This is a genomic window from Comamonas sp. SY3 (assembly GCF_041730275.1).
GTDB classification, from domain to species: domain Bacteria; phylum Pseudomonadota; class Gammaproteobacteria; order Burkholderiales; family Burkholderiaceae_C; genus Comamonas; species Comamonas sediminis.
This window is the reverse complement of the sequence record NZ_JBGTYN010000026.1, coordinates 1-56106: the sequence shown is the minus strand read 5'-3', so window position 1 is coordinate 56106 and position 56106 is coordinate 1. Positions and strand designations below refer to the sequence as shown.

Here is a 56106-nt window from a genome sequence, read left to right as displayed (position 1 = left end):
TGCAGTTTGAGGCAATAAATTTCTTGAAATAGCTCTTTTCATCTAGGGTTTACCCGAGAATTGGGCCTAAAACGCGGCCGCCAGCGCTGCGCTGCCCTACGGGCCAGCGCACGCACCCCTACACTGGCGAGCACCACAAGAGCCTGCCATGCCCCACGCCCCCCTGCCCCATCACAACGCCGGCACCGATGCCACCACCGATGTGCTGGCCACCAAATTGCGCCTGCTGCGGCGCAACGCCGATCTGACCTTGCAGCAGCTGAGCCAGCGCTGCGGCATCTCGGCCTCGGCGCTGTCCAAGATCGAGCACGGCCAGCTCTCCCCCACCTATGAAAAGATTGCGGCGCTCGCGCGCGGGCTGGATGTCGATGTGGGCGAGCTGTTCAGCCCGCTGCAACAAACGGGCCTGCGCGCCCGGCGCAGCGTCACCCGCAGCGGCGCAGGCCTGGTGCATGCCACGCCGCAGTACGTCTACGAGCTGCTGCACGCCGACCTGGCCGACAAGCGCTTTATTCCGTTGCTGACCACGATCAAGGCCCATGAGCGCAGCGCCTTTCCCCAGTTGCTGAGCCACGATGGCGAAGAGATGCTCTACGTGATGCGCGGCACGGTGGTCGTGCATACCGACAGCTATGCGCCGCTGGAGCTGGCCGCTGGTGACTCCTGCTATTTCGACAGCGTCATGGGCCATGCCTGCATCTCGGGCGGCGATGAGGATGCGCAGGTGCTGTGGATCTGCTCGCACACCACGATCAAGCCTTGAGCCCGCTGCCCAGCGACCGGCAGCAGACATGAAAAAAGCGCCTGGGTGGCCCAAGGCGCTTTTGCGGATTTGGGTGCGGTCTGGATCAGACCGCCGCTTCGTCCAGATCACCGGTACGGATACGGATCACACGCTCGATCTCGGTGACGAAAATCTTGCCGTCACCGATCTTGCCGGTACGGGCCGCATTGACGATCGCGTCCACACAGCGGTCCACGTCCTCGTCCTTCACGGCGACTTCGATCTTCACCTTGGGCAAAAAGTCCACGACATATTCCGCACCACGGTACAGCTCGGTGTGGCCCTTCTGGCGGCCAAAGCCCTTGACTTCGCTGACCGTCAGACCGGTCACGCCCACATCCGCCAGAGCTTCACGCACCTCGTCCATCTTGAAAGGTTTGATAACGGCGGTAATCATTTTCATAAGGCTCTCCTGGGATGGGCATATACACGCTGCGCTGGCAACGCGCGCAGCAACTGGGGCTATTGTGCGTCAAGATTCCGCCGCCGGCACCTCCAGGGCCAAATCTCCGGCAGCGGTCGCATGGCGCGCTGGCTATGCCCCGTCCAGGCGCAGATCCAGCCGGGCAGCCAGCGCCTGGCTCTGGGCATTGAGGCCCGTCACCTGCACCACGCTGCCATGCTTGCGCAGCCGCGCGCATACCTTGCCGAGCGCCTGCACTGCGGTGATGTCCCAGAGATGCGCCTGGGCCATGTCGATGCGCACCGGCCGGGCCTCGATCTCGCGCACATCAAAGGCATCGACGAGCAGATCGGCCGATGCAAAGAACACCTGGCCGCGCACGGCATAGACCAGTTCGGCCTCGCCGCTGCGCTGCACCTGCAGCAGCCCGGACACCTTGAACATGAAGAACACCCCGCTGAGCAGCACGCCCACGGCCACACCGGCAGCCAGGTTGTGGGTGGCGATGGTGACCACCACGGTGGCCAGCATGACGAGGCTCGACAGCTTGGGATGCCTCAGCAGCGCGCGGGCCGATCCCCAGTCCAGGGTCGAGGCTGACACCATGACCATGACCGCGACCAGCGCCACCACCGGCACCTGCGCCACCCAGGGCTTGAGCAGCACCATCAAACCCAGAAGAAAGGCACCGGCAAACAACGTGGACAGCCGGCCACGCCCGCCATAGCGCACATTGCTCACGCTCTGGCCGATCATGCCGCAGCCGGCAATGCCGCCAAAGCAGCTGGCCGCCACGTTGGCCAGGCCCAGCCCGCTGCATTCGCGGTTCTTGGCGCTGGGCGTGTCGGTCTGCTCATCGACCACGCTGGCGGTCATCAAGGATTCGAGCAGGCCCACCATTGCGATGGCCAGCGCCGGCAGCGCAATCAGCTGCAGGGTCTGCCAGGACAACGGCACATCGGGCAGCGCCCAGCGGGGCAAGGTATCGGGCAAGTGGCCCAGGTCCGCCACGGTCTTGAGCGGCAGGTCCAGCGCATGGGCCACGCCCGTCAGCACCAGGATGCAGATCAGCGGCGACGGGATGGCCGTGCTGATGCGCGGCAGGCCATAGATGACGGCCAGGCCCAGCGCCAGCATGGCCCAGGTGGCGCCATTGGCGCCCACCAGATGCGGCAGCTGGGCCGCAAAAATAAGAATGGCCAGTGCATTGACAAAGCCGGTGCGCACCGAGCCCGAGACAAAGCGCAGCAGCACCCCCAGGCGCAGCCAGCCAAACAGCATCTGCATGGCACCGGCCAACAGGCCGGCGGCAAACAGGTACTGCACGCCATGGGCCTGCACCAGGGGCGCGGCCACCAGGGCCACCGAGCCCGCAGCCGCCGACACCATCGCCGGCCGTCCACCCGCAAAGGCAATCACGATGCTGATGACAAAGGAAGCAAACAGCCCCACCGACGGATCGACACCGGCGACAAAGGAAAAGGCGATGACCTCGGGGATCAGCGCAAACGTGGCGACTGCGCCGGCCATCAGCTCGCGCGGCACACTCGGCGCCCACTGGGCGCGGAAATAATGAAGAAAAGGGGACATGGCAACGCGCGCACCCGGCAGCGCCGGGTACCGCTCCAAAAAAGACGGAGGAAATGCGGCAGCACAGGCAGGCTGCGCAATGCCGCGATCAACGAAAGCGAAGGATGGCGCGCCGCGCTATGGCGGATGGCGCCGCGAAAAGCCCGACTGGCGCGTGGCCGCCAGGCGTGCGATGCGCGCGCGCACAAAGCTCTGAAAGCGCGCAGCCCCCAGCTGCCCCGCAGCAAGCGCAAGGGCTGGGCAGGCACAGCGCATCAAGGGCATGGGCGAGGCGTGGGGCGCAGCCTGGCCGCTCAGCCCCGGAAACCGTTGGTGATGGGGTAGCGCCAGTCGCGGCCAAAACCCCGGGCCGACAGGCGCGGGCCCACGGCGGCCTGGCGGCGCTTGTATTCGTTGATGCGGATCAGGCGCACCACCCGCTCCACATCGGCGCGGGGGTAGCCGGCGGCCACGATGCTGTCGATATCGACATCCTGCTCCATGTAGCGCTCGATGATCGCATCGAGCACCTCATAGGGCGGCAGGCTGTCCTGGTCCTTCTGGTCCGGGCGCAGCTCGGCACTGGGCGGGCGGGTGATGATGCGCTCGGGGATGGGGTTGCGGCCGGTGCCATAGGGGTCATGGGCATTGCGCCAGCGCGCCAGCTCGAACACACGGGTCTTGAGCACATCGCGCAGCACCGCAAAGCCGCCCGCCATGTCGCCGTACAAGGTGCAGTAGCCGGTGGCCATCTCGCTCTTGTTGCCAGTGGTCAGCACGATGGAGCCAAACTTGTTCGACAGCGCCATCAGCAAGGTGCCACGGATGCGGGCCTGCAGGTTTTCCTCGGTCGTGTCTTCGGCACGGCCGGCAAAATCATGTGCCAATGCGGCCTTGAAGGCCTCGAACTGCGGCGCAATCGAGATCTCTTCATAGGCCACCGACAGGCGCTCGGCCATCTCGCGCGCATCGATCCAGCTGATGTCGGCCGTGTACGGCGACGGCATCATCACCGTGCGGACCTTGTCGGCCCCCAGCGCATCGACCGCAATCGCCAGCACCAGCGCCGAATCGATACCGCCGGACAGGCCCAGCACCGCACCGGGGAAGCCGGTCTTGCCCAGGTAGTCGCGCACCGCCACCACCAGTGCTTGCCACAGCTGCTGGTTGGTATCACCGGGCGCAGCCACGGGGCCGGACAGTTGCAGACCGGTGGCCGTGGCCTGCACCTGCGCCGACAGCAGATGTTCGTCAAAACCCGGCGCGCGGGCAGCCACCTGCCCATCGGCATTCAGCGCGAAGGAATGGCCATCGAACACCAGCTCGTCCTGCCCGCCCACCAGGTGGGCATAGACCAGCGGCAAGCCGGTTTCGCGGCAGCGCTCGGCCAGCAAGGCCTCGCGGTGGCCGGGCTTGTCCATCTGGAACGGCGAGGCATTGATGACAGCCAGCAACTGCGCGCCCGCCGCCTTGGCCGCGCGCGCGGGCTGGCTGGCCCAGGCGTCTTCGCAGATCAGCAGGCCAATGCGATGGTCTGCGACCTCGAAGACGCAGGTCTGCGAGCCTTCGACAAAGTAGCGCGTCTCGTCAAATTCCCGGTAGTTGGGCAGCAGCTGCTTGCGGTAGCTGGCGACCACCTGGCCGGCACGCACCACGCTGGCGGCGTTGTAGCAGCGGCCGTGGGCCGCATGCTGCGCTGCCTGCGGGTGGCCCAGCACCACCGTCAGATCCGGCCATTGCGTGCTGGCCTGCACCACCTGGGACACCGCCGCATCGCAGGCCGCCAGGAACGAGGGGCGCTGGAACAGGTCTTCGGCGGCATAGCCGCAAATGCCCAGCTCGGGCGTCAGCAACAGCTGCACCCCCTGGGCGGCAGCCTGGGCCGCTGCATCAATGATCTTGCGGGCATTGCCCGGCATATCACCCACAACAAAGTTCAGCTGGGCGCTTGCGATGGAAAAATGGGACATGGATGACTCGATGGCAAGGGGGCAGCGCACCAGAGCCACAATGAGAGTGGGCAAGGCCCGCGCCTGGTGCAGCCAAAGAGTCTAGCCTACAAACCACAAGGCCTGCGCAGCGGCGCGCAAAACCCGCCAATCCGGCACCGCTGTCCCGGAGTTTGCGGGCAGAATCAGGCTTTTGCACCACTACCTGCAGCGTCCCATGAACTTTGGCAGCGACAACCAAGCCGGCGTCTCCCCCCGCATCCTGCACACCCTGGTCGAGGCCGCCAGCGGCATCCAGTCCGCCTACGGCAACGACGAGTGGAGCCAGCGCGCCGAGCACATGCTGGGCGAGGCCTTTGGCACCCCGGTGAAAGTGTTCTTCGTCACCACCGGCACAGCGGCCAACTGCCTGGCGCTGTCCACCATTGCCCAGCCCTGGAACGCCGTGGTCTGCCACCACATGGCCCACATCGCGGTCGACGAGAACAGCGCCCCCGCCCTGTTCACCGGCGGCGCCAGCCTGCTGCCGATGGCCACGGACAACGGCAAGATCAGCGCCGAAGACCTGGCCGCCTTTGTGGCGCGCACCCCCCATGACGCCCCCCATAACATGGTGATCAGCGCGCTGAGCATCTCCCAGGTGACCGAGAACGGCCTCGTCTACCAGCCGCAGGAGATTGCCGCGCTGGCCACCCAGGCGCATGCCCTTGGCCTGCGCGTGCACATGGATGGCGCGCGCTTGGCCAATGCCGTCGCTGCGCTCCAGTGCCACCCCGGCGATATCACCTGGCGCGCCGGAGTCGATGTGCTGAGCCTGGGTGCCTCCAAGAACGGCGCGCTGATGGCCGAGGCGGTCGTGTTCTTCGACCAGGCGCTGGCCCAGAACTTCTCGCTGCGCATCAAGCGCAGTGGCCAGCTGGTCTCCAAGAGCCGCACCATCGGCGCGCAGTTCTGCGCCTGGCTGGAAGGCGGCCACTGGCTGGAGCTGGCCCGCCACGCCAATGCGATGGCGTCCAAGCTGTCTGCCGCGCTGGCCGCCACGCCCGGCGTGCGCCTGAGCTGGCCCACCCAGGCCAACGAAGTGTTTGTGCTGATGCCCATCGCGCTGTATGAACAGCTGCGCGCCCAGGGCGTGCGCTGCACCGACTGGTACGCCAGCAGCGTGCCGGCAGGTACCCAGCTGCAGGCGGGTGAGGTGGTGGTGCGCTTTGTCAGCTCCTGGTCCAGCACCGACGAGGAGATCGCCGCGCTGATGGACCTGGTGCACAGCCACCAGCGCCAAGCCGCATAACCTGCGCTGTGCAGTGGCGCGGCAGGCGGACCACAATCGGGCCATGACCTCGCTGCCCGCTGACCCCACGCCCGCACCCCGCCCCAGCCTGGAGCTGCGCATTCTGCCCAGCATGGCGGAGTTTGATGCCTCCGCCTGGGATGGGCTGCTGGCCATGCAGCAGCGCCCTACTCCCTTCATGCGCCACGCCTATCTGCAGGCGCTGGAGGTCAGCGGCAGCGCTACTGCAGAGAGTGGCTGGCAGCCTTGCCACCTGAGCCTGTGGCAGGGCGGCGCGCTGGTGGGCGCCTGCCCGATGTACCTCAAAAGCCATTCCTACGGCGAGTATGTGTTTGACTTCGCCTGGGCGCGGGCCTATGCCGAACATGGCCTGGACTACTTTCCCAAGGCGGTCATCGCGGTGCCCTTCACACCTGTGCCCGGCAGCCGCCTGCTGGTGGCCGATGACAGCTTGCGCGCCCCGCTGCTGCATGCCGCCACCCAGTTTTGCGGGGACCAGGAGATCTCGTCGCTGCACCTGCTGTTTGGCGCTGCGCCCGATCTGCAGGCGGCGCAAGACATTGCGCTGATGCAGCGCGAGAACGTGCAGTTCCACTGGCACAACCGCGATGTCCTGGCCGGCGATGCCCGGCCCTACGCCGACTTCGATGATTTTCTGGCCGGGCTGCAGCAGGACAAGCGCAAGAAGATTCGCCAGGAGCGGCGCAAGGTGCAGGCGGCCGGCGTGACGTTTCGCCATGCCTGCGGCACGCAGATCCGCGAAGCGGATTGGGACTTCTTCTACCAGTGCTATGAGCGCACCTATCTGGAGCATGGCAACGCGCCCTACCTGACCCCGGCTTTTTTTGCCGCAATGCGCACACAGATGCCCGAGAACTGGCTGCTCTTCATCGCCGAGCGCGAGGGCCGCCCCATCGCTGCCAGCCTGATCGCCATCGACGCGCCAGGCACGGGGCCGCGCCACGCCTATGGGCGCTACTGGGGAGCCATCGAGCGGGTGGACTGCCTGCACTTTGAAGCCTGCTACTACCAGCCGATTGAATGGTGCATACGCCAGGGCCTGCAATGCTTTGAAGGCGGCGCGCAAGGCGAGCACAAGATGGCCCGTGCGCTGATGCCGGTACGCACCCCCAGCGCCCACTGGCTGGCCCATGCCGGTTTTGCCCAGGCGGTCGAGCGCTACCTGGCGCGCGAATCACAGGGCATGGCGGAATACCAGCGCGCGCTGCAGGACCACAGCCCGCTCAAGCATCCGCAATAAGGCCGGCCCCGGCGCCATTGGACCCTGCCCAAGTTGTAATTAATTTTGTCGCCCGTCAGCTGTGCGTTGCGGTTGTCGGCGATACCGCACAGCAAGCACAAGGCTGCACTGACAAGGCCTGGCACAGCGGCTGCGCACAATGGCTACACCTCAACCAAGCAAGGAGTGACACCATGAACAAGGACCAAGTCGTAGGCAAGATCAAGGACCTCGCAGGCGAAGCACAAGCGGGTGTCGGCAAGGCCATCAACAGCCCCAGCCAGATTGCCAAGGGCAAGGCACTGGAAGCAGAAGGCGAAATCCAGAAGAAAGCCGGTGATGTGAAGGAGACCTTGAAGGATGCCGCGGACGCGGCCAAGAAGCGCCTCTGAGCCTCATCGCGCATCGGGGTGTAACAACGGCCTTGATGAACGTCACTAACTCATACAAATTACCGACATCGGGGCGTCCAAATTAAGGCAATATAAGCCTATTGATTCAACCGAACCCCTCCTTGGCCAGCATTCATTGCTGGCATTTTTTTTGCCTGCAGCACAAGTGCAGGCAGCGCCAACAGCGCCCGCGCCTGCCCCTGAGGCATGCCGGGCATCAACGCTAAAAAAGGGGGTCTGGCAGCGAGGAATCAGGCCGAATGCGCCTGCACCGGCGCCAGGGCCGCCAGCGCGCCCAGCAAGGCCCAGCCCAGTGGCCATTCGCCATGGCCGGACTCCACATTGATATGGCCGGCCGAGGGCACGCGGACAAAGGTACTGCCCCAGCTTTTGGCATAGGCGCTGGCCATGCGGATCGGGCAATAAGGGTCGTTGCTGCTGGCAGCCACAATGCTGGCGAAGGGCAGCGGGTTGGCCGGCACGGGTGTGAAGTCCTCAAACAGCGCACGGCGCTCCGGATCGGCCGGCGCCACAAACAAGGCGCCGGCAATGCTCCCTGCCGCCTTGCTGCGCAGTTGCTCGACCGCATGCACGCTGGCAATACAGCCGAGCGAATGGGCCACCAGGATGACCGGGTGCGGCGCGGCCGCAATGGCCTCCTCCACACTGGCAACCCAGGGGCTGCGATGGGGTTGCAGCCAGTCCTCCTGCTCCACCCGGACGGCGCCCGCAATGCGCGCGGCCCATAGGCTTTGCCAGTGGCCCGGGCCGGAGTTGCGCCAACCCGGCACGATCACAACCGAGACGGGAGCCCCCGTCTCTGCTTCGCCGCGCCAGCCTGGCTGCACAAGGTGCTGGCCATTGAGGTGGGCGGCCGCAATGGCCGCATGGCGGGGCGGGGTGGAGGGGTTGAGCGTGACAAGACAGGCACCAGACATGGATGCATTGTCAAAGCAGCACCTTAGATCAACAACGACTATTTTTGAGTATTGTTATTTCAAAAAATCATATCCAACCCGCCTCCGCCGGAAGGCCATGGACCGACCCCAGCGCAGCAGACGTATTGCAGCCGTCGTCGAACGGGTTCAGCCCACGGCAGCACGTGCTGAACCCGCGCCCTCAGGTGCCATCGACCTGGCCGATGCGCTGCAGTGGCAGGTTCTCGCCCATGAAGTCCAGAAACGCGCGCTGCGCAGGCGCCATATTGCGGCGCGAGACGAAGGCCGCATGCAGAATGCCTTCGGGGATGCTCCAGCCCGCGAGCAATTCGACCAGGTCGCCATTGGCCACCTCATCGCGCACCATCGCTGCGGGCATCCAGCAGGCGCCGATGCCGTCGAGCACCGCATACTTCAAGGTCACCAGGTCATCGGCCACATAGCGCGCCTGGTGGTGAATGGTCACATGCTCGCCTTCGGGGCCCACCAACTGCAAGGTGCTGTTGCCATCGGCACTGGTCAGCGACATGGTCGGGATCTTGCTGCCCAGGTCCTGCGGGGTTTGCGGCACACCGTGCACGGCCAGCAGCTCGGGGCTGGCCACCAGGCGCTGGCGCGTCATGCCCAGGCGCTTGACCACCAGGCTGCCACTGTCGTTGAGGTTGGCGCGCACCCGCAGCGCGACATCGATGCCCTCCTCGATCAGGTTGATGGTGCGGTTGGTCACCAGCATCTCGATGCGCACCTTGGCATAGGTGCGCAAAAACGCCGGCAGCAGTTTGCCCACCGCGCCCTGGGCCAGGGTCACCGGGCAGGACACCCGCACCGTGCCCGAGGGCTCGCGCTGGGTCTGTTCCATCTCGGCCTGGGCATTCTGCGCCGCCTCCCGGGCGGTCTGGGCATGGCGCAAAAAGGTCTCTCCCGCATCGGTCAAGGACAGCCGGCGCGTCGTGCGCTGCAGCAGCCGCACACCCAGCTGTGCCTCCAGATCGGCAATGCGGCGCGACAGCCGCGACTTGGGCACGCCCAGCGCGCGGCCTGCCGCAGCAAAGCCGCCGCGCTCGACCACTTCGGCAAAGTAGTACATGTCGTTGAGGTCGTATTTCATCGTGAGAGGCAGCGTGAGCGCGGTCTGCGCAGGCGGATAGACGGCAAAAAAGTTCGCCCATCATAGTTCTAAAAATAGAACAATCCAACCCACTTCCGCCCCTTAATCCGGCCCGCGCAGAGTGACAGAATTCGTCCACTGGCAAAAATGCTGCGAGCGCAGCAAAAGCCATGACCTGCTTGAAGGACCGACCATGAAACTGCTGCATATCGATTCGTCCATCCTGGGCGCCAACTCCGTCTCCCGCCAGCTGAGCGCCGAAGCCGTCAAGGCCTGGGTGGCCGTGCATCCCAACACCCAGGTTCAATACCTGGACCTGGCCGTCAACACACCACCCCATCTGAGCGCCGATGCGCTGGGCTTTCGCACCGGCCAGGAGGCCAAGACCGAAGCAGAGCGTGCGCAAAATGCCATCTCCGAAACCCTGGTGAGCCAGTTGCTCGAAGCGGATGTGCTGGTCATTGGCACGCCTTTCTACAACTTCAGCATCCCCACCCAGCTGCGCAGCTGGATCGACCGTGTGCTGCAAGGCGGCCGCACCTTCCGCTACACCGCCAACGGCCCTGAAGGCCTGGCCGGCGGCAAGAAGGTGATCGTGGTCGAATCGCGCGGCGGCATCTACTCCACCAGCGAAGGCGGCCGCGCGATGGAGCACCAGGAAAGCTACCTGCAAACCATCTTCGGCTTCATCGGCATCACCGATGTGCATTTCGCCCGCGCCGAAGGCCTGGCCATGGGCCCTGAAGCCCGCGCCGCTGCCATCAGCAAGGCCCAGGCAGAGATTGCCCAGGCCGTGGCCACGCCGCTGCAGCAGACCGTAGCGGCCTGAGTGCCTGGCGCTTGAACAGCCGGAGGCTGGGCGCCCAGCGCGCCCGTTCTCCGACTGGGGCCCGGCACCTGCCACCCAGTGTCACGGGCCCAGGGATCCTTTGCAGAACCCTCGCCAAGCGGGATGGACGCGGATCGCCGAGACCGCGCTTAGACCACAGCAGAGCGTTTTGCAGAGGGATCCCTATTGCCGATCTGAAGAAGCCTTCCGATCGGCTTTTTTTGCGCCTGCATGACAAGCTAGGCCGCTGAATCAGCCTATTGATGCGGTGACAGAAAAATTGTCAACCCGTGGTTACAATCGGCCGCCTCTGCTGCGCTAAAACTGCCTTTTCATGAGCCAACTCGGTATCGTCCTACACGTGTGCGGGCTGTGGATTCTCTCCAGCCTCGATGCCAGCGGCAAGCTGCTGGTCGTCGCGGGCGTGCCGGTGCTGATGGTGGCCTGGTTCCGCTATGTCGGCCATGTGGTGCTGATGGGTGTGCTGGTGCTGCCCAGGCGCGGCATGGGGCTGTTCCGCACCCAGTCGCTCTCGCGCCAGATCCAGCGCTCGGTGCTGATGATTGCCACCACCTTGCTGTTTTTCCATGTGCTGGGCATGGTGCCGCTGGCCGAGGGCACGGCGATGAATTTCATGGCGCCGCTGTTGGTGATGGCCTTGGCACCCTGGCTGCTGGGCGAGCGCCCTGGCTGGCACCGCTGGGCGGGCGTGGTGCTGGGCTTTGTCGGCATGCTGGTGGTCATCCGCCCGGGCGGGCAGTTGTCCACCGAGGGCGCGATCTGGGGTGTGGTGACGGCCAGCACCTTTGCGCTGTTCCAGATCAGCACACGCCGCGTCGCTGCGGACGACCCGCTGACCAGCAATCTCTACGGCGGGCTGTTTGGCGCGTTGGTGCTCAGTGCCTTGCTGCCCTTTTTCTGGCAGCAGCTGGATCTGACGGTCTGGCAATGGCTGCTGCTGGCCTCCACCGGGCTGTCCGGCTTCGTCGGCCACTGGTTGCAGATCACTGCATACAGCAAGACCAGCGCCACCTTGCTGGCACCGTTCAACTACCTGCAGATCGTCTCTGCCACCACGTTGGGCTGGTTGATTTTTGGCCAGTTGCCCGACGCGGCAACCGCTGCCGGCATGGCATTGATCTGCTGCGCGGGCCTGGGCGTGGTGCTGGTCGAAGTCTGGCAACAGCGCTTGCGCAAGCGCCTCTCTGCCTGAGCACACAAGAGGGAAAGCGCTGAAGCGCCGCCCAATACCCCAGCGTTTAAGACCAGCTTCACCATTGAAGAAGTACCCCTTCGCCAATCGCGCACACCGGGGAAACCCAAATATCAAATTGATAGCTATATACGCAAACCCAATGGACGGATAAGGCCCATTCGTTGCAGACGCACAGGTTGCAAAACCGGTCAACTTGGATTGCCGTGCCGCTGAGAGGCCGGGGTGACAATTAACAATTTGGCGGCGATGCTATACATTCGGTGATGACCGTCGCACAAGCGACAAAATTCATAATTCCAGTCACCGAGACGACATGCCATGGACGACCCCATCCTGACCCCCGAAGAGCGCGAAGCCATCAACACAGGGCGCTGGTTCAGCACCCTCTCGCCGACTTTGCGCCACGACATTCTGCGCTGCGCTTATGTCAAGCGCTTCAAGGACGGCGGATTGATTTTCTCGCGCGGCGATGAGCCCGAAGAGTGGGTCTCCGTAGCCCGGGGCTCGGCCCGTGTCAGCTCGGCGTCGCTCACCGGCAAACAGATCACGTTGACCTATGTTGAGCCAGGCACCTGGTTTGGCGACGTAGGCCTGTTCGATGACGACAGCCGCACCCATGACGTCTACGCCCATGGCGAGACCACGCTGGTCTGCGTCAGCAAGGCAGATTTTCAACGCATCCTGCAGACCCATGTGGAGTTCTACCAGGCGCTGGCGCGCATGCATGCGCGCCGCATCCGCAGCCTCTACGGCATGGTGGAAGACCTCAACACGCTGCCGCTGCGCGCACGCCTGGCCAAGCAGCTGCTGCACCTCTCGCGCAGCTATGGCGTGCCCGGCAAGGAAAGCAGCGAAACCCGCATCGGCCTGCAACTGGCCCAGGAAGAGCTGGCCCAGCTGCTGGGCGCCTCGCGCCAGCGGGTGAACCAGGAGCTCAAGTCGATGGAACGCGAGTCTTCGATCCGCATCGAGCCCTCGGGCCTGACGGTGCGTGACAGCAATGCGCTGCGCCGCATTGCGGCGTCGGAATAAGTTCGCGCCAGCTACTCGGCACCCCGGCCCACCCGCTGCGCATTGCGGTGGGCCCGTGCCGAACGGCGTGTCTAGAAGACGCCGTAGCGGTAGGCCACATACAAAGCGGCCAGCACACCGACAACGGCCAGAATGCGCATGATGCGTCCCATCGCTCGCTCTCCCCTGTTTGGATTGCTAAAAGGGCTCAGCCCCGGCCCAGCGCCATCGCGACACCCCGGTTGGCCAGCGCATCGGCCCGCTCATTGCCCGGGTCACCCGCGTGGCCCTTGACCCAGTGCCAGGTGATGCGGTGCTCGCCGCCATGCACCAACGCATCGAGGCGCTGCCAGAGATCCACATTCTTGACGGGCTCCTTGCTGGCAGTGCGCCAACCCTTGGCCTTCCAGCCGGTGATCCATTCGGTGATGCCCTTGCGGACATATTGGCTGTCCAGGTACAGCTGCACGTCGCAGGGGCGCTTCAAGGCTTCGAGCGCCTGGATCACCGCCATCAGCTCCATGCGGTTGTTGGTGGTGCCCAATTCACCCCCGAACAGCTCCTTCTGCGCTGTGCCAGCGCTCAGCAAAGCGCCCCAGCCGCCTGGGCCAGGGTTGCCCTTGCAGGCACCGTCCGTATAAATCACCACTTGGTTCACACCCACTCCTTGGCACACAGCCACGATTACAGGGGGCCACTATAAGCGCATTTGCAACCCCTCTGCAGCCTGTTTGCAGGGCTGGGGCAGCCCCCCGTTCAAACCGTGGGCGTACCCGCCGGGGGGTTGTGCGCGGACGCTGCATCGCCGCTGCGATGGGTTTCCGTGAGCCCTTCGCGCACGGCCACCGCTGGCCGGGCTGCCGGGCTGGGGACCGCAGGCTTCCAGGGCACTGGCAGCTTGCGCACACCCGCGACTTTTTTGACCGCTTCGACAAAATACACGCCGCCGAGTATCGGCCAAGCCGTTGGCCCCAGACGGTCCATCCATTCCCAACGCGCCAGCCAGGCATCGCTGCGCATCGCCGGCCGGAAACAGCCAAAGCTGGCGCTTTGCAGCTCCAGATCCAACAGCTTGAGCCAGTCACGCAAGCGGCCATAACCGATCAGGTTGTGGTCATCGGGCATCGGCGGCAGCTTCTGCAAACCGGGAATGCGGCGGCTCCAGGTGTGCATGCCCCAGAGACTGGCCGGGTTGATGCCGCTGATCAGCACGCGGCCCTCGGGCACCATCACACGGGCCACCTCGCGCAACACCGCATGCGGGTCGGCACTGAGCTCGAGCGTATGGGGCAGCAGCACCAGGTCCAAGGTATCGGCGCCAAACGGCAGCGCATGGGCGTCACACAGCAACCCGGCCGTCACGGCCTCAGCGGGCGTTGCAGGCAGGCCCACATCACTTTGTAAAGGCGGCGCAAAGCGCTTTACATCTGCCAGCCTGCTCTGCTGCCACTGCGCCATCTGTTCGTTCGACTCCAGCGCGAGCCAGCGGTGGGGCGTGCGATTGTTGCGCAGCCCCTGCAGCGGGAAAAGTCCCATCTGCAGGCTATGGAAGCCAAAAATATCGGCCACCGCATCGTCGTAACATGTTTGCTCCCAGGACAGCATGTAGCTGCCCAGCGGCGTCTGCCACCAATTTTGCGTGCCTATAATTTGGTCATTCATGCATCTGTTACCTCTGCCCGCTTTCAACGACAACTACATCTGGCTGCTGCACAACGGACAGCACGCGCTGGTCGTCGACCCAGGCCAGGCTGCGCCCGCGCTTGCGGCGCTGCGCCGCCTTGATCTGCAGCTGCAAGCCATTGTAGTGACCCACCACCACGGCGACCACACCGGCGGCGTGGCCGAGCTGCGCGAGGCCACCGGCGCCCGGGTCTACGGCCCCGCCACCGAGGACATCCCCCAGCCCTGCGAGCCCCTGCGGGGCGGCGATGGGCTGGCGCTGCTGGGCCTGCAGTGGCAGGTGATCGATGTGCCCGGCCATACCGCCGGGCATATTGCCTATTACTGCGCCGATGTGGCAGGACAACCGGTGCTGTTCTGTGGCGATACCTTGTTCTCAGGCGGCTGCGGCCGCCTTTTTGAAGGCACGCCTGCGCAGATGCATGCCTCGCTGTCGGCACTGGCTGCGCTGCCCGCCGATACGCAGGTCTGCGCTGCCCATGAGTACACACTCTCCAACCTGCGCTTTGCGCAGGCGGTTGAGCCCGACAACCAGGACGTCGCCCGCTATCTGGCGCACTGCGAGCAGTTGCGTGAACGCGGCGAGCCGACCCTGCCGGCGCAGCTTGGCAACGAGCTGCGCATCAACCCATTCCTGCGCAGCAGCCTGGCCCCTGTGGCCCGCGCTGCCCAGCAGTTCGATCCCTCCACCCCTAGCAGCGACCCGGTCGCCGTTTTTGCCGCGCTGCGTCGCTGGAAGAACCAATTTTGATGAAGCATCTGTACCTGTGGAGCCTGAGCGCCCTACTCGCCCTGACCGGCTGCGCCACCACCGAGACCGGCGGCCCGAATACCCCGGCAGCAGGTGACACCCCGAAGACCAGTTCGGCGCCGCACACCCCCAGCTACCCCAGCGGCCCCCTCAGCCCCATCAGTGCGGCCAACCTCCAAGGCAATGGCGCCGTCACCAGCCTGGCGGTGCCGGAAGATCTCTGGGATCGCATCCGGCGCGGCTTTGCGATGCCCGATCTGGAAAACGACCTGGTCAGCAACCAGGAGCAGTGGTACGCCAGCCGCCCCGATTACATCCAGCGCATGACCGCGCGCTCGTCCAAGTACATGTTCCACATCGTCGAGGAACTGGAACGCCGGGGCATGCCGACCGAGCTGGCACTGCTGCCCTACATCGAGAGTGCCTACAACCCGCAGGCAGTCTCCAGTGCCAAGGCGGCCGGCATGTGGCAGTTCATGCCCGCCACCGGCACCTATTTCGATCTGAAGCAGAACATGTTCCGCGACGACCGGCGCGATGTGCTGGCCTCGACCCGCGCAGCGCTGGACTACCTGCAAAAGCTCTACAACATGTTTGGCGACTGGCACCTGGCACTGGCAGCCTACAACTGGGGGGAAGGCAGCGTGGGCCGCGCGCTAGCGCGCAACCAGAAGCAAGGTCTGGGGGGCACCTACACCGACCTGAGCATGCCCGACGAGACACGCAACTACGTCCCCAAGCTGCAGGCGGTCAAGAACATCATCGCTCATCCCGAGCGCTTCCAGGCTGAGTTGCCGCTGATCGAGAACCACCCCTACTTCCAGGCCGTGACCCTGGACCGCGACATCGACACCGCCCAGGTGGCCGAGATGGCCGGCGTCACGATGGATGAGCTCAAGTCGCTCAACCCCTCGTTCAACCGCCCCGTGATCTTCAAGGCCGGCACACCGCAGGTGCTGCTGCCCTGGGACAATGCGAATGTCTTCCGCCGCAACCTGCAGGCCCATGAAAAAGGCCAGTACGCGAGCTGGACCGTCTGGACCGTGCCCAGCACGATGACGGTGGCCACTGCCGCCGGCATGGTCGGCATGAGCGAGAACGACCTGCGCGCGGTCAACAACATTCCGCCACGCATGATGGTCAAGGGCGGCTCGGCGCTGATGGTGCCGCGCTCGGCCGCGGTCAAGCAGGATGTCTCCAGCCACCTCGCCGACAACGCCCACATCGCGCTGACCCCGGAAGTCGTCACCCGCCGCACGACCGTCAAGGCGCGCAAGGGCGATACCGTCGCCCGCGTGGCCCAGCGCTACCGGGTCACCGCCGCACAGGTCGCCGATTGGAATGATGTCGGCGTCAAGAGCGCCTTCAAGGTGGGCCACCAGGTCGTGCTGTACATGCCCGTGCGCGTAGGTGCTGCACCGGCAGCACGCGGCGGCCAGGCTGCGCGCGGCAGCCGCAGCAGCACGGCCAAACGGCCGGCGGTGCGCCAGACAGCGACCCAGAAGGCCCCCTCCAAGCGCAGCACCAGCACCACGAAGAAAAAGCGCTGAGCAAGCCCCTAAAACCCCACCACAAGACGCTCCCTGGAGCGTCTTTTTTTATGCGCACAGACTCTGCGGACAAAGGCCTGGCACTATGCTGGGCGCAACACCGAGGAGACCGCATGCGCGAAGGATTGGAAAAACTGCTGGCCAAGGGACAGGACAGCGCTGTTCTGCGCTTTGGCCTGGGCCAGGCCTGCTTGAAGGAAGAGGACTATGCGGCCGCAGCGCTGCACCTGGCGCAGGCCGTCAAGCAGAATCCGCAGTACTCCGCCGCCTGGAAGCTGCTGGGCAAGGCCCAGCTGGAGTCGGGTGCAGCGGATGCCATTGCGCAAGCCCAGGCCAGCTGGCAGCAAGGCCTGCAGGTGGCAGAGCAGCACGGGGACACGCAGACGGTCAAGGAGATCACGGTGTTCCTCAAACGCCTGCACAAAGCCGCTGGCGGAGCTGCTTGAGCGGCGCTGATCGCCGATAAAAAACGGCAAGGCCTGGAAGGCGCTCGCCGTTTCTGGATGGCAGCTGGCCAGCAACTGCCAGCTGCCGATGATCAGTTGTCCAGCTTGGGGTCCAGCGCATCGCGCAGGCCATCGCCCAGCAGGTTGAAGGCCAGCACCGTCACAAAGATCGCCAGGCTCGGGAACAGGGCCACATGCGGGGCATTGAGCATATCGCTGCGCGCCTCGTTCAGCATGGCGCCCCACTCCGGCGTCGGCGGCTGCGCGCCCATGCCCAGAAAGGACAGGCTGGCAGCGGTGATGATCGAGGTGCCGATACGCATCGTCAGGTAGACCACCACCGACGACACGGTGCCCGGCAGCAGGTGGCGCAGCATGATGACCCGGTCGGGCGCGCCAATGGAGCGCACCGCCTCGATGTAGGTCTGCTGCTTGAGCGCCAGTACATTGCCGCGCACCAGGCGGGCAAAGGCCGGCACGCTGAACACGGCCACCGCCATGATTACATTGATCATGCCGTTGCCCAGAATGGCGACGATGCCGATGGCCAGCAAGATGCCGGGGAAGGCAAACAGCACATCGGACATGCGCATCACGCAGCGGTCCCACCAGCCCTCGTAGTAGCCGGCCAGCAGGCCCAGGATGGCGCCGATCACCGCGCCGATGGCCACCGACACAAAGCCGGCCGCCAGCGAGATGCGCGCACCCACGAGGATGCGGCTGAAGATGTCACGGCCCAGCGAATCGACGCCAAACCAGTGCTTGGCGGTGGGGGGCGAGTTCAGCGCGTCGTAGTCAAAAAAGTTCTCGGCATCATAGGGCACGATCCAGGGTGCCAGGATGGCCACCAGCACCAGTGCGATGATGAAGACGCCAGCGAACAAGGCCAGCTTCTGGCGCTTGAACTTGCGCCAGAACTCGGCCATCGGCGTGCGCATGCGCGTCGACGCGGCCAGGTTGGCAGGCAGGGACGGCGCGGCAACGCTGGTGGCAGGTACGGTGGTGGCCGCCGCCACGGCGCGGTCGGCAGATTCAGGAGCGTTCGGAGTATTCATGGCCAAAGCACCTGCTTAGCGGTAACGGATGGTGGGATTGATCCAGGCATAGAGCAGATCGACCACCAGATTGATCAGGATGAATTCCAGCGAGAACAGCAGCACGAGGGCCTGGATGATCGGGTAGTCGCGCATCTCGACCGCATCGACCAGCAAGCGGCCCATGCCCGGCCAGTTGAATACCACCTCGACAACGATGGAGCCGCCCAGCAAGAAGCCGAACTGCAGGCCCATCATCGTCACCACCGGAATCATCGCATTGCGCAGGCCATGCTTGATGACGACCACAGTCTCCTTCAAGCCCTTGGCGCGCGCGGTGCGCACATAGTCCTCTTTGAGGATGTCGATGAAGGAGCTGCGGGTAAAGCGCGCCATCACCGCCGCCACAGCCGCGCCCAGGGTCAGCGACGGCAGCACATAGTGCTTCCAGCTGTCTGCGCCCACGGTGGGCAGCCAGCCGAGCTTGACCGAGAAATACTGCATCAGCAGCATGCCCAGCGCAAACGAAGGGAACGAGATGCCCGACACCGCCAGGGTCATGCCCAGGCGATCGGGCCACTGGTTGCGCCAGACGGCCGAGACAATGCCCAGGAACATGCCCAGCACCACCGACCAGGCCATCGCCACGACGGTGAGCCAGAAGGTCGGGCCAAAGCGCTCGGCAATCTCTTGCGAGACCGGGCGCTTGGTCCGGATGGATTTTCCAAAATCGCCCTGCAACGCATTGCTGAAGAAACGGACGAACTGCTGGTGCAGGGGCAGGTCCAGCCCCAGGTCCTTGCGGACCAGTTCGATCGTCTCCGGGCCGGCTTCGGGGCCAGCCGCCAGGCGCGCGGGGTCACCGGGCAGCATGTGCACGAAACCAAAGACCAGCACCGCCACGATGAGCAGTGTCGGTATCAGCCCGAGCAAGCGTTTGAGCAGGTAGCGATACATGGATTACTTCAGGTCCAGGTCAACAAAGTTGAAGTTGCCGTCAGGAATGACGTAGAAGCCAGACAGGTTCTTGGCACGCACGGACACCAGTTGCTCGGTGTTCAGGAAGATCCAGGGCGCGTCCTTCCAGATCTTTTGCTGTGCATCGGCGTAGATCTTGCCGCGTGCAGCGGTATCCGTGGTCACCAGCGCCTTGGCAATGTCGGCATTGACTTCGGGGTTGTTGTAGTAGGCGGTGTTGAAGCCGCGTGGAGGCGCGCTCTCACCAGCCAGGAGTGGGCGCATCGCCCAGTCGGCTTCGCCGGTGGACGAGGACCAGCCCACGTAGTACATGCGCACGGCGGCCTTGCTCGCGTCCTGCACCGATTCCACTTCCGCCACGCGCTGGCCTGCTTCCAATGCGCGCACGGTCACCTTCACTCCCACCTGGGCCAGTTGCTGTTGGGCAAACTGGATGACCTTCTGGGCCGTGGAGTGGTTGTAGGCCGACCACAAGGTGCTCTCAAAGCCATTGGGGTAACCGGCTTCCTTCAGCAAGGCCTTGGCCTTGGCTGGATCGTAAGGCCAGGGGCCCAGCTTGGTGGCAAATTCCACACCCTTGGGCAACACGCCTTCGGCAGGGATGGCCGAGCCGGCAAATGCCACCTTGGACAGCGCTTCCTTGTTGATCGCGTAGTTCAGCGCCTCACGCACCTTGGGGTTGTCAAACGGCTTTTGCGTCACATTCATCGAGATGTAGCGATGGATGATGGACGGTGCCTTGGTGACTTCCAGGCTCGGCTTTTTCTCGAGGTTGGCCACGGCTTCGGGCGGCACAGGGAAGGCGAAATGCGCTTCGTTGGTCTGCATCATCGACGCACGGGTGTTGTTGTCCACCACGGGGCGCCAGGTGATCGAATCCACCTTGGGCAGGCCCTTTTGCCAGTAACCATCAAACTTGGCGACCTTCATGTAGTCGGAGGGCTTCCACTCCACAAACTTGAAGGGGCCGGTGCCCACGGGGTGCTGCACGATGTCCTTGCCATACTGCTTGAGCGCGGTCGGCGAGATGATCACGCCCGAGGGGTGGGCCAGCGAGTTGACGAAAGGTGCGAACGGCTCCTTCAGCGTGAACTTGGCGGTGAGATCGTCCACCGCTTCAATCTTGGCGATGTTCTTGTACAGGTTGTAGCGCTTGAGCTTGTTGTCCGGGTTGATCACGCGCTCGAAGGTCAGCTTCACTGCTTCTGCATTGAAAGGCGTGCCGTCGTGGAACTTCACGCCACTGCGCAGCTTGAAGGTGTAGACCAGGCCGTCCTTGCTCACATCGAAGCCGGTGGCCAGGATCGGGACCATCTTCATGTCCTTGTCGAAGCCGTACAGGCCTTCGTAGAAGGACTTGGCCACGGCCTGCGACAAGGTGTCGTTGGCATCGTAGGGGTCAGTCGTCGTGAAGGTGGAAGCCACCGCTACCACCACGTCCTTGGCCGCGTGGGCCGAAAACGCAGTACCCGCCAGCAGCATGGCGGCGGCGATCGAAGTCAAACGTCGTTGCATATCAACTCTCCTCTTCAGGTTTTGCATCGGCTGGCCCACCACGGCGGCGACCAGACCCACTACATTCTTGGCATTACGCACCTTGGCACACTGCGCAGACTCACGCCGGCTGCAGATCCTGCACTTCGCCCGCTGGCACCGCAGGCTGGGGCATCTCCTGCGCCACCCAGTGGCCCGGGCCCACCTCGCGCATCGGCAGCACGCGTGGCGGGTCATCCACGCCACGCACGGGGCTGGGGATCTCGGCCACATTCAAGGTGTGCTTGCGGCGCTGCGTCGGGTCGGCAATCGGCACGGCCGCCATCAGGCGCTTGGTATAGGGGTGCTGCGGGTTCTCGAACACCGCGCGGCGCGGGCCGATCTCGACGATCTGGCCCAGGTACATGACGGCCACGCGGTGGCTGACACGCTCCACCACGGCCATGTCATGCGAGATGAACAGAAAGGCAATGCCAAACTCCTGCTGCAGGTCCATCATCAGGTTGATGATCTGTGCGCGGATCGACACATCAAGGGCCGAGACGGCCTCGTCGGCAATCACCACCTTGGGGTTCAGCGCCAGTGCACGGGCAATCGCAATGCGCTGGCGCTGGCCGCCCGAGAACTCATGCGGGTAGCGGTTGGCGGCAGCCGGTGGCAGGCCCACCTTCTCCAGCAGCCACTCCACCTTTTTCTCGGCCTGCTCGCGCGGCAGCAGCTGGTGGATCAGCATGGGCTCCAGAATGCTGTAGCCCACGGTCAGCCGAGGGTCGAGCGAGGCAAACGGGTCCTGGAAAATGAACTGGATATCGCGGCGCAGCGCCTGCAGCTGCGCGCCCTGCAGCTTGGCAATATCGCGCCCGGCCACCTGCACATCGCCGGACTGGAAATCGATCAAACGGGCCAGCGCGCGGCCGGTGGTGGACTTGCCGCAACCGGATTCGCCGACCACCGCCAGGGTCTCGCCCGGCTGCAGGCTCAGGCTCACCTGCTCGACCGCATAGACCTGGCGCTTGACACCGCCAAACAGGCCTTCCTTGATCGGGAAGCGCGTGACCAGCTTGTTGACCTGCAGCACCGGCTCGCCCGCCTGCACGGTCGATGGCTGGGGCGCGGGCGCCTCGGCCTGCGTGCTCTGGCCCAGCAGGCTGAAGCGCTCGGGCAGATCCTTGCCGCGCATGGCGCCCAGCTGCGGCACGGCGGCCAGCAGGTTGCGGGTGTAGGTCTGCTGCGGGTTGGCGAACAGCTGCACACAGTCCTGCTCTTCCACCTTGTCGCCACGGTACATCACCAGCACGCGGTCGGCCACCTCGGCGACCACGCCCATGTCGTGGGTGATGAAGATCACGCCCATCGACATCTCGCGCTGCAGCTCCTGCACCAGCGCCAGAATCTGGGCCTGGATGGTCACATCCAGCGCCGTCGTCGGTTCATCGGCAATCAGCAGCGAGGGCTTGCACGACAGCGCCATCGCAATCATCACGCGCTGGCGCATGCCGCCCGACAGCTGGTGCGGGTGGCGCGTGAGCACATTGCGCGCCTCCGGAATGCGCACCAGCTCCATCATGCGCAGCGCCTCGGCCATGGCGGCGCTGTTGGACTTGCCCTGGTGCAGGCGAATCGATTCGGCAATCTGCTCACCGACGGTGAACACCGGGTTCAGCGAGGTCATCGGCTCCTGGAACACCATCGCCATATCGGCCCCGCGCACCTGGCGCATCTGGGCTGGCGTGGCCTTGGCCAGGTCGATGGTGCCGGCATGGCGGCCGCGCAGCAGCATCGAGCCGCTGTCGATCTGGCCGCCACCGGTTTCCACCAAGCGCATCAGCGCCAGCGATGTGACCGACTTGCCCGAGCCCGACTCGCCCACCACCGCGAGGGTCTGGCCGGCATAGACATCGAGGTTCAGGTTCTTGACCACCTGCACCCGCCCCTGCTCGGTCTTGAAGCTCACGGACAGATCCCGCACCTGCAAAACGGGCGGCGTCAGGTCATCGTGCACGGGAGTAGAACTGGGGTTGGACATAGGTAGAAGGGGCAGTGCGGGACTTCGGAAAGAAGGCACGAGCCGTAATGCAGGACAGGCACCCGGGTTGGGACAAATCCTTGAGAAAAATCCCCGTGATAGCAAGAACACTGGGGCTTACACATTCACCTGGGTGACAGTGCTAGCAATTGTAGAAAGCCGGGGATGGGGTTTGGATGCAAAACCTCCTATGGTTTTCACCTACGCAATATCCGCAGTAGTGCGCACCACCGCATTGCGTGGCTTGCCCGTTGCAGGCAAGCCACTTCACGGGGGCTGCGGTCGGGTATAGCTGCTGCCCCCTGGCTCAGCGATGCGCCATCAGGCCGGCGCCAACGCGTCGTTGGCATAAATGGCCACCAGCGCCTCGCCGTCAATGCCGATCTGCCCCCGGTACATGCCTTCGGAGTTGAAGCACAGCGAGACCTCCCCGTCGGCGCCCACCGCAATCAGGCCGCCATCGCCACCCAGCGGGGGCAGCACGCGGTGGATGACCTCGGCCGTCGCCTCGGCCACCGACTCACCCAGCAGTTCGATGCGCGCTGCCACAGTGTGGGCGGCCGAGCCCCGGATGAAGGCCTCGCCCACGCCCGTGCAGGAGACGGCCACGACGCCATGCTTGGCATAGGTGCCCGCGCCCACCACGGGCGAGTCGCCGACACGGCCGGGCTTCTTGTTGGTCAGGCCGCCGGTCGAGGTGGCAGCAGCCAGCTGGCCCTGCACATCCAGCACCACGGCGCCGACGGTGCCCATCTTCTTGCGCTCGTCCAGCGGCGCTGCCTGGGTCTGGCTTTGGGCGGTGTGATCCAGCGCCACCTGCTCGCGGCCCGATGCCAGCGCCGCCGCCTGCACGGTGCGCAGCTGGGTCAGGCGCTGCTCGGTCGAGAACCAGTCGCGCGCCACCATCTCGCAGCCCTGGGCCTGGGCAAAGCGCTCGGCGGCCTCGCCAATCATGAACACCGGACCGCCCGCCTCCATCAATGCCAAGGCCGCACGCACCGGGTTGCGCACGGTGCTGACACCGGCCAGCGATCCGCAGGCCAGATCGCGCCCGCGCATCACACAGGCATCCATCTCATGCGTGGCATCGGCCGTGAACACGGCGCCGCGCCCGGCGTTGAACAGGGGGCATTCCTCGAGCAGGCGCACGGCCTCCACGGCCACTTCTTCGGCAGGCGCGCCTGCAGCCAGTTTTTGCTGCGCGCCTTGCAGCACATCGCGCAAGGCGTCGCGGTAGGCCTGCTGTTGCGCAGGAGTGATGGAGGCACGGGTGATGGTGCCGGCGCCGCCATGGATGGCGATCACGGGACGGAAGGTGGTGGAGGTCGTCATAGTTTTAGGGCCGGTCGCCTCTTGCGCTGCCAGCCGGTTCCAGGTGAATCAATCAGGAAGAAAGCAGCGGCAGCAGTGCCGCCATGAAAGCCTCGGGCTGCTCGTACTGCACCCAATGGCCGCTGTCCGGCAACCGCACAAAGGCCTGCAGATGGGGGGTGACCGCACGGTATTGGTGCTCCAGCGCGGCCATATAGCTTTTGTACAGGGCGTCATAGGCGCCATAGATCGCAGCGACTGGGCAGGCGATCTGCGGCAGCGACTGCGCCAGGATATCGGTGTTGGCCAGGCGCCGGCGCGGCAGGCGATCGCGCAGCACATTGTGCTGGTGCAAGGCCAGCGCCTGCTCGTCGATCTTCGCAGCATCCCAGAGCATCAGCGCGCCCAGGTTGTAGCGGTGCATCTCCAGCTGCTCGGCCGGGTCGCTCAGATGGCGCCAGCCTTTGAGGCTGAACTGCTTCTCCGGCACGACACCCATCGCCGGGGCACCGACCAGCACCAGGCGCTCGGCCGCCTGCGGGTAGGCGGCGGTCAGCATGGCCGCCGTCATGCCGCCAAACGAGAAACCCATCAACTGGCAAGGCAGCAGATCCAGCTGCGCCATGCCGGCATGCAAAGGCGCCAGCATCGCATCGGCATCGGCGCCCAGCGCTGGCGGGTCGGAATCGCCAAAACCCGGCAGATCGGGCAGCCAGAGCTCGTAGCCCTGGGCAAGCAGCGCATCGATATTGCGGATCCAGTGGGTCCAGCTGCCGCTGCCGCCATGCAGCATCACCAGGGGCAGCCTGCCAGGGCGGCGCTCGCCCCAGGTATGCCAGACCAGGGTCCGGCCTTCAAAAATCGTGGTGTGCCGTGTGGCCTGGGCCAGCAAACGCTGGTACAGCGCCGGCAAGGGCAGCAAGCCCGCCGCGCTGGTGTCTGGAACATCCGACATTGCAACCTTCAGGCCGCAGGCGACAGCAGCACCTGCGCTACCGCATCGATCGCAATGCTGTAGCCCTGCACACCCAGGCCACAGATGACTGCCTTGGCGACGGGGGCAATATAGGAATGGTGGCGGAAGGTCTCGCGGGCATGCACATTGCTGATGTGCAGCTCGATCACCGGCAGCGCCGCCCCCTTGATCGCATCCATCAGGGCCACGCTGGTATGGGTATAGGCGGCGGCATTGAGCACCACGCCGGCCAGTTGGCCCTCGCGCTGCAGCTGGCCCGCCTCGTGCAGCCAGTCGATCAAGGCGCCTTCATGGTTGCTCTGGTGAAAACGCAAGGCCAGCTGGTGGCGTGCGGCCGCCTGGGCGCAGAGCTGCTCGACGTCGGACAAGGTGTGGGCACCATAGATGGCGGGCTCGCGCAGACCCAGCAGGTTCAGGTTCGGGCCGTTCAGTACAAAAACAGTTTTCATCTCAGCTTCCACAACGGACAACAGCTGTGGATTATCCGAGCATTCCAACCGTTGCTGCATCAGCCAAGCGACAGCCGAGCGGCTGGCGCGCTGCCAGGCGCCCATAAAAAAGCCCTGGCGGGCCAGGGCGTGGGCTGCTTGGGCAGGGCTGCTGCCTCAATAGCGGTAGTAATCGCGGTCGTGGCGATGGTGGCGGTAGTAGCGGCCGGGAGGTGGGCCGTAATATACCGGCGCCGGGCGGTAGACCGGTGCGGGGCGGTAGACCACGGCGGGAGGTGGAGGTGCCACATAGACCGGCTGGGGCGCATACACAGGGGGCGGTGCCACATACACCGGCTGCGGTGCATACACCGGCGCAGGAGCGACATACACCGGGGCTGGCACATTGATACCCACCGACCAGGACACCCGGCTGGCATGGGCGCCAGCGCTCATCAGCGCCAAGCCAGTCAGCACAGCGGCAGCGGCCCAGCGAGAGCCTTGTTTCAGCATCGAGTTGCGCATATTGATCTCCTTGCGAGAATCCCTGAAAAATGTCATTGAACTTTCAACGCGGCAAGCAGGCAGAAAGATACCAAACGCTCTGCAAATTATGGTTTCAAGACCAGCTATCCTGTTGCAAAGCGTAAATGACATGCCTGATGCAGGGTCAGAGCCCCATAAACCGCAATCCGTTCCAGCCATCAGGGTACTCCCTTAGAATACACCTCTATGAATGCACCTGCCCCGAGCGCTTCGCACAACGGTAGTGACGAAGTGGTCAAACCCACCAATTTCCTGCGACAAATCATCGAGGCCGACCTCGACAAAGGCAGCTATGCCCAGCGCCACTGGGGTGGCTCGCCTGGCGATGCCCAGCACCACCAGCAAGGCCCCGTCGACCAGGCCAAGATCCGCACCCGCTTCCCGCCCGAGCCCAACGGCTACCTGCATGTGGGCCATGCCAAGGCCATTTGCCTGAACTTTGGTCTCGCGCGCGACTTCGGCGGCGTCTGCCACCTGCGCTTTGACGACACCAATCCGGAAAAGGAAGACCAGGAGTATGTGGACGGCATCATCGATGCCGTGCGCTGGCTGGGCTTTGACTGGAAGGACCCGAGCGGCGAGCAGAATCTGTACTACGCCAGCAACTACTTCGACTTCATGCACCGCTGCGCGGTCTACCTGATCGAGCAGGGGCTGGCCTATGTGGACGAGCAGTCTGCCGAAGAGATGAAGGCCAACCGGGGCGACTTCACGCGCCCGGGCGTCAACAGCCCGTTCCGCGACCGCAGCGTGGCCGAGAACCTGCAGCGCTTTGCCGACATGAAGGAGGGCAAGCTGCCCGATGGCGCTGCCGTGCTGCGCGCCAAGATCGACATGACGGCGCCCAACATCAACCTGCGCGATCCTGCGATCTACCGGGTGCGCCATGCCGAGCACCACAACACCGGCAACCAATGGTGCATCTACCCGATGTACACCTTTGCGCACCCGATCGAGGATGCCTACGAGCACATCACCCACTCGATCTGCACGTTAGAGTTCGAGGACCAGCGCCCCTTCTATGACTGGTTGCTGGACCACCTGCGTGCCGGTGGCCTGATCGATGCGCCCCAGCCGCGCCAGTACGAGTTCTCGCGCCTGAACCTGACCTATGTGATCACCAGCAAGCGCAAGCTCAAGCACCTGGTGGACAACCAACTGGTCAGCGGCTGGGACGACCCACGCATGCCCACCGTCGTCGGCCTGCGCCGCCGTGGCTACACCCCCGCGTCCATCCGCAATTTCTGCGAGCGCATCGGTGTCACCAAGGACTACGCCTGGATCGACTACGCCACGTTGGACGGCTGCCTGCGCGAAGACCTGGAAAACCAGGCCCACCGCGCGATGGTGGTGCTGGACCCGGTCAAGCTGGAGCTGAGCAACTGGGCCGAGGTGTTCGGCAGTGCCGACCACCTGGAAGCCTGCAGCCTGCCCGCCCTGCCCCACCCGGCAGAAGGCCAGGTCGCCCCCGAGCGCCACTTCACGCTGGGCCGCGAGGTCTGGATCGAGCGCGAAGACTTTGCCGAAGTGCCTCCCAAGGGCTACAAGCGCCTGTTCCCTGGTAACAAGGTACGCCTCAAGGGCGGCTATGTGATCGAATGCACGGGCTGCGAGAAGGATGCCGATGGCGTGATCACCAAGGTGCTGGCCACCGTGGTGCCCGACACCAAGAGCGGCACGCCTGGTGCGGACAGCGTCAAGGTCAAGGCCGCCATCACCTGGGTGGGCGTGGCCGATGGCGTGCAAGCCGAAGTGCGGCTCTATGACCGCCTGTTCACCGATCCGCAGCCCGATGCCGGCGGCAAGGACTTCCTGGCCCTGCTCAACCCCGAGAGCCTCAAGGTCGTGACCGCCTATGTCGAGCCATCGCTGAAGACGGCGCAGCCCGATGACAAGTTCCAGTTCGAGCGCTTTGGCTACTTTGTGGCCGACCGCCACGACCACCGCAGCGACAAGCCGGTGTTCAACAAGATCACCGGCCTGAAGGATTCCTGGGGCAAGTAAAGGTCAGCGCCCAGCCAGCCGATCCCAACCCGCCCAGCCTGCTGCGGCGGGTTTTTTCATGCGCATCAACGGTCTATCGCGTCCGCAGACCCCGCCTGCTTGCGCAGCTCGAACTTCTGGATCTTGCCGGTGCTGGTCTTGGGCAGCTCGCCAAACACCACTGCACGCGGAATCTTGAAGCCAGCCAGGTGCTTTTTGCAGTGGGCCACGATGTCCTCCGCGCTTACCTGCGCGCCAGGCTTGAGCTCGACAAAGGCGCAGGGCGTCTCGCCCCAGCGGGCATCGGGCTTGGCCACCACGGCCGCTGCAAGCACGGCGGGGTGGCGGTAGAGCACGTCCTCGACCTCGATCGACGAGATGTTCTCCCCGCCCGAGATGATGATGTCCTTGCTGCGGTCCTTGATCTTGATATAGCCATCCGGGTCCTGCACCGCCAGGTCACCGGTGTGGAACCAGCCACCGCGAAACGCCTCCTGCGTCGCCTCGGGATTTTTCAGGTAGCCCTTCATCGCGATATTGCCCCGCAGCATGATCTCGCCCATGGTCTGGCCGTCCCAGGGCACCGGCGCCAGGGTCTCCGGATCGCGCACCTGCGCATCGCGCTGCAGGTGGTAGCGCACGCCCTGGCGGGCATTGAGGCGGGCACGCTCGCCCACGTCCATGGTCTGCCAGTCGGCCTGCTGCGCGCAGACCATCACCGGGCCATAGACCTCGGTCAGCCCATAGACATGGGTCAGGTCAAAGCCCAGCTGCTCCATGCCCTCGATCATGGCCGCCGGCGGCGCAGCACCGGCCACCATGCATTTGACGCCGGCAGGCACGCCCTCCTTCAATGCCGCAGGCGCGTTGACCAGCAGGCTGTGCACAATTGGCGCGCCGCAGTAGTGGCTGACGCCATGCTGCTTGATCGCCGCAAAAATGGCCTGCGCATCAACCCGGCGCAGGCAGACATTGACGCCGGCGCGCAGCGCCACCGTCCAGGGAAAGCACCAGCCGTTGCAGTGGAACATCGGCAAGGTCCACAGGTACACCGCGAACTTGGGCATGTCCCATTCCAGCACGTTGCTGATGGCATTCACGGCCGCGCCCCTGTGGTGGTAGACAACGCCCTTGGGGTTGCCGGTCGTGCCGCTGGTGTAGTTCAGCGCAATCGCATCCCATTCATCGCCAGGCAGCTGCCAGTCAAAACCGGCATCGCCCTGGGCCAGCAAGGCCTCGTAGCTCAGGCTGCCCAGCCGTTCGCTGGCCTCGCCGTAGAGCGCGTCTTCCACATCCACCAGCAGGATGGGTGTCTGCGATTGGCGCAGCGCCAAGGCCTTGGCCACGACGCTGGCGTATTCCGGGTCCACGATCAGCGCCTTGGCCTCGCCATGGTCCAGCATGAAGGCAATGGTCTGTGGATCGAGCCGGGTGTTGAGCGTATTGAGCACCGCGCCCGCCATCGGCACGCCAAAATGCGCCTCCACCATCGGCGGGGTGTTGGGCAGCATCACCGCCACCGTGTCGTTCTTGCCAATGCCATGCTGCTGCAAGGCGCTGGCCAGTTGCCGGCAGCGCGCATAGGTCTGCGCCCAGGTCTGGCGCAGTTCGCCGTGAATGATGGCCAGCCGCTCCGGGTAGACCTCGGCGGTGCGGGCGATAAAGCCCAGCGGTGTCATCGGCGTATGGTTGGCCCCATTGCGGGCGAGCCCGGTGTCAAAAATGCTGCTCATGGCGGTTGGTCTCCTGGGCAGCACTGTGCCACAAGCTGCTGACGCGAAGATTGCGCGCTGTCACGCTTTCGATAGCCGGCAATGGCCACCGACCACGGGCGGATTGGGGTGGCGGCGCGGCAGCGCAGCCCGGCATGCGCGACAATAGCCGGGTGTCCATTCCCCAGTCATTTATCCAGGAGCTGCTGTCCCGCGTCGACGTGGTCGACGTGGTCGGCCGCTATGTGCAGCTGAAAAAAGGCGGCGCCAACCTCATGGGGCTGTGCCCCTTCCATGGCGAGAAATCGCCCTCCTTCAGCGTCAGCCCCTCCAAGCAGTTCTACCACTGCTTTGGCTGCGGCAAAAACGGCAATGCCATCGGTTTTCTGATGGACCATACCGGCATGGGGTTTCGCGAAGCGGTGACCGACCTGGCACAGAGCGTGGGCCTGCCGGTGCCCGAGGACGATGTATCGCCCCAGCAGCGCGAGCGCGCCGCGCAGGCGCGCGAAAAACAGGCCTCGCTCACCGATCTGCTCGAAAAAGCCGGAGACGCCTACCGCAAGCAGCTGTCGCAATCGCCCAAGGCCATTGCCTACCTCAAGGGCCGGGGCGTCAGCGGCATCACCGCCAAGCGCTTTGGCCTGGGCTATGCGCCCGAGGGCTGGCGCAGCCTGGCCAGCATCTTCCCTGCCTATGACGATGCCAAGCTGGTCGAATGCGGCCTGGTGATCGAATCGGACGACGGCGAGGGCAAACGCTACGACCGCTTTCGGGACCGGGTGATGTTCCCCATCCGCAACGTCAAGGGCGAGTGCATCGGCTTTGGCGGCCGGGTGTTTGGCGATGAAAAGCCCAAGTACCTGAACTCGCCCGAAACCCCGGTCTTTCACAAGGGGCGCGAACTGTATGGGCTGTTCGAGGCCCGCACGGCCATTCGCGAGCATGGCTATGTGCTGGTGACCGAAGGCTACATGGATGTGGTGGCGCTGGCCCAACTGGGCTTTCCGAATGCGGTCGCCACCTTGGGCACTGCCTGCACGCCTGACCATGTGCACAAGCTGTTCCGCTTTACCGATACCGTGGTCTTCAGCTTTGACGGCGATGCCGCCGGCCGCCGCGCCGCGCGCAAGGCACTGGACGGCGCACTGCCCTATGCCAGCGACACGCGCAGCATCAAGTTTCTGTTTCTACCGGCCGAGCACGACCCGGACAGCTTTGTGCGCGAGTACGGCGCGGACGCCTTTGCCCGCCATGTGCATGACGCCACGCCGCTGTCACGCTTCTTGCTCGAAGCGGCCAGCGAAATGTGTGACCTGGGCCAGGCCGAAGGCCGCGCGCGCATGTCCAGCAACGCGCGCCCGCTGTGGAACCTGCTGCCCGATGGCGCGCTCAAGCGCCAATTGCTGGGCGAGATAGCCGACAAGGCCCAGTTGCCCGCTGCCGAGCTGGAAAATCTGTGGCAAAAGACCACCGCACAAGAGCTGGCACGCCAAAGCGGCGGCGGCCATGCGGCCGCCAGCAGCAGCGCGCGGCATGCCCCCGCCTGGGATGCCCCGCAAACGGGTGCCGAAAGCATGCCTGCCTATGGCGATGCGCCCCCCTGGGGCAGCGACACCACGATGGACCGCTACCCCGGCCAGCGCAACGAGCACTACGGAGAGCCACGCAGCCCCCATGGCGGCGGCAACGGCTACATCAAGCGCAGTGGCGAGTGGCGCCCCGGCCAGGGCGGCCGCAAAGGCGGTTGGCAGCCCCGGCCCGAACCACAGCCGCCGATGCCCAGCGTGGCGGTCACCCGCGAGGACCAGGCCGCCCGCCTGCTGCTGTCGCACATGGCGTTTCTGGAGAACTTCTCACCCGAAGACGCCGCTACCTTGGCCCAGCTGCCGAGCCCCCATGGCCCGCTCTTTGCCTGGGTGGAGCAGCAGTTTCTCGCCCATGGCGCCCAATCCTGGGCAGTACTGCGCGAGCATATGCGCGGTCACCCGGTCGAGGCCTTCGCAACCGTGCTGATGCAAGGCCAGCATGCGCAGATTGACGGCCCGCTCGACGAGATCCGCGCCGAGTTGCGCGACTCCCTCAGCCGCATCGTGCTGGACCAGCTCGAAGAGCAAAACCGCCATCTGGTCACCCAGGCTTCCGATCCGCAGGCGCTGCGCCGCTACCAGAGCAACTTCCACCGCATCGGCCTGCTCAAGCGCCAGGTCAACAAGTAAGCCCGGCCCTCCATCGCCGGGAAGGGCCTGCAAAAATATTTAGCCCGATGGCCGTACAGGCCCTTGACATTGGGCAAAAAGGTATAATATTTGACACATCGGCAAGAGCGACAGCAGCACCTCCGGACCGGGCCCGCATGAAGGATCATGCGATTTGCCACCAGCGCAAGTGCCCAAAATACCGCAAGGACTGCATTCCAAATGATCGCCCCCACATCTTGCCTTGAGGCTTAGCGCCTCGTGCAGCCGCGTTGTTCGCCGCACTTGTTGCGATTGACCGCTGCAGTTCCCATGCGCCGGTGATGGCGCTTGCCAGTTTTCTTTGTGTGTTCTCTTTGCTCTGAGGGTGTCCATGCCAGCTACAAAGTCCGCGAAGTCGTCCGTCAAGTCGTCCACCAACACCAGCGCGGCCAAAAGTGCCAAAGCTACAGCAGCCAGCCCTGCCGCCAAACCGGCGGCCAAGCGTGCTACTGCTGCAGCAGGCAAAACCGTAAAAGCCAGTGCTGCGCCCACCCCAGCCAAGGCAGCGACGAAGAAGGTTAGCTCCGTGTCCGAAAAACAACGCCTGTCCCAGGCCGAACTGCTCAAGGCAGCCGATGCCCTGCTCAACGCAGGTGCCCCCAAAAAGCGCGCCGCCAAGAAAAGCGAAGCCGCCGATGAAGAGACCCCGGTGAAGGCCAAGGCCGCCACCAAGACTGCAGCCAAGGCCAAGACGGCCAAGGCCGAAGACGACAAGCCCAAGGCGCCTCGCAAGACGGCTGCCGCCAAGACCAAGGCCAAAGCCAAGGACAAGGGCGATGAAGATATCGACGATACCGACTTCTCGGATATCGAAGAAGACATCGCCGGCGACAGCGAAGAGGTGGTAGAGGCCTCGACCTCCTCCCCTGATGCGCCGACCGAGAAGGTCAAGCCGCTGCGCATGAAGGTCTCCAAGGCCAAGGAACGCGCATTGATGAAGGAGTTCGGCCTCGACGAAGCCGTGCTGACCGAAGAGGAAATGTCCACCCGCCGTCAGCGCCTGAAGGCCCTGATCAAGCTGGGCAAGACCCGCGGCTACCTGACCAATGCCGAAATCTCCGACCACCTGCCCGACAAGCTGGTCGATGCCGAGACGCTGGAAGTGGTGATCTCCATGTTGAACGACATGGGGGTGGCCGTCTACGAGCAGACGCCCGACGCAGAAACCCTGCTGCTGAACAACACCGGCCAGTCCGCGACCACCGAAGAAGAAGCCGAAGAAGAAGCCGAAGCGGCTTTGTCAACGGTGGATTCCGAGTTCGGCCGCACCACCGACCCGGTCCGCATGTACATGCGTGAAATGGGTACTGTCGAGCTGCTGACCCGCGAAGGCGAAATTGAAATCGCCAAGCGCATCGAAGGCGGCCTGCAGGACATGATGCTGGCCATCAGCGCATCGCCCGCGACCATTGCCGAGATTCTGGCGATGGGCGAAGAGATCCGCGAAGGCAAGGTCGTCATCTCCACCGTGGTGGACGGTTTCTCCGACGCCGACGAAAACGACGACTACGTCGCTGAAGAAGACTTCGACGAGTACGACGAGGAAGACGACGACGACGGCAAGGGCGGCTCCAAGGCGCTGACCAAGAAGCTCGAAGAGTTGAAGAACGAGGCGCTGTCGCGCTTTGCCAAGCTGCAGTCGCTGTTCGAGCAATTGCACGCCGCCTATGACAAGAGCGGCTACGGCTCGCCCCAGTACACCAAGGTGCAGGACCAGTTGTCGGCCGAGCTGATGACCATCCGCTTTACCGCCAAGACCATTGAAAAGCTCTGCGACATGCTGCGCGAGCAGGTCGACAGCGTGCGCCAGAAAGAGCGTGCACTGCGCAAGATCATTGTCGAGAAGTGCGGTCTGCCCCAAGAAAAGTTCATCCAGCTGTTCCCGGCCAACCTGCTCAACCTGCAATGGATCGAGAAGGAAGCGCAAGCGGGCAACAGCTGGAGCGCCATCATGGGCCGCAATATCCCGCCGGTGCAGGAGCTGCAGCAGAACCTGATCGACCTGCAGGCCCGCGTCGTCGTGCCGCTCGATGAGCTCAAGCTCATCAACAAGCGCATGAACGATGGTGAGCGCGCCTCGCGCAATGCCAAGAAGGAAATGATCGAGGCCAACTTGCGCCTGGTGATCTCCATTGCCAAGAAGTACACGAACCGTGGTCTGCAGTTCCTCGATCTGATCCAGGAAGGCAACATCGGCCTGATGAAGGCCGTGGACAAGTTCGAATACCGCCGCGGCTACAAGTTCTCGACCTATGCAACCTGGTGGATTCGCCAGGCGATCACGCGCTCCATTGCGGACCAGGCTCGTACCATCCGCATTCCGGTGCACATGATCGAGACCATCAACAAGATGAACCGCATCAGCCGCCAGCACTTGCAGGAGTTCGGCTTCGAGCCGGATGCCTCCATCCTGGCCGAGAAGATGGAGATCCCGGAAGACAAGATCCGCAAGATCATGAAGATCGCCAAAGAGCCGATCTCGATGGAAACGCCGATCGGTGACGATGACGACAGCCACCTGGGTGACTTCATCGAAGACAGCGCCAACACTGCGCCAGTCGATGCCGCGATGCAGGCCGGCCTGCGCGATGTGGTCAAGGACATCCTCGATGGCCTGACCCCCCGCGAGGCCAAGGTGCTGCGCATGCGCTTCGGTATTGAAATGTCCACCGACCACACGTTGGAAGAAGTGGGCAAGCAGTTTGATGTGACGCGCGAGCGCATCCGCCAGATCGAAGCGAAGGCGCTGCGCAAGCTCAAGCACCCCAGCCGCTCGGACAAGCTGCGCAGCTTCATCTGAACGACCTCAAGACCGATCCGGTCTTGTCCGCAAACCCCGCCTCGGCGGGGTTTGCTTTTTTGCACGCCTGCCCACGGCCCGAACGCCGGCATTCGCTTTGCGTCACAATCAGCGCCATGTCTTCCGATCTGCCCCGCGCCGTCCAGCAACTGCCCGCCACCGTGATCACGCCTGAGGCCTCGGTCTCGCGCTTGGATGCGGTTGCGGCCGAAGTGCCGGTGGCGCTGGTGTTCAACGGCATCTCGCATGCGGTGATGATGTGCAGCCCCCAGGACCTGGAGGTGTTTGCACTGGGCTTTGCGCTGTCCGAAGGCATCATCGACCAGGTGGCCGACTGCTATGGCATCGAGGTGCAGCCGCTGGCACCTTGCGGCACGGACCCGGAAGCACCGGGCATCAGCGTGGAGATGCAGATCGCCAGCCGCTGCTTTGTGCGCCTGAAGGAGCGGCGCCGCGCCCTCACCGGCCGCACCGGCTGCGGCATCTGCGGCATTGATTCGATGGACGCGCTGGACCTGGTGCCCGAGCCTCTGCCAGCGCTGGCGGATTGGGCCAGCCAGCTGGACCTGGCTGCGTTGCAGACGGCATTTTCTCAGCTGCCCGGGCTGCAGCTGCTCAACCAGCAGGCCGGCGCCGTTCATGCGGCTGGCTGGGCCACCCCCGATGGCCAATTGCAGGCCGCACTGGAGGATGTGGGCCGCCACAATGCGTTGGACAAGCTGCTGGGCCACATGGCGCAGCAACAGATGCTGGCCCAACCCGGCTTTGTGGTGATGACCAGCCGTGCCAGCTATGAGCTGGTGCGCAAATGCGCCCGCATGGGTCTGCCGGTGTTGGCCACCATCTCCGCCCCCACCAGCCTCGCCATCCAGGTAGCCAACCAGGCCGGCATGCGCCTGTTTGGCCTGTGCCGGGGTCCGCGCATGGTGCGCTACAGCGCCCATTGACCGGCTCGCTCCCCCCTGCAGACCAGGGCACGGGCCCGGGCGTGCGAGAGGGCCACTTCTGCGCTGCAGCGCCTTCTGGGCGGCCTTTGCACACTCAAAAACCGTAGCAATTGAACAACACTTAGGATGCCGCCTAGGCCCATTCGGCAGCTGCGCCTATACACCGCCGATGAAGAGCTATTAAACTTGTAGCAGATGTTGCCGCGACGCCGATCGCACCCTCTCAGTGGATTTGCATGCGAAGGCCTGGACCTCGCTCCTCAACACAGCGCAAGGAGACCCTTACATGAGCGCCAAGGAAAACACCGCCATCAACCAGCTCTTCGAGCGGTTGGAATGCCGCTACGCTTTGCGTGTGCTCTGGGCCTTGCGTGACGGGCATCCCCAGACCTTCCGCTTGCTGCAGGACAGTGTGGGCGGCATTACGCCCAATACGCTCAACACCCGCATCAAGGAGTTGCGCGAGGCCGGTTTCCTCGACCACAACAGCGATGGCTACACCGTCACCCCCTCCGGCCAGGACCTGCTCAAGCGCCTGTCTGATGTGCAGGCCTTCGCGACACGCTGGGTGGCAGCCCAGACCAAGAAGTAAATTCCCGCGCACCGAGGCCATTTTTGTCCTGCAGAGCCCGCCTTGTGCGGGCTCTGCGTTTGTGGGCGGGTATGATCGCAGCTGGTAGCAAAGCACTCACAAAGGAATCACATGACCACCGTCACCACCCCATCCGGCCTGCAGTACGAAGACACGGAAGTTGGCACCGGCGCCGAAGCGGCCAAGGGCAAGCAAGTCACCGTGCACTACACCGGCTGGCTCTACAACAATGGTGAGCAAGGCGCCAAGTTCGACTCCAGCAAGGACCGCAACGACCCCTTCGTGTTCCCGCTGGGCGCCGGCATGGTCATCAAGGGCTGGGACGAAGGCGTGCAAGGCATGAAGGTGGGCGGCAAGCGCACCCTGATCATCCCTGCGGAGCTGGGCTATGGTGCACGCGGCGCAGGCGGCGTGATTCCTCCGAACGCCACCCTCAAGTTCGATGTGGAACTGCTGAAGGTCTAAGACCCACATGCCTGCGGGCCTCTGAACCACCCCCATAAGAACTGCACATGGCGTCCAGCCTGTGCAGTTTTTTTCATGTCCGGGCCAGCCTGGCCTGCGCTATGGGGCGCGGGGCAAGGACTGCCGGGTGCAGCAGCTGACCGCCCAGGTCACGAAGATGCCCAGGGGCACACCAAACACCGCTGCCAATGTGGGCTGAATGCCCCACCACAGATGCGCAGAGGCCTGGGCGCCGGGCACCAGGCTGGTGATCGGCATGTTGACGACCATGTAGTACAGCGTAATTCCCAGCCCGGCCGCCATGCCGCACACGGCCCCGCGCCGCGTGGCACCGCGCCAGTACAGGCCCAGCAGCATGGCCGGCACAAAGGCGGCAGCGGCAATCGAGAATGAAGCGGACACCAGCACCAGAATGCCCGAGCTGCGCACCGACGCCACTGCGGCCGCAGCGAGCGCCACCATCAGCAATGTGAACTTGGACAGAATCACGCGCTGCTGCGGCGTGACCGACTTGCCGCGCTCGACCAGGTAGAGGTCACGCACCAGCGCGTTGCTGATAGTCAGCAGCAGGCCATCGGCGGTGGACAGCGCAGCGGCCAGCCCGCCGGCCGCCACCAGGCCCGAGACCACAAAGGGCAGGCCCCCCAACTCCGGCGTGGCCAGCATGATCAGGTCCGCACCAAGGTGGATTTCGCCCCATTGCACGATGCCATCGCCATTCGCATCCTCGATCGACAGCAAGGCATTGTCCATCCGCGTCCACTGCGCGATCCAGGCCGGCAACGCATCGAAATGGCTACCGACCAGGCTTTGCATCACCTCCAGCTTGACCAGCGCAGCGAGCGCCGGCGCACTGGTGTAGAGCAGCACCACGAAGAACAAGGTCCAGACCACCGAGCTGCGCGCAGCTGCCGGACTGGGCAGGGTGTAGAAGCGGGTGAGCAGATGCGGCAGACCGGCCGTGCCCAGCATCAGGCAGAACATCAGCGCCATGAAGTTACGGCGCGACAGGCTCTCCTGCTCCTGCGCGCTCTGTTCGGTGCCCAGCATCGGCGCATAGGGCAAGGTGTGCTGCGGCATGCCGCCCAGCGGCTGGGCACGGGCATAGTTCTCGCGCATGGCTGCCGTCCACAGCTCACGGGCGCTGGCCACGTCCTGCGGCAAGGCGGCCAGCTCGCGTCCTGCGGCCAGCACCTGGCTCAGGTCCGCATTGCTGATGCGCAACTGCTGCACTTTCTCGTGCAGGCGCGTGCGCTCCGCCTCCAGCGCAGCGGGGATGTTGCGCAGCCGCGATTCATACAGCATGCCCTTTTGCAGATAGACCAGTTCCACATCGCGCTCGGCCGGGTCGCTCAGCAGCTGCTTTTCCAGGTCGGCGATCTTGCCCAGGTCCTGGGTGTAGGCCACGGCGGCGACCGGGTTGCCCAGGCGCTGGTAGGCCAGCCACGACACCGGGATCAGGAAGGCCAGCAGGATCATCACGTACTGCGCGACCTGGGTCCAGGTGATGGCCCGCATGCCGCCCAGAAAGGAGCACACCAGCACACCGCCCAAGCCCAGCATGATGCCGATCTCGAACTGCACGCCGGTGAGCCGCGAGGCGATCAGGCCCACCGCATAGATCTGCGCCACCACATAGGAAAACGAGCACATCACCGCTGCCACCGCAGCAATCACGCGCGGCCAGCGCCCGCCATAGCGCAGTTGAAAGAAATCGGGCAAGGTGTAGAGATTGAGCGCCCGCAGCTGCGGCGCAATCAGCAGCGCCACCAATACAAAGCCGCCACTCCAGCCCAGCAGATAGGCCAGGCCCCCCGCTTGCTGGCTGGTGCCGGCAAAGCCCTGCAGGTACAGCGCGCCCGACAGCGACAAGAAGGAGGCCGCGCTCATCCAGTCGGCCGCCGTGGCCATACCGTTGTAGACCGGCGGTATGCGGCGCCCGGCCACGTAGTACTCCTCCGAATCGGCCGTGCGCCCCCAGACGCCAATGGCCGCATACATCATCACCGGGACAAACAGGAACAGCGGACCAATCCACTGGCGCGACAGACCGGCGCGCTCGGCCCAGGCGACCAGGCCGATGAAGCAGCCCAGGCCCAGCAAATACAGCACAAAGAACTTATGGTTTCGTGCCATGGTCATTGCGGGCAACCTGCACATCCTTCTCCGGGTGGCGGTGCATGTACAAGGCGTAGCCGCCAACCAGCAGCACATACAGCACCGGCAGCACCGATGCGCCGTACAGATAGGCCGTGCCATTGCCCCAGAGGGCATCGATCTCCGGCGCCCAGTACAGGCCGCCAAAAGTGCTGAGCACCAGCACCAGCAAGACCAGCAGCTTCATCGCGTTGAGCGGCATGGTCTCAAAGGGGGCGGGGTGGGTGTGCGAGGGATCCATCGGGGCCTTTCAAGCCGTATGACCGAGACAGCAGCAGGGTGCAGCCAGCATTCTTGCATTTTGTCGCAGATGGGACTGGTTTGCCCAGCGTCCTAGGGGAAGCACCGTAATGGGCTGCCGCAACGCTTTTGATAATTCCTGCGAAGGCCGGTGGCCACGCCTTAGCCAGGCCAGGACCCGCCGGTGACGACAACAACAGACAGGAGACAAGCAATGACCCTTCGCACATCTACCGCTGCTGCCAGCTTGCTGGCATGCGCCACCCTGGCCGTCCAGGCCGCCGGCATCTCCGATGACAAGGTCAAGATCGGTGTGCTCAGCGACATGTCGGGCCAGTACGCAGACTCGGGCGGCAAGGGCTCGGTGGAAGCGGCCAAGATGGCGGTCGAAGACTTTGGCGCCAAGGTGCTGGGCAAGCCGGTGGAAGTGGTGTTTGCCGACCACCAGAACAAGGCCGATATCGGCGGCACCAAGGCGCGCCAGTGGTGGGATGCCGAAGGGGTGGACATGATCGTCGACATCAACAACTCGGCCATTGCCGGTGCGGTGTTCACGATGGCCAAGGAGCGTGGCAAGGTCGCCATCAGCACGGGCGCGCTGTCCACCGGGCTGACCAATGAGTTCTGCGGCCCGACATCGATCCACTACACGGTGGATTCGTACTCGCTGGGCAAGTCTGCGGTACAGAGTATCCTGGCCCAGGGCAAGAAGGACTGGTACATCGTGGCCGTCGATTACGCCTATGGCAAGGTGACGGCCGCCACCGTCACCGACTTCGTCAAGGAAGGCGGCGGCAAGGTGCTGGGCACCGTCTACCACCCCTTCAATGCCAGCGATTTCTCGTCCTTCATGATGCAGGCCCAGGCCAGCAAGGCCCAGGTGATCGCACTGGCCAACGCCACGCAGGACACCGTCAACTCCATCAAGACGGCGCGCGAGTTCGGCATGACCAAGAACCTGACCTTTGTGCCCCAGCTCATCTATATCAACGATGCCCATGCCATGGGGCTGGAGCTGGGCCAGGGCCTGACGTTCGCGACCGCGTTCTATTGGGACCGCAACGATGCCTCGCGCGAGTGGTCCAAAAAATACCAGGCCCGCATGAAGAAAATGCCCTCGATGAACCAGGCCAGCGTCTACTCGGCCGTCACCCAGTATCTCAAGGCCATCGAGGCGGCTGGCACCGATGATGGCCTGGCGGTGACCAAGCAGCTCAAGACCATGAAGATCAACGACATGTTCTCGCAAAACGGCTATGTGCGCGAAGACGGCCGCATGGTGCATGACATGTTCCTGGTGCAGATGAAGACACCCAAGGAATCCAAGGGCCCCTGGGACTACTACAAGATCCTGGACACCATCCCGGGCGAGCAGGCTTTCCAGCCACTGTCCAAGAGCACCTGCTCGCTGGTGACGCAGAAGTAAGCGCGGCTTTCGGGCAGGCCCGCTGCAACGGCCTGCCCGCGAGGCTTACAAATAAATACGATTGGGTGCAGCGCCCTTTAACCCCTTGCGGGCGGATGGCGCGATTCAGGGCAGACCACCACTTCTGCAAAGCCCTGCCATGCACGCCCCCTCTGCCCCTGTTTCTGCGTTCTTCTCCGCTTGCCTACACCAGCGCCTCGGCATCAAAGCCCTGGCGTCACTCGCCCTGCTTGCTGGCAGCCTGGTGGGCGGCCTGCCCGCGCAGGCCAGCCAGCTGGCCGATGTGCAGATCATCGACCGCAGCAGTGGCCAACGCCTGCCTCTGTACTACCACCAGGGCGAGTACTGGGTGGCAGGCCAGCCGGGCAGCAGCTATGCCGTCGATATCAAGAACCGCAGCCGAGGCCGCATCCTCGCGGTGCTCAGCATTGACGGCATCAACGCCATCAGCGGCCAGGCAGCGGCTGCCGTGCCCGACGATGGCTATGTGCTGGGCGGCCGCCAGCAATGGGCCATCTCCGGCTGGCGCAAGAGCGACCAGCAGGTCGCCGCCTTCTACTTCTCGCACAGCGACGATTCTTATGCCGCACGCACCGGCCGGCCCCGCGACATCGGCGTGATCGGGGTCGCGGTGTTCCGCGAGCGCGAACCCCAGCCCCAGCCACCCATCCTGCGCAACCGCGAGGCGCAAAAAAGCTCGGCACCGGCCGCCGAGGCCAGCAGCGCCGACAGCGCAGCGCCAGCGATGCCGCCACCCGCCAGCCCCGCCGCCTCCGCCGCGCCCAGTGCCCCGGTCGCTGCAGAATCCCGCCAGGCCACCGCACCCGCTGCCCCGGCACCGGTGGCGCCGCGCCTGGGCACCGGCCATGGTGCACTGGAGCGCTCTGTGACGCGGACCACCCAGTTCCACAGCGCCAGCAGCAGCCCGGCGCACATCATCCGCATCCGCTATGACAGCCATGCCAACCTGGTGGCCCAGGGCATCATCCGCGCGCCGCAGTCCGCAGCGCAGCCGGCGCCCCGCCCTTTTCCGGCATCGCCGTCGGGCTATGTACCTGATCCGCCTGCCTATTGACGGCCTGCATGCGCGGACAAGGCGGTGCGGGGGCGTGCGATTTTCTCCACAGTCGCCACCCGCAAGCACAGGCTTTTGCATAATCTGCCGCATGCAAGCCGAGATGCCAGACGACCAAGCGCTGATGCTGGCCTACGCCAGCGGTCAGGTGGCGGCGTTCGAGCAGCTCTACCAGCGCCACAGCCAGCGCTTGTGGCGTTATTTTTTCCGCAATACCGGCAATGCCGCGCTGGCCGATGACCTGGCGCAGGAGACCTGGTTTGCCGTGGTCGATGGCGCCGCCCGCTACCAGCCGCAGGCACAGTTCACTACCTGGGCCTTCACCTTGGCCCACCACAAGCTGGTGGACCACTGGCGCCGCCACAAGGCCCACCGCAGCCTGGATGAAGAGGACAGCGAAGGCATGCGCCTGGCCGAGACCTTGTTTGCCAACTCCGGCTTTGACCCCGAGCGCCTGCAGGGCCGCAAGGACCTGGCGCGCGCGCTGCTCGACGCCCTGGCCCAGTTGCCCCCCGAACAGCGCGAGACATTTTTGCTGCAGGCCGAAGCCGATATGTCCTTGGCCGAGATCGCGGCGGCCACACAGGTGACCCAGGAAACGGCCAAAAGCCGCTTGCGCTATGCCCGCGCCAAACTGCGCCAGGCCATCGAGGTGACCGCATGAACGCCCCGCAAGACCCCAAGCGGCCCGATACGCTGGCCGACCTCTACCGTGAGGCCAGCGCGCAGGATGCCGGCCCCAGCGATGCCAGCACCGCGCGCATCCTGGCCCATGCGCGTGCGAAAGCAGCACAGAACCCCGCCGCTGCGCCTGGCGATCTGGACGGCGCCGGCCAACAAGGCCAGTACTTCGGTGGCGAGGCCGCCAACGACCGCCGCTGGTGGCTGCAGGCACTGGGCAGCCTGGCCGCCATTGGCCTGGTCAGCTGGCTGGCGCTGCAGCAGCTGCATGAACCCGGCGCACCGCAGCTGGAAGCCCCGCAGATGGACAGCGCACCCAGCGCAGCATCGGCACCGCCTCCGCCACCTGGCGCGCCCCCGGCACCTGCCGCCGCAGACAGCGCAGCGGCCCCCGGCAGCGCCAAGATGCGCAGCGAAGCCGCACCGATGGGCAAGGCAGCAAGCCCTGCCACCGGCGCGGCGCCCGCGCCTGCGCCCGCCTCTGCCGCTAACGCAGGCGCGGGCAGCGCCAAAACCAGCCCCGCGCCTGCCCGCGCACCCGCGCCGCAGGCAGAGCGCCGCACGCTCCCGGCACCTGCATCCACACCTGCGCCTGTTGCCCCTCCCCTTCCCGCACCTGCCGCAGCCGCTGTGGCACCCGCATACCCTGCGGCCCCACCCGCTGCCAGAAAGCAGGCAGCCGAAGCAAGTCGCGCAGCCGAGCGGCCAGCCCCCACCAATGCAGCGGCAGCGGCAGCCTCAGAAGCCAGCGCCCCACTTGCCGCTGCACCCACCCTGCCTTTATGCGGTCCCGATCTGGATGCCAAGGCGCTGGCCGAACAGCGCCGCCGCATCCAGGTCTATGACCAGGCATTGGCCGCTGGCCTGCCCGTGCCTGTGCCGGCGCCATTGTGCCGCCCAGCGCCCGCCCATGAGGCAGCGCCTGCACAGCCGGTTGACAGCCGCTGAGGCGCCGCCCAACGGCGCGTGTGCATAAAAAAACAGGCCTGCATAGGGCAGGCCTGTTGGCGTTGTACCAGCGAAGAGGCAGCGCAGGGTTGACGCCGCACTACGCCACCAGGTCGTAGAGCCCATAGCCAAAACCGGCAACACCGATGGCCAGCAGCAGGCAGGAGGCCACCAGCAAGATGCGCTTTTCGCGGGCGGGAGAAATCAAGCGGCGTACCAGCAGCGCAATCAGCCCGAGCATGCTGAAATCCAGCACCACCCAGATGACGGTGAGCACCGCCAGGCTGTGGTCAGGCGCAGGCAGCACGCCGATGAACTGGGGCAGAAATGACGCAAAGAAAATGATGTCCTTGGGGTTGGAGACACCGAGGATAAAGCCCTGGCTGAAGCCGCCCTGCTTGCTGCCCGTGGCAGGTTCTGCAGACATGGCAGTGCCAGTTTGGGCATCCATGGCCCAGGCATCGCCGACCATGCCCCACGCGATCCAGACGATGTAGAGGCAGCCCGCCAGGCGCACCAGCTTGAACGCGGATTCATCGATGACCAGCAAGCCCTTGATCAACAGCGCCGACAGGAAAATCAGCACCAGCGAGGCCAGGTTGGTACCGCAAATAGTGGCAAACGCCCGGCGCATGCCACCCACCAGCCCGGCACGGGCCACCAGCAAGGTCACCGGGCCCGGGGTGACCAGCAAGGTAATGACCGACAGCGCGAACAGAAAAACCAGCGATAGATTGAGATCAGACATGGGCTGCGAACTGGGGAGATAGTGCGTGCCTGCGGCGCAGGCCAAAGCGAACGATTGTGCCGCCAAGCCCCGCGTCAATCAATGCACGGCAGCCGTGGTGAACGCTATTGCGACCGCTACGACCGCGCCACCACCGCTGAAGCCCGGCGAAGCGGCACCACGCGCGCACCTGATAACCAGCAGGTGGCCCGAAGCGTTCTGCGGCATGCCATGCGCCTACAGCGCAATGCCCAGGTCGTCCCAATCTGCCAGCTTGCCGCCGGCGGCGCTGAATTTTTGGTAGGCACTTTGGCGCTCGGCATCAATGTCGGTATTGCTTGCGCCGCGCTTCCAGTATCCGGCGATGGACACATCCGCCTTGTCCATGCCGAGCTCGGTTTGAAAATACTTGCGGATAGCGCGCATCTCATCGCGCTCGCCCGCACCCCAGATCAGATACTGCGCAGGGGACTGCAACTGGCGCGCCTGTTGGAGCAACAGGTCGGTGCCATGCGCTGGCAGCCGCTGCAGCTGCAGGCCAGGCACTGTCGGCAATTCCCCAATCCCATGCAGATCATCACTGGCGATCCAGCCTACGCCTTGAACCCCTGCGGGCCAGCGGCGCAGGATCGCGTAGAGCGCAGGCAGTGCCGAGTCATCGCAGAACAGCGCCACCGGGCGTCCTTCGCCCCGGGGCAGCACGATATTGCCACGGGGGCCTGTCAGCCGCACTTGTTGGCCAATGGCCGCCTGTGCGGCCCAGCGCATCATCGGGCTGTCACCTCCATGCATCACCACATCGAACTCCGCGCAGCGCGTATGCGGCGCAAAGCTTCTGACGGTGTAGACACGCGAGATGGCAGGCCATTGCGGATCAGGATAGACCCGGAAGGCGACGTTCACGCCGTCCCACACCGGGTCGTTGCCGACGTCACCCAGATGCATGCCGACCCGCAAGGTATGCGGTGACGGGTGCTTGAGCGAAATGATCGTGGCATCGAGCAGATGCAGTCCGCGTTGGTGCTCGGTGTCACGGCGCACATCGGGGGCCGCTTGGCTGCTAGAGGGCTGGGAAGGGTGGGAAGAATGGGACATCGACATACAGACCGCGCGGGCCATCGATAGCGTGGAAAAGAGCTTGGCTGGCTGGCAGGCCTTAGAGGCCGACCGGTGGCTAGCAAAAACGACCTTGGAGACGCTGAGGTCCCGGGTCGCCCCACGATGAAACAGATGCCGAGAGCAGCGCCGTGGCTGCATCTCTCGATGGGCTGATGATAAACCAGTTGAGAATGAATATCATTTAATACCCATGTAGCGCACGCAGCCTTTGTCCCGCTTTCAAGCCGCCTTGGAGCTTTCCACCATTTCCAGCGCGGCGCCATGCGGCACGCGCACCAGGCGGTTCGCATCGACGCCGTTGCTCACGGCAATCGCTACCAAACGCGTATAGGCGGCGTCATCGATGCTGGGCGTGCGCGAGAGAATCCATGCGTATTTCGCCCCGTCGCCCACCACCACCGCATGGCCTGCATCATGATCGACGTAGACCACATGGTAGCCCGCATAAAAAGGACGAAAGAAAGAAACTTTCAACGAGCCGACTTCCGGCCCTGCCAGCAGCTTGGCGACCGCTGTTGCGGATTTCCACCGCCCGTTCGCCGGATCGAAGCCGCGATTGGTCACCTGCACCGTGCCGTCGCTTTGCAACACATAGTCGGCGGTGCAGGAGGTCAGACCCCTCTCAAACACATAGTCGATTCGGGCCAGCTCATACCAGTGGCCCATGTACTGCTCCGCATCAAAGTCCTGCACGGGGCGCACATTCTGAGGCACCCGTACCCGCTGGCCGGCATACCACAGCGCCGAGACGGCGGCTGTCAACACCATGGCCAGCGGAAATGACGAGGTTTTGGCGGTGGCCGCCGCCCGAGGGGTACTGCGCATTGGGGCTCCTTTGAACAAAACCCTGTTGTACCGCGCATGCCGTGGCAGCGGCGTAGGCCCGGCCAATGCGAGGGTCTAGGTGGATTCTGACAACGCAGCGCCCGCAGCGGGACGCGGCCCGCCCTCACTCGGGCTGGCGCTGCTCCGCTGGGGAGCCATCCTTGCGCGGCACCACATTCTTGGGGAGCACCATCAACACGAACAGCGCAAACAAGGCGCAGAGAATGGCAGCTGCCTCCTCCCCTGCGCCCACAGCCATGCCGATCGCCGCAGTGAACCAGATCCCCGCAGCGGTCGTCAGGCCTTTCACATCCTCGGTGCTCTCCTTGGCCGGCTTCAGAATGGCACCGGCGCCTAGAAAACCGACACCGGCCACCAGCCCCTGGATCACGCGGCTCGAATCCATAGGCGTCATGCCCATCAGCTGCGCCACCGCGAGGAAAGTGGCAGAACCCATCGCCACCAGCATATGGGTGCGTAAACCTGCGGCCTTGCCGCTGGCTTCTCGTTCATAGCCCAGCATGCCGCCCAGCAATGCCGCCAGCAACAACTTAAAAATAATGCGTGTGGCTTGGGCCAGATCCGTGAGGTCGGACAGTTCACCAGCCACGGTATTGACAATGGTCTGGAAAGCAGAGTCAGAAGAATTCATCGCACAAGCCTTGGTGCATAACGCAGCAAAGCGGCCATGCATTCAGGGCCGCTCGCCAACACATTAAAAACCTCCCCGGTGTGAACCGGAGAGGCCGCCTTGATTACCAGCGGTAGTTGTTCTTGGTTTCCCAGTCTTTTACCTGCTGCTCGGCTGCATCCTTGGCAATGCCTTCGCGCTCCTGGATGCGCCCCACCAATTGTTCACGCTGGCCATCGACGACATCCAGATCATCATTGGTCAATTTGCCCCATTGCTCCTGCACCTTGCCTTTGAACTGCTTCCAGTTGCCCTTGATCGTGTCTTCGTTCATCAGTCACTCCTTGATGGTTTGAGGGTTAAAAGATTGGCGTGCAACCAGTGTCACACCATCGCTAGTCCGGTATTGCAGTCGTGCAAGCTGCATGGCCGTAAGGGCTCTCCCACAGCCATCGCTGAACGGACGATTTGTGCCTAAGTCACGTCAGACCAAAGCTTTTTCTATGGGAATTCGATACCCAGTACATGCGCCGCAGCGCATACTGGCGGTGGCGACGAGGAGCGGCCTCGCATAGAACCGGCATTCCAGCGATATTCAAGGAGTTGAAAGCCATGACATATGCATCCAAACCCCTTCCAGCTCAGGCACTGAGCCAGGAAGAGATTCAAGCCCGTTATGAAAGGGACCGAATTTCCTATCCCGATGGTGTTCCCGACTCCCGTATTACCTGGATAGAAAGGCCAGAATACAAAGGCAATGAACTCAGCTACCGCGGCCAGAAGCCCAAGACCATCGTGACCCTGGGCAGTAGCGCGAGCCCCAGCACCCCATCCTGAGTGCCTCCAAGTGTGCAAGCAAGCATGGCCCTCCATGGGTGCTGGCAGATGCTCCATTTCTCTGTCCAACAGCCCTCTGCCGAGGGCTTTTTCATGCGCGCAGGGAGCAGGCGCCGCATCTCGCACTGCGCCCCTGGGTTGTAAGCTTGTATTAGGACTCGGGTGCTAGCATCAAGGCTCGCAACATAACCCTGTCTCTATCTGATGTCTCCGCTGAACGATGCGCCATTTGCGCACGCCACCCCGCTTGCAGGAAAGCTCTCCAACCGCGCATTCAACGCCCTGGCCCGCCACAACATCACGACCGTGGAAGCAGTCATTGCGGCCTACCCCGAGCGGCTGCTCAAACTGGCCGGTTTTGGCCTGCAGTCGCTGCGAGAGGTCGAAGCGGTGTTCTTCCCCGGCCAGTGCTATCTGGCTGACCTCAAAGATGGCCAACGCCCCTCGAAGAAAATGCATATTGCAGCGCCTGCAGGATTAGGACTGGCTTCAACCGCCTGAATACAGGCTCAACCGCCACGCAAGACAAACCGGTACGCGCCGGTCCCCCCGCCCACCTTGGTGCGCTCCCGTACAGCGAGCGCCTCGATGCGAAGACCGTGCAAAACGCGATGATTCCCGTCACCCATCCACACTGTTTGCGGCAGATGAAGGCAGCATGCTTTTGGGCTCTATAAGATACTGCGAAGAGCATGCATGAATGGAGCTACAGATGGCAGTAACGCAGTGGTTGAAACGCGCACCGGGCCTGGGCGCAGCATCGCTTTTGCTGGTCTGCCATATGGCTGCAGCGCAAGCGGTGCCCGCATCTGCATACCCCGATGCCGCAGACAGCGATCCCGTCAAACTGGGCTGGATGGTCGGATCGCCGCCGCCTGCGAACCGCATTCTGCGGTTTGAAGACGGCTCCTATTTCCAATTTCCCGCGATGCGCTGGAGTGTGGCGCACTTTCGCGAGCTGATGCCGACCGTGAATGTTTCACGCGGCCTGCGGCCTGCCGCCCCATTGCCGAGGGCTTTGCGTGACGATATCGACGGCTTGGAATTCAAGCGCCTGGATACCGGAGAAACCATGCGTTGGCGTGACGCGCTGGCCGCCAACTACACCGACGGCATTGTCGTGCTGCACCAAGGCCGCATCGTTTACGAACGCTATGCCGGCGCACTCCAGCCCGATGGCCAGCATGCAGCGATGTCGGTCACCAAGTCCTTTATCGGCACCTTGGCAGCGATGCTGGTCGCGGAAGGAAAGCTCGACCCTGAACGCAAGGTGGCGGACTATGTGCCGGAACTCTCCAAATCAGCCTTTGGCAGCGCCACCGTGCGCCAGGTGATGGACATGACCACCGGCGTCCGGTTCAGCGAAGACTATGCCGATCCCAACGCGGAGGTCTGGGCCCATGCGGCCGCAGGCAATCCCTTGCCCAAACCCAAAGACTTCAGCGGCCCCCGCAGCTACTACGAGTTTCTGCAGACCGTACAACCGCAAGGCCGGCACGGCGAGGCCTTTGGCTACCGCACCGCCAATACCGATGCGCTCGGTTGGATCATCGCGCGGGTCAGCGGCCAATCCGTCGCGCAGCTGTTGTCCAGCCGGATCTGGAGCCGCCTGGGCGCCGAGCAGGATGCATATATGTCGGTAGACGCAACCGGCACCCCGTTTGCCGGCGGGGGCCTGAACACAGGCCTGCGAGACCTTGCGCGCTTTGGCGAAATGGTCCGCAACAAGGGCTTTTTCAACGGACAGCAGATCATTCCCGCTGCAGCCATCGCAGATATCCGCCAAGGCGGCAAGCCAGCCGATTTCGCCAAAGCCGGCTACACCCTCTTGCCCGGCTGGAGCTATCGCAATATGTGGTGGATCACGCACAACGACCACGGCGCCTTTGCCGCGCGCGGCGTACATGGCCAGGCGCTCTATATCGATCCGAAAGCGGAAATGGTCATTGCCCGATATGGCTCACACCCGGTGGCCGGGAATGCGGCGAATGACCCGACATCGTTGCCGGCGTTTGAAGCGTTGGCGCTGCATTTGATGCGAACTCGGCGCTGATGCACGCCGGCGAAAACATCGCCAGCTAAGTGCCCACGCAGGTTCTTTCGATGGCCATTAAAAGGATGAAAGAACCCTGTACTTGATGGAGCTTCCCGGCAACTCAAGCACTTGGATACGCGCCGTCCGGAATTGGATCTCCATGGGAAGTGCCTCTACGTCATAGGCCACATCCTGAGAAAACGCCGGGGCCTATAAAGTCACCGGCGTACTCGCGGTACAGCAGCCTCAGAGTCTTGCCCGCAGAACCCAAAAACACCAACTCATTGCGAAAGGCTTCAGGCCGAGGAATGGACTTTTCTACCGCTCTAATCGCAATGGGGCGAGGCAAGTCGTTGTGCAACCATACGGAGTCCGCCGGTACCATGACCTCCGTCACATGGCCATCGGCCGTGAGACCAGAAAAGCATGTGGGTTTGATGGCCACACCGAGTAGATTGCGCATTGTCATACGCTCTGTACAGCAGGCCTCTTTCGAGTCTGCTACTGCCTTGACCAGATAATCAGTCTGGGAGACGTCTACGGGAGCCCCCCCCAATCCTTCCAGAATACGGTTCGGCGAGCTGCATGCCAGATTTCTTCCAGACCTTGTATTGCGACAGCACGGCAGAGCCAACAGTGGCAGTGGAGGCACTTCCAATCATCGGATCTGTGCCGGTAGTTGGCTCAACACTTGGCGCCTTCTGTACTTGGATGGTGGTACAAGCAGACAGAAGCCAATTTCTGAAGTCGATTCCTGGAGCTTAGCAGCGATGCCGCAATGGGGCGCTCAGTTTATCTACAGCATCTCCGTGATCCGGAGATGGCGGGTCGCGTGTTGTCCCCTGCTGCGGTCGGTACTGTAAGATCCCGCTCATTTGCTTAGGAGATTGAATTGATTCGCCATCTGATTGCCACGCTCTGTCTCGCAGCTGCTGCCAACGCAAACGCATACTCCGGCAATGACCTCCTTAACGACCTCACAAGTACCAAGCGTTATGGTGTTACGCCTGGCAACGCATTGCACGACGGGGTTGGAATGGGATATATCATGGGTGCGAGTGACATGCTGATCCAATCCGAGGCCGTATGCTATCCCAAGAACATAAAAAATGGACAAATTAGCGCAGCGGTGCAGAAGTATTTGGAAGGAAACCCCGAAAAGAGAGATTCGCAGGCGGCGCTTCTCGTTTATATAGCCCTTACAGTGAACTTTCCTTGCAAGAAGTAGTCTTTTAGAATTTACATTTCTGCATTTATTAATCCGGATGGCATCACCACAACCGAGATTGCCCTCGCGTTAAGACCGCCAGCTTTGGGCCTAGCACTCTAGTTCAAAGCATTATGACAGATAATAAATTTTTAGAGATAAAACGCATAAAACCTCTTCCCCACACCGAATCAAAATTTTCATTTTTGATTTCCATCACCCGCAGCGCTTCCAGATAGACGTGCATTTCATTCTTTCCAGCATACAACGATAGAGCTGCCGATACTTCAAGAAGACCTTATTGAGAATTGCACTTTCTCAAAGCAAGTTCTAACTACATCAACTCCAAAACTGCCAGTGCAACAGTTTCACCCGCGACGCCAGGATTCCTGGATCATGTGACATATACAGTACGGGCGTGGTGTCCATGCGCACATGCTCATGCCAGACGTGGAAGGCGAAGGACTTGGGCAACGTCTGGGCCGTATCCCTGATCGCGCTTCAGGTAAAAATCAGGGCTTCAGAATGCGCATTCTTGTACCGGGCCCGTACCGACCGGATGCACATTTCTCAATGTGCAGGCTCTAGCGCATTAGTCACTCTGGATGGAATCAACGAAGCCTACTCTCTCAGCCTGTACCGCTGGATGTGGGCCGATGTCCCTTCATCCAAGCCAGCGCCAAGAGCACGCTCAGCGCAAAAATCCCGCATTGCTCGGCATTCCAAGAAGGGCAGAACCAGCACCACTGGTCAATTGCATGCACGCCTGGCGCATGAAGCTTTCAGCCCTGGGATAGCCTAGCCGCAGCTGTGCAGCGCACTGCGATGGCAACCCGATCTAATGACAAGGCCTTCTGCAAATACTGCACATAACGCAAGGACGCATTGCCATGGGTAGCAGACGCGGCACACCTACGCGACCAACGCCCTGCGCGCCGGCGTGAACCCGACCTGCATCGCGAGGCAGATGGGACACAAGAACGCAAAGATGCTTTCACCGTCGCCCCAGTGGGATTGACGGCTCAGATCGGGCGCAGGATAAGCAAAGCTTGAAAAGCAGCGCAGAAATGAAAAAACCGCCCAGAAGGCGGTTTGTTCAAAATAGAAACCTTGGAGAGGTTTCTTACCAAATCCCTGTTATCCTGAAGTCTGGTTCTCTTCAGAGGGAAAATTTGGTAGGCGCGATTGGACTCGAACCATAAATCCAGGGGAACGGGGACACATCCTGTCGCTTCATCGCTATGGAGCATGCGACAGCAATCGACCCGAATCCCCATCTAGTTCCCTGAAAAGTACCCTGGGAACTCCAGCACCATCCGCAAGCGACCAGAACGCCGCTTGCCCGCAGCTCCAGCGCGAGGCTATCGCCGCTCCGGGGCGGCGCCAGAGCGAGGCACCTGCCGCCCTAACCCGGCGAGCCCCACATCTCGACGACATCTCCCCACGACTGCCTTGCGCTCGATGGGGCTTCTTTAAAACTAGACCTCATTTAGCAAAACGATCTTCCCCAACTTTTCGCCTAGCTTATCCAATTGCTTATTTAGAGAAATAACAGCATATGCATAAGTTGCATCTAATGCCAACTTAAAATCATCCAGCTCTCCCAAAGGAATAGCCAAAGTCAGGAAGTGCTTTATCACGAACCTGTCATTCATTTCTTTAACCCCAAGATTGGCAAGTATCAAATTGCTATTATCGTTGTGAGCCACATACTTGTGCCGAATCTTGAGAATGCGTTCATGAGCTGTCAATGCATTGCTTCCAGCAGCAAAAACCTTTTTTGCATCTAGCACAACCTGACCTTTTCCACTGCTTGTGTAAGATTTGCTGTACTGAAGAATGAACGAAGAGAAAAGAGACAGGTCTGCATAGGTATCTTTTAGAATATCTGGAGTCGAGCCCCGGTCCTTGAGCTGGCTTAGGTAGTGAGATGCACTCGCAATTTGAAAAAGAACACCATGCCACTGTTTAAGACGCTCGAATCGGTCATCATTAAGACCATATCCCCCTTTTTCCATGGAAGATTTATGTAGTTGGAGATCTACTTCATTCATAAGATATATCTATTTTGAGAGGTGAAAAAACAGGGCTTGACTCACATTCTGACAGAGTTTCCAAAACCAAAAAACATATAGCAGCTATTGTTAGTATGTAGCCTGATGTTGATTTCTCGGACCTGCATTGTAGGCGTGGAAAATCAGATTAGAGGTCGAGTAGGAATCCACAGTGCCCGTTTGCGATTGTGTGCAAACTGCCAGTTTCAGCCAACCCGGCAAAACCGCAGTGTGTCAACTCAGAACAGGGCTTTGTCAATTTAAAACTGGTGTTCGTCAACCTTCAGCCCCAGAACTGCCCATGCAACAGCTTCAGCCGGGACGCCAGCGTCTCCGGATCGTGCAGCATGTGGAGGACAGGGGTTGTGCCAATGCTCACATGCTCATACCAAATGTGAAAGGCGCGGGCCTTGGGCAGCATCTGAGCTGTGTCCCTGATTGCTCCCGCGATCGAGTTGGCGGTGAAGCTCAGGGCTTCTGAATGCTCATTCATGACCCTGGCCAGATACTGACCGGGCGCGCTTTTTTCGATGTGCAGGCTCTGGATCATTTGTCACTCCGGATGGGATCAACGGCCCCTATTTTCTCCACTGTCTCAGCGCTGGATGTAGGCTGAATCCAATGGATCCACAACCCCTTCATCCAGGCCAGCGCATAGAGCACGCTGACCGCGAAGATGCCCCATTGTTCGGCTTTCCATGAGGCGTAAAACCAGAACGGCTGGCCCAGCATGCCGAAGATGCACGCCCAGCGCCTGAAGCTCTCAGCGCGGGCCTGCGACAGCCAGGCGGCTGCTGCTCCGAGCACCGCGATAGCAACCTGATCAATTTGCATGGGTCATCTCAAACACTGTATAAAAATACAGTTTAACCATCACTCCATAGCCCCACAAACGAAAAAAGAGCCTCCCCAGTGCCGCGATGGCGCCGGGGAGGCTCTTTCTATTTGGCAGGGAGATTGAAGCGCAGAGCTAGCAACCCAGCGCAGCTCGGCTGTCCAGTATTGCATTGCGCTGGCGAGTTGTGGTGTCGTCTGCATTCGCGGCGCATAGCAGAGCATCACACAATTGCCAAGGTTTCAGCGCACCGATCCTGCTTAGAACACCTTCACGATACAACTTGGCGAACTCATAGGAGTCCATGTCCTCAAGCTCCCGTAGATCAAGCCAACTATGCTTGTCCAAGCCATTCCCAAGCACACCAAGTGAGAACGAGGGGTATGGCAGTCCGTGGAAGCAGGCTGGATCAGTAGGTCTATCGTTCTGGCGGCTTGTCAGGAGCCGATAGACATAGTCGCCGCCAGCACCCACTGCCAAAATCAGGAGGTACTTCCTTTTGAACTCGTCGTTATCGAGATAGTAAGCGTCGTGACTCCAGACTTCACCGACCTTCATCATCAAACACCCAGGGACTCGATAGCTTTGGCACGCATCAAATCCAAATGCCTGTACATCAAGATGGCGTCTTTGTTCTCCGTCTCATCGCTAATCGCAAGCTCATACGGGATAGGATTAGATTTGCCTGCGCCGTTATTCCAAATCTTGGTCCATGCCCCATTTTCAGCATGCGTAACATCGATCATGGCAGCAGAGCGCACCTCTTTGAACCTCTCGGCAAGACCTTGCATCACGCGCAACTGACGGGGCGTGAAATCCGAGTCATCAAAGTGACGCTTTGGTTTAACAGTTTGGCGCACAAAGTCTATCTCCTGCTCAGGGACAACTTGAACTGCTTCAGCGAATTCCCCATGAGGCTCGTCCCATTGATCGTACAGCACGGTAGGAACGGGGCCCATCTTCCATGCAGAGTACTGAGCACCTGTAATGCTCTTGCCGGTCAAGCGGAAGTGCTCAAAGTCCATCAGATACAGGAGTTTGAACAGCTTGATTTTTCCGCAGAACTCTGTGTTCTCTGCGAAGTAGAGAACTGCATTTATAAGGCGGTTGCGGTTGATCTTAGACATGTTGTTTGCCCCAAGGAGTTGAAATCGCCAGAGTGTCTCGGCTGCACTCCTTGCGACTTTGGACTGTGCACGGGCCAGGATCTGCCAACGAGAGCGGCTTGAATACGCAGTACACGCTGCGTTAGGCGCTTGAGACAGAATCCATTTACATAAACACAGAAATTCTACACCGCTAGGCAAAAGCGGCAACTAGTCAGGCCTTAGCGCCCGGCGCAGGCCTGGTCGCTGTCGTCACCGCTCAGCCGGCGCTCGATGTTCACCTGGTCGCACAGTGCGGCTACTTCGGCATCCCGTCGTCTAAGATCACCTCCGAGGCTTGCGACCACGCCGAGGCCTTGTGCAAGCTGTCGGTCGAGGGCTGCGGCTTTATCTGCAAGATCGCTGCGGGCAGCGGCGTCGGCTTGGGCTTGCGCACGATAAGTGGCGGCTCGGCTGTCGGTGTCGCGGTGCAGGCGCTCAGCGCGGGCAAGCTCAGCGCGCACATCAACATCAATGCCAGTCTTGAGGTTCGCCAGGCGGTCGGCGTTGTAGATGGTGTCTTGGGCATGCTTGCTCTCCTTGATCGCGGTTTGGTTTTCGTCTGTGCGTGCGGCTTCGGCCCGGGTGGCCGTGCCCTGGGCCTGCTCGGCGCGCAGCTCGGCGATGGTCTTGCTGGCCTGCCAGCTTTTGACCACCCAGACGGCGGAGAAGGCCAGCGCGGCGATGGCGGCGGCCAGGATGAGTTTTATCTGCAGGGTCATGATTGCTCCCCAAGGCACTTTGCCTGGCGCTCCAGTTGCCGGGTCCACACGCCTTTGCAGCCTTTCGGGCCCCAGTTCTGCGGCAGCGAGCAATCTCGGCCCGCTTGCTTCCGCCAGGCCGGCAGCGCATTGCAGGCCTGCAGATACTCGCCATTAAGCAGGTGCCGGCGCATGGAACTGGCCCGCCAGTTGGTGATGCCAAACTGGTAGGTGAAGTCCATGTACAGGTCATACTCGCCCTGGGTGAGCTTCACCCCTGGCAGGCTGGCCCGGAACATGGCTTCGTCCTTGCTCTTGTGGTCACGCACGATCTGCAGGGCCCTTTCCTTGCTGATGGGCGGGTCTGCCAGAGTCACGCGGGTGCCGTCTTCGTAGACCGTGGAGCCATAGCCAATGGTCGGCACATCGCCCTGCGTGGGGATGTAGGGTGTAGAGCGGAAGCCCTCCGCGCCGAACAAGCTCAGGATCGCCGCAGCAGAAACAGTCAGGGCCGCCACTGCGACCCGTTGCTTGTTGCTCATGACAGGTCCGCCCTCTGCGTCTCGCTCATCTGGCGGTACTCGTCCAGCGTGATGATGCGCGGGCCCAGCCGTGGCTTGACCCAGCCCCAGCGTTCAAACGCCGGCCGCCACAGCTTCTTCCAGAACCACTCACAAATGAGCAGCACCGTGTAGAGTGCCGCCACGATAGAGGCAATGGTCCCCCACGGAATGGAGTTCACCCAGAACCAAGTCTCAAAGCTGGAATTGA

The 56106-nt window shown here is 63.0% G+C and carries 54 protein-coding genes; 24 read left to right on the top strand and 30 right to left on the bottom strand.

Features of this window, described 5'->3' with window-relative positions:
• Positions 1-148: 148 nt before the first annotated feature.
• Positions 149-763, top strand: coding sequence for an XRE family transcriptional regulator (locus ACCQ08_RS22695; protein ID WP_312527151.1), 615 nt, complete (start codon positions 149-151; stop codon positions 761-763).
• Positions 764-848: 85 nt separating this feature from the next.
• Here ACCQ08_RS22695 and glnK read toward each other — a convergent pair whose 3' ends face one another.
• The 3 genes from glnK to ACCQ08_RS22680 form a co-directional block, all read right to left on the bottom strand.
• Positions 849-1187: a P-II family nitrogen regulator gene (gene glnK / locus ACCQ08_RS22690; protein WP_116925027.1), complete on the bottom strand. Its 339-nt coding sequence runs from the start codon at positions 1185-1187 to the stop codon at positions 849-851.
• Between the two features lie 132 nt (positions 1188-1319).
• The gene (locus ACCQ08_RS22685) at positions 1320-2777 is read right to left on the bottom strand and encodes a SulP family inorganic anion transporter (RefSeq protein ID WP_373451070.1); all 1458 of its coding nucleotides are present in this window, start codon (positions 2775-2777) and stop codon (positions 1320-1322) included.
• A 293-nt stretch (positions 2778-3070) separates the two neighbouring features.
• A complete protein-coding gene (locus ACCQ08_RS22680; RefSeq protein WP_373451069.1) occupies positions 3071-4726 on the bottom strand; it encodes an NAD+ synthase in 1656 nt (551 codons plus the stop codon).
• A 196-nt stretch (positions 4727-4922) separates the two neighbouring features.
• On the opposite strand from ACCQ08_RS22680, the gene ACCQ08_RS22675 reads away from it, so the two are divergent.
• The 3 genes from ACCQ08_RS22675 to ACCQ08_RS22665 all read left to right on the top strand — a co-directional run bounded on the left by ACCQ08_RS22675 (position 4923) and on the right by ACCQ08_RS22665 (position 7628).
• The gene (locus ACCQ08_RS22675) at positions 4923-5996 is read left to right on the top strand and encodes a low specificity L-threonine aldolase (RefSeq protein ID WP_373451068.1); all 1074 of its coding nucleotides are present in this window, start codon (positions 4923-4925) and stop codon (positions 5994-5996) included.
• A gap of 43 nt (positions 5997-6039) precedes the next feature.
• Positions 6040-7257 (top strand): GNAT family N-acetyltransferase, encoded by a 1218-nt coding sequence (locus tag ACCQ08_RS22670; RefSeq protein WP_373451067.1) that lies wholly within the window; start codon positions 6040-6042, stop codon positions 7255-7257.
• Between the two features lie 173 nt (positions 7258-7430).
• Entirely contained in the window at positions 7431-7628 is a 198-nt protein-coding gene (locus ACCQ08_RS22665; protein ID WP_239808772.1) for a CsbD family protein, read from the top strand.
• 251 nt (positions 7629-7879) lie between these two features.
• Here the strand turns inward: ACCQ08_RS22665 and ACCQ08_RS22660 are convergent, their stop codons facing one another.
• Together ACCQ08_RS22660 and ACCQ08_RS22655 are read right to left on the bottom strand one after the other, a co-directional pair.
• Entirely contained in the window at positions 7880-8566 is a 687-nt protein-coding gene (locus ACCQ08_RS22660; RefSeq protein WP_373451066.1) for an RBBP9/YdeN family alpha/beta hydrolase, read from the bottom strand.
• Between the two features lie 181 nt (positions 8567-8747).
• Entirely contained in the window at positions 8748-9674 is a 927-nt protein-coding gene (locus ACCQ08_RS22655; RefSeq protein WP_239808774.1) for a LysR family transcriptional regulator, read from the bottom strand.
• A gap of 193 nt (positions 9675-9867) precedes the next feature.
• Between ACCQ08_RS22655 and ACCQ08_RS22650 the strand changes: the two genes are divergently transcribed.
• From ACCQ08_RS22650 to ACCQ08_RS22640, 3 genes are all read left to right on the top strand, one after another.
• The gene (locus tag ACCQ08_RS22650; RefSeq protein WP_373451065.1) at positions 9868-10503 is read left to right on the top strand and encodes an FMN-dependent NADH-azoreductase; all 636 of its coding nucleotides are present in this window, start codon (positions 9868-9870) and stop codon (positions 10501-10503) included.
• A gap of 334 nt (positions 10504-10837) precedes the next feature.
• Positions 10838-11716, top strand: coding sequence for a DMT family transporter (locus ACCQ08_RS22645; protein WP_239808776.1), 879 nt, complete (start codon positions 10838-10840; stop codon positions 11714-11716).
• A gap of 321 nt (positions 11717-12037) precedes the next feature.
• Entirely contained in the window at positions 12038-12751 is a 714-nt protein-coding gene (locus ACCQ08_RS22640; RefSeq protein WP_021025131.1) for a Crp/Fnr family transcriptional regulator, read from the top strand.
• Positions 12752-12938: 187 nt separating this feature from the next.
• On the opposite strand, the gene rnhA is transcribed toward ACCQ08_RS22640, so the two are convergent.
• The gene (gene rnhA / locus ACCQ08_RS22635) at positions 12939-13388 is read right to left on the bottom strand and encodes a ribonuclease HI (RefSeq protein ID WP_027010474.1); all 450 of its coding nucleotides are present in this window, start codon (positions 13386-13388) and stop codon (positions 12939-12941) included.
• A gap of 98 nt (positions 13389-13486) precedes the next feature.
• The gene (locus tag ACCQ08_RS22630; protein WP_373451064.1) at positions 13487-14392 is read right to left on the bottom strand and encodes a class I SAM-dependent methyltransferase; all 906 of its coding nucleotides are present in this window, start codon (positions 14390-14392) and stop codon (positions 13487-13489) included.
• On the opposite strand from ACCQ08_RS22630, the gene gloB reads away from it, so the two are divergent.
• The 3 genes from gloB (at position 14391) to ACCQ08_RS22615 (ending at position 17160) form a co-directional block, all read left to right on the top strand.
• Entirely contained in the window at positions 14391-15164 is a 774-nt protein-coding gene (gene gloB, locus ACCQ08_RS22625) for a hydroxyacylglutathione hydrolase (RefSeq protein WP_369461251.1), read from the top strand. The two genes, ACCQ08_RS22630 and gloB, sit on opposite strands and share 2 nt — an antisense overlap.
• Positions 15164-16714 carry a transglycosylase SLT domain-containing protein gene (locus tag ACCQ08_RS22620; RefSeq protein WP_312836151.1) on the top strand — a complete coding sequence of 517 codons (1551 nt, stop codon included), beginning with the start codon at positions 15164-15166 and terminating at the stop codon, positions 16712-16714. The genes gloB and ACCQ08_RS22620 overlap by 1 nt, the downstream gene beginning before the upstream one ends.
• Positions 16715-16827: 113 nt before the next feature.
• Positions 16828-17160, top strand: coding sequence for a tetratricopeptide repeat protein (locus ACCQ08_RS22615; RefSeq protein ID WP_312460461.1), 333 nt, complete (start codon positions 16828-16830; stop codon positions 17158-17160).
• 92 nt (positions 17161-17252) lie between these two features.
• On the opposite strand, the gene gsiD is transcribed toward ACCQ08_RS22615, so the two are convergent.
• The 8 genes from gsiD to ACCQ08_RS22575 all read right to left on the bottom strand — a co-directional run bounded on the left by gsiD (position 17253) and on the right by ACCQ08_RS22575 (position 25932).
• Entirely contained in the window at positions 17253-18215 is a 963-nt protein-coding gene (gsiD, locus tag ACCQ08_RS22610) for a glutathione ABC transporter permease GsiD (protein WP_312415287.1), read from the bottom strand.
• A 15-nt stretch (positions 18216-18230) separates the two neighbouring features.
• Positions 18231-19151 (bottom strand): glutathione ABC transporter permease GsiC, encoded by a 921-nt coding sequence (gsiC, locus tag ACCQ08_RS22605; protein WP_239808781.1) that lies wholly within the window; start codon positions 19149-19151, stop codon positions 18231-18233.
• A 3-nt stretch (positions 19152-19154) separates the two neighbouring features.
• Positions 19155-20687 carry a glutathione ABC transporter substrate-binding protein GsiB gene (gene gsiB, locus ACCQ08_RS22600; RefSeq protein WP_312460467.1) on the bottom strand — a complete coding sequence of 511 codons (1533 nt, stop codon included), beginning with the start codon at positions 20685-20687 and terminating at the stop codon, positions 19155-19157.
• A gap of 100 nt (positions 20688-20787) precedes the next feature.
• Positions 20788-22692 carry a dipeptide ABC transporter ATP-binding protein gene (locus ACCQ08_RS22595; RefSeq protein WP_312415281.1) on the bottom strand — a complete coding sequence of 635 codons (1905 nt, stop codon included), beginning with the start codon at positions 22690-22692 and terminating at the stop codon, positions 20788-20790.
• Positions 22693-23013: 321 nt separating this feature from the next.
• Entirely contained in the window at positions 23014-24024 is a 1011-nt protein-coding gene (locus ACCQ08_RS22590) for an isoaspartyl peptidase/L-asparaginase (protein ID WP_312460471.1), read from the bottom strand.
• 52 nt (positions 24025-24076) lie between these two features.
• The gene (locus ACCQ08_RS22585) at positions 24077-24958 is read right to left on the bottom strand and encodes an alpha/beta fold hydrolase (RefSeq protein WP_373451063.1); all 882 of its coding nucleotides are present in this window, start codon (positions 24956-24958) and stop codon (positions 24077-24079) included.
• 8 nt (positions 24959-24966) lie between these two features.
• Entirely contained in the window at positions 24967-25428 is a 462-nt protein-coding gene (gene aroQ, locus ACCQ08_RS22580) for a type II 3-dehydroquinate dehydratase (RefSeq protein WP_373451062.1), read from the bottom strand.
• A gap of 156 nt (positions 25429-25584) precedes the next feature.
• Positions 25585-25932, bottom strand: coding sequence for a hypothetical protein (locus ACCQ08_RS22575; RefSeq protein ID WP_027010469.1), 348 nt, complete (start codon positions 25930-25932; stop codon positions 25585-25587).
• Positions 25933-26139: 207 nt separating this feature from the next.
• Here ACCQ08_RS22575 and ACCQ08_RS22570 point away from each other — a divergent pair, with 207 nt between their 5' ends.
• Positions 26140-27957: a glutamine--tRNA ligase/YqeY domain fusion protein gene (locus ACCQ08_RS22570; RefSeq protein ID WP_239808788.1), complete on the top strand. Its 1818-nt coding sequence runs from the start codon at positions 26140-26142 to the stop codon at positions 27955-27957.
• Positions 27958-28022: 65 nt separating this feature from the next.
• Here ACCQ08_RS22570 and ACCQ08_RS22565 read toward each other — a convergent pair whose 3' ends face one another.
• Entirely contained in the window at positions 28023-29669 is a 1647-nt protein-coding gene (locus ACCQ08_RS22565) for an acyl-CoA synthetase (RefSeq protein ID WP_373451061.1), read from the bottom strand.
• A gap of 134 nt (positions 29670-29803) precedes the next feature.
• Between ACCQ08_RS22565 and dnaG the strand changes: the two genes are divergently transcribed.
• The 5 genes from dnaG (at position 29804) to ACCQ08_RS22540 (ending at position 36692) form a co-directional block, all read left to right on the top strand.
• On the top strand, positions 29804-31867 hold the full coding sequence (gene dnaG, locus ACCQ08_RS22560) for a DNA primase (protein WP_373451060.1): 2064 nt from the start codon (positions 29804-29806) through the stop codon (positions 31865-31867).
• 352 nt (positions 31868-32219) lie between these two features.
• Positions 32220-34688 (top strand): RNA polymerase sigma factor RpoD, encoded by a 2469-nt coding sequence (gene rpoD / locus ACCQ08_RS22555; protein WP_239808791.1) that lies wholly within the window; start codon positions 32220-32222, stop codon positions 34686-34688.
• Positions 34689-34804: 116 nt separating this feature from the next.
• The gene (gene fdhD, locus ACCQ08_RS22550; protein ID WP_312836160.1) at positions 34805-35635 is read left to right on the top strand and encodes a formate dehydrogenase accessory sulfurtransferase FdhD; all 831 of its coding nucleotides are present in this window, start codon (positions 34805-34807) and stop codon (positions 35633-35635) included.
• Between the two features lie 286 nt (positions 35636-35921).
• The gene (locus ACCQ08_RS22545; RefSeq protein ID WP_027010615.1) at positions 35922-36227 is read left to right on the top strand and encodes a helix-turn-helix domain-containing protein; all 306 of its coding nucleotides are present in this window, start codon (positions 35922-35924) and stop codon (positions 36225-36227) included.
• Between the two features lie 111 nt (positions 36228-36338).
• Positions 36339-36692, top strand: a complete 354-nt coding sequence (locus tag ACCQ08_RS22540) for an FKBP-type peptidyl-prolyl cis-trans isomerase (protein WP_133858562.1) — start codon at positions 36339-36341, stop codon at positions 36690-36692.
• Positions 36693-36791: 99 nt separating this feature from the next.
• Here ACCQ08_RS22540 and ACCQ08_RS22535 read toward each other — a convergent pair whose 3' ends face one another.
• Positions 36792-38828 (bottom strand): VC_2705 family sodium/solute symporter, encoded by a 2037-nt coding sequence (locus ACCQ08_RS22535; protein WP_239808793.1) that lies wholly within the window; start codon positions 38826-38828, stop codon positions 36792-36794.
• Positions 38812-39090, bottom strand: coding sequence for a hypothetical protein (locus ACCQ08_RS22530; protein ID WP_239808794.1), 279 nt, complete (start codon positions 39088-39090; stop codon positions 38812-38814). Before ACCQ08_RS22530 ends, ACCQ08_RS22535 begins: the two co-directional genes overlap by 17 nt.
• Before the next feature lie 213 nt (positions 39091-39303).
• Here ACCQ08_RS22530 and ACCQ08_RS22525 point away from each other — a divergent pair, with 213 nt between their 5' ends.
• From ACCQ08_RS22525 to ACCQ08_RS22510, 4 genes are all read left to right on the top strand, one after another.
• Positions 39304-40515, top strand: a complete 1212-nt coding sequence (locus ACCQ08_RS22525; RefSeq protein WP_312415237.1) for an ABC transporter substrate-binding protein — start codon at positions 39304-39306, stop codon at positions 40513-40515.
• A 139-nt stretch (positions 40516-40654) separates the two neighbouring features.
• Entirely contained in the window at positions 40655-41590 is a 936-nt protein-coding gene (locus ACCQ08_RS22520; protein WP_373451059.1) for a hypothetical protein, read from the top strand.
• A 103-nt stretch (positions 41591-41693) separates the two neighbouring features.
• A complete protein-coding gene (locus tag ACCQ08_RS22515) occupies positions 41694-42254 on the top strand; it encodes a sigma-70 family RNA polymerase sigma factor (RefSeq protein ID WP_239808797.1) in 561 nt (186 codons plus the stop codon).
• Entirely contained in the window at positions 42251-43219 is a 969-nt protein-coding gene (locus ACCQ08_RS22510; RefSeq protein ID WP_373451058.1) for a hypothetical protein, read from the top strand. The genes ACCQ08_RS22515 and ACCQ08_RS22510 overlap by 4 nt, the downstream gene beginning before the upstream one ends.
• 100 nt (positions 43220-43319) lie before the next feature.
• Here the strand turns inward: ACCQ08_RS22510 and ACCQ08_RS22505 are convergent, their stop codons facing one another.
• The 5 genes from ACCQ08_RS22505 to ACCQ08_RS22485 form a co-directional block, all read right to left on the bottom strand.
• Entirely contained in the window at positions 43320-43967 is a 648-nt protein-coding gene (locus ACCQ08_RS22505; protein WP_312462925.1) for a LysE family translocator, read from the bottom strand.
• 216 nt (positions 43968-44183) lie between these two features.
• Positions 44184-45041: a siderophore-interacting protein gene (locus ACCQ08_RS22500; protein WP_373451057.1), complete on the bottom strand. Its 858-nt coding sequence runs from the start codon at positions 45039-45041 to the stop codon at positions 44184-44186.
• A gap of 243 nt (positions 45042-45284) precedes the next feature.
• Complete coding sequence (locus ACCQ08_RS22495) at positions 45285-45890, bottom strand: lipocalin family protein (protein WP_373451056.1); 606 nt, start codon at positions 45888-45890, stop codon at positions 45285-45287.
• 124 nt (positions 45891-46014) lie between these two features.
• Positions 46015-46542: an MgtC/SapB family protein gene (locus ACCQ08_RS22490; RefSeq protein ID WP_239808802.1), complete on the bottom strand. Its 528-nt coding sequence runs from the start codon at positions 46540-46542 to the stop codon at positions 46015-46017.
• A 103-nt stretch (positions 46543-46645) separates the two neighbouring features.
• The gene (locus ACCQ08_RS22485; protein WP_133859091.1) at positions 46646-46855 is read right to left on the bottom strand and encodes a CsbD family protein; all 210 of its coding nucleotides are present in this window, start codon (positions 46853-46855) and stop codon (positions 46646-46648) included.
• Positions 46856-47133: 278 nt separating this feature from the next.
• Between ACCQ08_RS22485 and ACCQ08_RS22480 the strand changes: the two genes are divergently transcribed.
• From ACCQ08_RS22480 to ACCQ08_RS22465, 4 genes are all read left to right on the top strand, one after another.
• Positions 47134-47358, top strand: coding sequence for a hypothetical protein (locus tag ACCQ08_RS22480; protein ID WP_239808803.1), 225 nt, complete (start codon positions 47134-47136; stop codon positions 47356-47358).
• A 204-nt stretch (positions 47359-47562) separates the two neighbouring features.
• Positions 47563-47859: a DNA-directed RNA polymerase subunit alpha C-terminal domain-containing protein gene (locus tag ACCQ08_RS22475; RefSeq protein WP_239808804.1), complete on the top strand. Its 297-nt coding sequence runs from the start codon at positions 47563-47565 to the stop codon at positions 47857-47859.
• A gap of 280 nt (positions 47860-48139) precedes the next feature.
• The gene (locus tag ACCQ08_RS22470; protein WP_373451077.1) at positions 48140-49411 is read left to right on the top strand and encodes a serine hydrolase domain-containing protein; all 1272 of its coding nucleotides are present in this window, start codon (positions 48140-48142) and stop codon (positions 49409-49411) included.
• Between the two features lie 874 nt (positions 49412-50285).
• Positions 50286-50621, top strand: coding sequence for a Rap1a/Tai family immunity protein (locus ACCQ08_RS22465; protein WP_373451055.1), 336 nt, complete (start codon positions 50286-50288; stop codon positions 50619-50621).
• A gap of 1457 nt (positions 50622-52078) precedes the next feature.
• Here the strand turns inward: ACCQ08_RS22465 and ACCQ08_RS22460 are convergent.
• The 7 genes from ACCQ08_RS22460 to ACCQ08_RS22430 form a co-directional block, all read right to left on the bottom strand.
• The gene (locus ACCQ08_RS22460; protein ID WP_373451054.1) at positions 52079-52654 is read right to left on the bottom strand and encodes a hypothetical protein; all 576 of its coding nucleotides are present in this window, start codon (positions 52652-52654) and stop codon (positions 52079-52081) included.
• A 283-nt stretch (positions 52655-52937) separates the two neighbouring features.
• Complete coding sequence (locus ACCQ08_RS22455; protein WP_373451053.1) at positions 52938-53204, bottom strand: hypothetical protein; 267 nt, start codon at positions 53202-53204, stop codon at positions 52938-52940.
• Positions 53201-53488, bottom strand: a complete 288-nt coding sequence (locus ACCQ08_RS22450) for a hypothetical protein (protein WP_373451052.1) — start codon at positions 53486-53488, stop codon at positions 53201-53203. The genes ACCQ08_RS22455 and ACCQ08_RS22450 overlap by 4 nt, the downstream gene beginning before the upstream one ends.
• Positions 53489-54049: 561 nt before the next feature.
• Positions 54050-54616 (bottom strand): Panacea domain-containing protein, encoded by a 567-nt coding sequence (locus tag ACCQ08_RS22445; protein WP_373451051.1) that lies wholly within the window; start codon positions 54614-54616, stop codon positions 54050-54052.
• Between the two features lie 200 nt (positions 54617-54816).
• Positions 54817-55356 (bottom strand): hypothetical protein, encoded by a 540-nt coding sequence (locus ACCQ08_RS22440; RefSeq protein WP_373451050.1) that lies wholly within the window; start codon positions 55354-55356, stop codon positions 54817-54819.
• Positions 55353-55877: a glycoside hydrolase family protein gene (locus ACCQ08_RS22435; RefSeq protein ID WP_373451049.1), complete on the bottom strand. Its 525-nt coding sequence runs from the start codon at positions 55875-55877 to the stop codon at positions 55353-55355. Before ACCQ08_RS22435 ends, ACCQ08_RS22440 begins: the two co-directional genes overlap by 4 nt.
• Positions 55874-56106, bottom strand: a 233-nt coding sequence (locus ACCQ08_RS22430) for a hypothetical protein (RefSeq protein WP_373451048.1), incomplete at its 5' end; no start/stop codon positions are given. The genes ACCQ08_RS22430 and ACCQ08_RS22435, both read right to left, overlap by 4 nt.

Coding starts and splice junctions, on each gene's coding strand:
- ACCQ08_RS22670 (WP_373451067.1), top strand. CDS start 6,040: ATGACCTCGCTGCCCGCTGACCCCACGCCCGCACCCCGCCCCAGCCTG.
- ACCQ08_RS22480 (WP_239808803.1), top strand. CDS start 47,134: ATGACATATGCATCCAAACCCCTTCCAGCTCAGGCACTGAGCCAGGAA.
- ACCQ08_RS22470 (WP_373451077.1), top strand. CDS start 48,140: ATGGCTGCAGCGCAAGCGGTGCCCGCATCTGCATACCCCGATGCCGCA.
- ACCQ08_RS22615 (WP_312460461.1), top strand. CDS start 16,828: ATGCGCGAAGGATTGGAAAAACTGCTGGCCAAGGGACAGGACAGCGCT.
- glnK (WP_116925027.1), bottom strand. CDS start 1,187: ATGAAAATGATTACCGCCGTTATCAAACCTTTCAAGATGGACGAGGTG.
- ACCQ08_RS22630 (WP_373451064.1), bottom strand. CDS start 14,392: ATGAATGACCAAATTATAGGCACGCAAAATTGGTGGCAGACGCCGCTG.
- ACCQ08_RS22440 (WP_373451050.1), bottom strand. CDS start 55,356: ATGACCCTGCAGATAAAACTCATCCTGGCCGCCGCCATCGCCGCGCTG.
- ACCQ08_RS22540 (WP_133858562.1), top strand. CDS start 36,339: ATGACCACCGTCACCACCCCATCCGGCCTGCAGTACGAAGACACGGAA.
- ACCQ08_RS22585 (WP_373451063.1), bottom strand. CDS start 24,958: ATGTCGGATGTTCCAGACACCAGCGCGGCGGGCTTGCTGCCCTTGCCG.
- ACCQ08_RS22475 (WP_239808804.1), top strand. CDS start 47,563: ATGTCTCCGCTGAACGATGCGCCATTTGCGCACGCCACCCCGCTTGCA.
- ACCQ08_RS22665 (WP_239808772.1), top strand. CDS start 7,431: ATGAACAAGGACCAAGTCGTAGGCAAGATCAAGGACCTCGCAGGCGAA.
- ACCQ08_RS22675 (WP_373451068.1), top strand. CDS start 4,923: ATGAACTTTGGCAGCGACAACCAAGCCGGCGTCTCCCCCCGCATCCTG.
- ACCQ08_RS22685 (WP_373451070.1), bottom strand. CDS start 2,777: ATGTCCCCTTTTCTTCATTATTTCCGCGCCCAGTGGGCGCCGAGTGTG.
- ACCQ08_RS22520 (WP_373451059.1), top strand. CDS start 40,655: ATGCACGCCCCCTCTGCCCCTGTTTCTGCGTTCTTCTCCGCTTGCCTA.
- ACCQ08_RS22640 (WP_021025131.1), top strand. CDS start 12,038: ATGGACGACCCCATCCTGACCCCCGAAGAGCGCGAAGCCATCAACACA.
- dnaG (WP_373451060.1), top strand. CDS start 29,804: ATGCGCGACAATAGCCGGGTGTCCATTCCCCAGTCATTTATCCAGGAG.
- ACCQ08_RS22450 (WP_373451052.1), bottom strand. CDS start 53,488: ATGCAAATTGATCAGGTTGCTATCGCGGTGCTCGGAGCAGCAGCCGCC.
- ACCQ08_RS22435 (WP_373451049.1), bottom strand. CDS start 55,877: ATGAGCAACAAGCAACGGGTCGCAGTGGCGGCCCTGACTGTTTCTGCT.
- ACCQ08_RS22620 (WP_312836151.1), top strand. CDS start 15,164: ATGAAGCATCTGTACCTGTGGAGCCTGAGCGCCCTACTCGCCCTGACC.
- gsiD (WP_312415287.1), bottom strand. CDS start 18,215: ATGAATACTCCGAACGCTCCTGAATCTGCCGACCGCGCCGTGGCGGCG.
- ACCQ08_RS22590 (WP_312460471.1), bottom strand. CDS start 24,024: ATGACGACCTCCACCACCTTCCGTCCCGTGATCGCCATCCATGGCGGC.
- gsiC (WP_239808781.1), bottom strand. CDS start 19,151: ATGTATCGCTACCTGCTCAAACGCTTGCTCGGGCTGATACCGACACTG.
- ACCQ08_RS22545 (WP_027010615.1), top strand. CDS start 35,922: ATGAGCGCCAAGGAAAACACCGCCATCAACCAGCTCTTCGAGCGGTTG.
- gsiB (WP_312460467.1), bottom strand. CDS start 20,687: ATGCAACGACGTTTGACTTCGATCGCCGCCGCCATGCTGCTGGCGGGT.
- ACCQ08_RS22570 (WP_239808788.1), top strand. CDS start 26,140: ATGAATGCACCTGCCCCGAGCGCTTCGCACAACGGTAGTGACGAAGTG.
- ACCQ08_RS22495 (WP_373451056.1), bottom strand. CDS start 45,890: ATGCGCAGTACCCCTCGGGCGGCGGCCACCGCCAAAACCTCGTCATTT.
- ACCQ08_RS22575 (WP_027010469.1), bottom strand. CDS start 25,932: ATGCGCAACTCGATGCTGAAACAAGGCTCTCGCTGGGCCGCTGCCGCT.
- ACCQ08_RS22455 (WP_373451053.1), bottom strand. CDS start 53,204: ATGATCCAGAGCCTGCACATCGAAAAAAGCGCGCCCGGTCAGTATCTG.
- ACCQ08_RS22510 (WP_373451058.1), top strand. CDS start 42,251: ATGAACGCCCCGCAAGACCCCAAGCGGCCCGATACGCTGGCCGACCTC.
- ACCQ08_RS22500 (WP_373451057.1), bottom strand. CDS start 45,041: ATGTCCCATTCTTCCCACCCTTCCCAGCCCTCTAGCAGCCAAGCGGCC.
- ACCQ08_RS22650 (WP_373451065.1), top strand. CDS start 9,868: ATGAAACTGCTGCATATCGATTCGTCCATCCTGGGCGCCAACTCCGTC.
- rpoD (WP_239808791.1), top strand. CDS start 32,220: ATGCCAGCTACAAAGTCCGCGAAGTCGTCCGTCAAGTCGTCCACCAAC.
- ACCQ08_RS22490 (WP_239808802.1), bottom strand. CDS start 46,542: ATGAATTCTTCTGACTCTGCTTTCCAGACCATTGTCAATACCGTGGCT.
- ACCQ08_RS22505 (WP_312462925.1), bottom strand. CDS start 43,967: ATGTCTGATCTCAATCTATCGCTGGTTTTTCTGTTCGCGCTGTCGGTC.
- fdhD (WP_312836160.1), top strand. CDS start 34,805: ATGTCTTCCGATCTGCCCCGCGCCGTCCAGCAACTGCCCGCCACCGTG.
- ACCQ08_RS22695 (WP_312527151.1), top strand. CDS start 149: ATGCCCCACGCCCCCCTGCCCCATCACAACGCCGGCACCGATGCCACC.
- aroQ (WP_373451062.1), bottom strand. CDS start 25,428: ATGAAAACTGTTTTTGTACTGAACGGCCCGAACCTGAACCTGCTGGGT.
- ACCQ08_RS22525 (WP_312415237.1), top strand. CDS start 39,304: ATGACCCTTCGCACATCTACCGCTGCTGCCAGCTTGCTGGCATGCGCC.
- ACCQ08_RS22660 (WP_373451066.1), bottom strand. CDS start 8,566: ATGTCTGGTGCCTGTCTTGTCACGCTCAACCCCTCCACCCCGCCCCGC.
- ACCQ08_RS22645 (WP_239808776.1), top strand. CDS start 10,838: ATGAGCCAACTCGGTATCGTCCTACACGTGTGCGGGCTGTGGATTCTC.
- ACCQ08_RS22595 (WP_312415281.1), bottom strand. CDS start 22,692: ATGTCCAACCCCAGTTCTACTCCCGTGCACGATGACCTGACGCCGCCC.
- ACCQ08_RS22655 (WP_239808774.1), bottom strand. CDS start 9,674: ATGAAATACGACCTCAACGACATGTACTACTTTGCCGAAGTGGTCGAG.
- ACCQ08_RS22535 (WP_239808793.1), bottom strand. CDS start 38,828: ATGGCACGAAACCATAAGTTCTTTGTGCTGTATTTGCTGGGCCTGGGC.
- ACCQ08_RS22515 (WP_239808797.1), top strand. CDS start 41,694: ATGCCAGACGACCAAGCGCTGATGCTGGCCTACGCCAGCGGTCAGGTG.
- ACCQ08_RS22485 (WP_133859091.1), bottom strand. CDS start 46,855: ATGAACGAAGACACGATCAAGGGCAACTGGAAGCAGTTCAAAGGCAAG.
- ACCQ08_RS22530 (WP_239808794.1), bottom strand. CDS start 39,090: ATGGATCCCTCGCACACCCACCCCGCCCCCTTTGAGACCATGCCGCTC.
- ACCQ08_RS22565 (WP_373451061.1), bottom strand. CDS start 29,669: ATGAGCAGCATTTTTGACACCGGGCTCGCCCGCAATGGGGCCAACCAT.
- gloB (WP_369461251.1), top strand. CDS start 14,391: ATGCATCTGTTACCTCTGCCCGCTTTCAACGACAACTACATCTGGCTG.
- ACCQ08_RS22680 (WP_373451069.1), bottom strand. CDS start 4,726: ATGTCCCATTTTTCCATCGCAAGCGCCCAGCTGAACTTTGTTGTGGGT.
- ACCQ08_RS22445 (WP_373451051.1), bottom strand. CDS start 54,616: ATGTCTAAGATCAACCGCAACCGCCTTATAAATGCAGTTCTCTACTTC.
- ACCQ08_RS22460 (WP_373451054.1), bottom strand. CDS start 52,654: ATGAATGAAGTAGATCTCCAACTACATAAATCTTCCATGGAAAAAGGG.